The 57671-nt window shown below is 40.0% G+C and carries 50 protein-coding genes, 1 other RNA gene and 1 pseudogene (1 of these 52 running past the window's edge); 19 read left to right on the top strand and 33 right to left on the bottom strand.

All coding sequences use genetic code 11. The features are described 5' to 3' along the window. Window positions 1-1747, top strand: the 3' portion of a protein-coding gene (locus AB4153_RS19145; RefSeq protein ID WP_371998397.1) for an OmcA/MtrC family decaheme c-type cytochrome. Its footprint begins 521 nt before the window's first position; the window shows 1747 of its 2268 coding nt (coding positions 522-2268); the start codon falls outside the window, past its left edge; its stop codon occupies window positions 1745-1747. 140 nt (window positions 1748-1887) lie between these two features. Continuing rightward, window positions 1888-3066: a transcriptional regulator gene (locus tag AB4153_RS19140; protein WP_371998396.1), complete on the top strand. Its 1179-nt coding sequence runs from the start codon at window positions 1888-1890 to the stop codon at window positions 3064-3066. Window positions 3067-3333: 267 nt separating this feature from the next. On the opposite strand, the gene AB4153_RS19135 is transcribed toward AB4153_RS19140, so the two are convergent. Together AB4153_RS19135 and AB4153_RS19130 are read right to left on the bottom strand one after the other, a co-directional pair. Then, window positions 3334-3633: a DUF3144 domain-containing protein gene (locus tag AB4153_RS19135; RefSeq protein WP_229370896.1), complete on the bottom strand. Its 300-nt coding sequence runs from the start codon at window positions 3631-3633 to the stop codon at window positions 3334-3336. Window positions 3634-3811: 178 nt separating this feature from the next. Further along, window positions 3812-6265: a patatin-like phospholipase family protein gene (locus AB4153_RS19130; protein ID WP_371998395.1), complete on the bottom strand. Its 2454-nt coding sequence runs from the start codon at window positions 6263-6265 to the stop codon at window positions 3812-3814. Between the two features lie 576 nt (window positions 6266-6841). Between AB4153_RS19130 and AB4153_RS19125 the strand changes: the two genes are divergently transcribed. The 3 genes from AB4153_RS19125 to AB4153_RS19115 all read left to right on the top strand — a co-directional run bounded on the left by AB4153_RS19125 (window position 6842) and on the right by AB4153_RS19115 (window position 9270). Then, on the top strand, window positions 6842-7174 hold the full coding sequence (locus AB4153_RS19125) for a TM2 domain-containing protein (RefSeq protein ID WP_102527680.1): 333 nt from the start codon (window positions 6842-6844) through the stop codon (window positions 7172-7174). 235 nt (window positions 7175-7409) lie between these two features. Then, window positions 7410-7667: a YdcH family protein gene (locus AB4153_RS19120; protein ID WP_371998394.1), complete on the top strand. Its 258-nt coding sequence runs from the start codon at window positions 7410-7412 to the stop codon at window positions 7665-7667. A 316-nt stretch (window positions 7668-7983) separates the two neighbouring features. Next, the gene (locus AB4153_RS19115) at window positions 7984-9270 is read left to right on the top strand and encodes a carbohydrate porin (RefSeq protein WP_371998393.1); all 1287 of its coding nucleotides are present in this window, start codon (window positions 7984-7986) and stop codon (window positions 9268-9270) included. A 514-nt stretch (window positions 9271-9784) separates the two neighbouring features. Here the strand turns inward: AB4153_RS19115 and AB4153_RS19110 are convergent. Beyond that, on the bottom strand, window positions 9785-11062 hold the full coding sequence (locus AB4153_RS19110; RefSeq protein ID WP_303517277.1) for a hypothetical protein: 1278 nt from the start codon (window positions 11060-11062) through the stop codon (window positions 9785-9787). A 1386-nt stretch (window positions 11063-12448) separates the two neighbouring features. Here AB4153_RS19110 and AB4153_RS19105 point away from each other — a divergent pair. Beyond that, entirely contained in the window at window positions 12449-13366 is a 918-nt protein-coding gene (locus AB4153_RS19105; RefSeq protein WP_371998392.1) for a hypothetical protein, read from the top strand. 938 nt (window positions 13367-14304) lie between these two features. Here AB4153_RS19105 and AB4153_RS19100 read toward each other — a convergent pair. The 5 genes from AB4153_RS19100 to AB4153_RS19080 are packed head-to-tail and all read right to left on the bottom strand — an operon-like array spanning window position 14305 to window position 16670. Beyond that, the gene (locus AB4153_RS19100; RefSeq protein WP_248956534.1) at window positions 14305-15390 is read right to left on the bottom strand and encodes a hypothetical protein; all 1086 of its coding nucleotides are present in this window, start codon (window positions 15388-15390) and stop codon (window positions 14305-14307) included. Continuing rightward, window positions 15359-15874, bottom strand: coding sequence for a helix-turn-helix domain-containing protein (locus tag AB4153_RS19095; protein ID WP_371998391.1), 516 nt, complete (start codon window positions 15872-15874; stop codon window positions 15359-15361). The genes AB4153_RS19100 and AB4153_RS19095 overlap by 32 nt, the downstream gene beginning before the upstream one ends. Next, a complete protein-coding gene (locus AB4153_RS19090; RefSeq protein WP_248956536.1) occupies window positions 15867-16037 on the bottom strand; it encodes a hypothetical protein in 171 nt (56 codons plus the stop codon). The genes AB4153_RS19095 and AB4153_RS19090 overlap by 8 nt, the downstream gene beginning before the upstream one ends. A gap of 1 nt (window position 16038) precedes the next feature. Next, window positions 16039-16374 (bottom strand): hypothetical protein, encoded by a 336-nt coding sequence (locus AB4153_RS19085; protein ID WP_371998390.1) that lies wholly within the window; start codon window positions 16372-16374, stop codon window positions 16039-16041. Window positions 16375-16376: 2 nt separating this feature from the next. Then, entirely contained in the window at window positions 16377-16670 is a 294-nt protein-coding gene (locus AB4153_RS19080; RefSeq protein WP_248956538.1) for a hypothetical protein, read from the bottom strand. A gap of 352 nt (window positions 16671-17022) precedes the next feature. Here AB4153_RS19080 and AB4153_RS19075 point away from each other — a divergent pair, with 352 nt between their 5' ends. Beyond that, the gene (locus AB4153_RS19075) at window positions 17023-17574 is read left to right on the top strand and encodes a recombinase family protein (RefSeq protein ID WP_371998389.1); all 552 of its coding nucleotides are present in this window, start codon (window positions 17023-17025) and stop codon (window positions 17572-17574) included. A gap of 282 nt (window positions 17575-17856) precedes the next feature. On the opposite strand, the gene AB4153_RS19070 is transcribed toward AB4153_RS19075, so the two are convergent. From AB4153_RS19070 to rsmI, 5 genes and pseudogenes are all read right to left on the bottom strand, one after another. Next, a complete protein-coding gene (locus tag AB4153_RS19070; protein ID WP_371998388.1) occupies window positions 17857-19362 on the bottom strand; it encodes an anti-phage dCTP deaminase in 1506 nt (501 codons plus the stop codon). Between the two features lie 665 nt (window positions 19363-20027). Beyond that, window positions 20028-21236, bottom strand: coding sequence for a tyrosine-type recombinase/integrase (locus AB4153_RS19065; RefSeq protein WP_371998418.1), 1209 nt, complete (start codon window positions 21234-21236; stop codon window positions 20028-20030). 27 nt (window positions 21237-21263) lie between these two features. After that, window positions 21264-21467, bottom strand: a pseudogene (locus AB4153_RS19060) (DUF6538 domain-containing protein); the annotation flags it as partial. 37 nt (window positions 21468-21504) lie between these two features. Then, window positions 21505-21848: RNase P RNA component class A (rnpB, locus tag AB4153_RS19055), an RNA gene on the bottom strand. Window positions 21849-21922: 74 nt separating this feature from the next. Beyond that, window positions 21923-22765, bottom strand: coding sequence for a 16S rRNA (cytidine(1402)-2'-O)-methyltransferase (gene rsmI, locus AB4153_RS19050; protein WP_303517279.1), 843 nt, complete (start codon window positions 22763-22765; stop codon window positions 21923-21925). 89 nt (window positions 22766-22854) lie between these two features. Here rsmI and AB4153_RS19045 point away from each other — a divergent pair, with 89 nt between their 5' ends. The 4 genes from AB4153_RS19045 to AB4153_RS19030 all read left to right on the top strand — a co-directional run bounded on the left by AB4153_RS19045 (window position 22855) and on the right by AB4153_RS19030 (window position 26294). Next, on the top strand, window positions 22855-24678 hold the full coding sequence (locus tag AB4153_RS19045) for a penicillin-binding protein activator (RefSeq protein WP_371998387.1): 1824 nt from the start codon (window positions 22855-22857) through the stop codon (window positions 24676-24678). A gap of 38 nt (window positions 24679-24716) precedes the next feature. Next, the gene (locus AB4153_RS19040; RefSeq protein WP_102527687.1) at window positions 24717-25052 is read left to right on the top strand and encodes a YraN family protein; all 336 of its coding nucleotides are present in this window, start codon (window positions 24717-24719) and stop codon (window positions 25050-25052) included. Between the two features lie 79 nt (window positions 25053-25131). Then, a complete protein-coding gene (locus AB4153_RS19035) occupies window positions 25132-25725 on the top strand; it encodes a phosphoheptose isomerase (RefSeq protein ID WP_102527688.1) in 594 nt (197 codons plus the stop codon). Continuing rightward, entirely contained in the window at window positions 25722-26294 is a 573-nt protein-coding gene (locus AB4153_RS19030; protein ID WP_102527689.1) for a BON domain-containing protein, read from the top strand. The genes AB4153_RS19035 and AB4153_RS19030 overlap by 4 nt, the downstream gene beginning before the upstream one ends. 281 nt (window positions 26295-26575) lie before the next feature. Here the strand turns inward: AB4153_RS19030 and trpS are convergent, their stop codons facing one another. Genes trpS through rpe form a run of 3 tightly spaced genes read right to left on the bottom strand, consistent with a single transcriptional unit; the run spans window position 26576 to window position 29017 of the window. Further along, entirely contained in the window at window positions 26576-27577 is a 1002-nt protein-coding gene (gene trpS / locus AB4153_RS19025) for a tryptophan--tRNA ligase (RefSeq protein ID WP_102527690.1), read from the bottom strand. Between the two features lie 34 nt (window positions 27578-27611). Then, window positions 27612-28340: a phosphoglycolate phosphatase gene (locus AB4153_RS19020; protein ID WP_248956548.1), complete on the bottom strand. Its 729-nt coding sequence runs from the start codon at window positions 28338-28340 to the stop codon at window positions 27612-27614. A 2-nt stretch (window positions 28341-28342) separates the two neighbouring features. Further along, the gene (gene rpe, locus AB4153_RS19015) at window positions 28343-29017 is read right to left on the bottom strand and encodes a ribulose-phosphate 3-epimerase (RefSeq protein WP_102527692.1); all 675 of its coding nucleotides are present in this window, start codon (window positions 29015-29017) and stop codon (window positions 28343-28345) included. 308 nt (window positions 29018-29325) lie between these two features. On the opposite strand from rpe, the gene AB4153_RS19010 reads away from it, so the two are divergent. After that, window positions 29326-29694, top strand: a complete 369-nt coding sequence (locus tag AB4153_RS19010; protein WP_229370911.1) for a hypothetical protein — start codon at window positions 29326-29328, stop codon at window positions 29692-29694. Continuing rightward, window positions 29694-29876, top strand: coding sequence for a DUF2970 domain-containing protein (locus AB4153_RS19005; protein WP_102527694.1), 183 nt, complete (start codon window positions 29694-29696; stop codon window positions 29874-29876). Before AB4153_RS19010 ends, AB4153_RS19005 begins: the two co-directional genes overlap by 1 nt. A gap of 50 nt (window positions 29877-29926) precedes the next feature. On the opposite strand, the gene AB4153_RS19000 is transcribed toward AB4153_RS19005, so the two are convergent. The 9 genes from AB4153_RS19000 to AB4153_RS18960 form a co-directional block, all read right to left on the bottom strand. Next, complete coding sequence (locus AB4153_RS19000) at window positions 29927-30766, bottom strand: Dam family site-specific DNA-(adenine-N6)-methyltransferase (RefSeq protein ID WP_248956550.1); 840 nt, start codon at window positions 30764-30766, stop codon at window positions 29927-29929. A gap of 98 nt (window positions 30767-30864) precedes the next feature. Then, complete coding sequence (locus AB4153_RS18995; RefSeq protein WP_371998386.1) at window positions 30865-32337, bottom strand: AAA family ATPase; 1473 nt, start codon at window positions 32335-32337, stop codon at window positions 30865-30867. Window positions 32338-32382: 45 nt separating this feature from the next. Then, window positions 32383-33459, bottom strand: a complete 1077-nt coding sequence (gene aroB / locus AB4153_RS18990) for a 3-dehydroquinate synthase (protein WP_102527697.1) — start codon at window positions 33457-33459, stop codon at window positions 32383-32385. An 8-nt stretch (window positions 33460-33467) separates the two neighbouring features. Then, a complete protein-coding gene (gene aroK / locus AB4153_RS18985; RefSeq protein ID WP_102527698.1) occupies window positions 33468-33983 on the bottom strand; it encodes a shikimate kinase AroK in 516 nt (171 codons plus the stop codon). Window positions 33984-34281: 298 nt separating this feature from the next. Beyond that, window positions 34282-36330 (bottom strand): type IV pilus secretin PilQ, encoded by a 2049-nt coding sequence (locus AB4153_RS18980; RefSeq protein ID WP_371998385.1) that lies wholly within the window; start codon window positions 36328-36330, stop codon window positions 34282-34284. A gap of 21 nt (window positions 36331-36351) precedes the next feature. Next, the gene (locus AB4153_RS18975) at window positions 36352-36867 is read right to left on the bottom strand and encodes a pilus assembly protein PilP (RefSeq protein WP_371998384.1); all 516 of its coding nucleotides are present in this window, start codon (window positions 36865-36867) and stop codon (window positions 36352-36354) included. Beyond that, window positions 36867-37484 carry a type 4a pilus biogenesis protein PilO gene (locus tag AB4153_RS18970; RefSeq protein ID WP_102527701.1) on the bottom strand — a complete coding sequence of 206 codons (618 nt, stop codon included), beginning with the start codon at window positions 37482-37484 and terminating at the stop codon, window positions 36867-36869. Before AB4153_RS18970 ends, AB4153_RS18975 begins: the two co-directional genes overlap by 1 nt. Then, a complete protein-coding gene (locus tag AB4153_RS18965) occupies window positions 37481-38059 on the bottom strand; it encodes a PilN domain-containing protein (RefSeq protein WP_102527702.1) in 579 nt (192 codons plus the stop codon). Before AB4153_RS18965 ends, AB4153_RS18970 begins: the two co-directional genes overlap by 4 nt. Further along, a complete protein-coding gene (locus AB4153_RS18960) occupies window positions 38047-39126 on the bottom strand; it encodes a pilus assembly protein PilM (RefSeq protein WP_102527703.1) in 1080 nt (359 codons plus the stop codon). The genes AB4153_RS18965 and AB4153_RS18960 overlap by 13 nt, the downstream gene beginning before the upstream one ends. A 188-nt stretch (window positions 39127-39314) precedes the next feature. On the opposite strand from AB4153_RS18960, the gene AB4153_RS18955 reads away from it, so the two are divergent. Continuing rightward, window positions 39315-41906 (top strand): penicillin-binding protein 1A, encoded by a 2592-nt coding sequence (locus tag AB4153_RS18955; protein ID WP_371998383.1) that lies wholly within the window; start codon window positions 39315-39317, stop codon window positions 41904-41906. Between the two features lie 106 nt (window positions 41907-42012). On the opposite strand, the gene argH is transcribed toward AB4153_RS18955, so the two are convergent. From argH to argC, 5 genes are all read right to left on the bottom strand, one after another. Next, the gene (gene argH, locus AB4153_RS18950) at window positions 42013-43380 is read right to left on the bottom strand and encodes an argininosuccinate lyase (RefSeq protein WP_371998382.1); all 1368 of its coding nucleotides are present in this window, start codon (window positions 43378-43380) and stop codon (window positions 42013-42015) included. Between the two features lie 95 nt (window positions 43381-43475). Next, window positions 43476-44696 carry an argininosuccinate synthase gene (locus tag AB4153_RS18945; protein ID WP_102527706.1) on the bottom strand — a complete coding sequence of 407 codons (1221 nt, stop codon included), beginning with the start codon at window positions 44694-44696 and terminating at the stop codon, window positions 43476-43478. Between the two features lie 67 nt (window positions 44697-44763). After that, window positions 44764-45669: an ornithine carbamoyltransferase gene (locus tag AB4153_RS18940; RefSeq protein WP_102527707.1), complete on the bottom strand. Its 906-nt coding sequence runs from the start codon at window positions 45667-45669 to the stop codon at window positions 44764-44766. Between the two features lie 13 nt (window positions 45670-45682). Beyond that, window positions 45683-46465 carry an acetylglutamate kinase gene (gene argB / locus AB4153_RS18935; protein WP_371998381.1) on the bottom strand — a complete coding sequence of 261 codons (783 nt, stop codon included), beginning with the start codon at window positions 46463-46465 and terminating at the stop codon, window positions 45683-45685. Window positions 46466-46479: 14 nt separating this feature from the next. Further along, complete coding sequence (gene argC / locus AB4153_RS18930) at window positions 46480-47460, bottom strand: N-acetyl-gamma-glutamyl-phosphate reductase (RefSeq protein ID WP_371998380.1); 981 nt, start codon at window positions 47458-47460, stop codon at window positions 46480-46482. A gap of 261 nt (window positions 47461-47721) precedes the next feature. Between argC and argE the strand changes: the two genes are divergently transcribed. The 3 genes from argE (at window position 47722) to AB4153_RS18915 (ending at window position 52197) form a co-directional block, all read left to right on the top strand. Next, entirely contained in the window at window positions 47722-48873 is a 1152-nt protein-coding gene (argE, locus tag AB4153_RS18925) for an acetylornithine deacetylase (RefSeq protein ID WP_102527710.1), read from the top strand. A gap of 139 nt (window positions 48874-49012) precedes the next feature. After that, entirely contained in the window at window positions 49013-51661 is a 2649-nt protein-coding gene (gene ppc / locus AB4153_RS18920; protein ID WP_371998379.1) for a phosphoenolpyruvate carboxylase, read from the top strand. 5 nt (window positions 51662-51666) lie between these two features. Further along, the gene (locus AB4153_RS18915; RefSeq protein ID WP_371998378.1) at window positions 51667-52197 is read left to right on the top strand and encodes a DUF1439 domain-containing protein; all 531 of its coding nucleotides are present in this window, start codon (window positions 51667-51669) and stop codon (window positions 52195-52197) included. Window positions 52198-52432: 235 nt separating this feature from the next. Here AB4153_RS18915 and AB4153_RS18910 read toward each other — a convergent pair whose 3' ends face one another. Together AB4153_RS18910 and AB4153_RS18905 are read right to left on the bottom strand one after the other, a co-directional pair. Next, complete coding sequence (locus AB4153_RS18910; RefSeq protein WP_229370941.1) at window positions 52433-52888, bottom strand: LPP20 family lipoprotein; 456 nt, start codon at window positions 52886-52888, stop codon at window positions 52433-52435. Between the two features lie 100 nt (window positions 52889-52988). Continuing rightward, window positions 52989-53717, bottom strand: coding sequence for a hypothetical protein (locus tag AB4153_RS18905; RefSeq protein WP_371998377.1), 729 nt, complete (start codon window positions 53715-53717; stop codon window positions 52989-52991). A 383-nt stretch (window positions 53718-54100) separates the two neighbouring features. On the opposite strand from AB4153_RS18905, the gene AB4153_RS18900 reads away from it, so the two are divergent. Together AB4153_RS18900 and AB4153_RS18895 are read left to right on the top strand one after the other, a co-directional pair. Next, window positions 54101-54829, top strand: coding sequence for a flagellar basal body L-ring protein FlgH (locus AB4153_RS18900; RefSeq protein ID WP_102527715.1), 729 nt, complete (start codon window positions 54101-54103; stop codon window positions 54827-54829). Between the two features lie 3 nt (window positions 54830-54832). Next, complete coding sequence (locus AB4153_RS18895) at window positions 54833-56014, top strand: flagellar assembly protein T N-terminal domain-containing protein (protein WP_102527716.1); 1182 nt, start codon at window positions 54833-54835, stop codon at window positions 56012-56014. A gap of 46 nt (window positions 56015-56060) precedes the next feature. Here AB4153_RS18895 and AB4153_RS18890 read toward each other — a convergent pair whose 3' ends face one another. After that, window positions 56061-57335 (bottom strand): CinA family nicotinamide mononucleotide deamidase-related protein, encoded by a 1275-nt coding sequence (locus tag AB4153_RS18890; RefSeq protein ID WP_102527717.1) that lies wholly within the window; start codon window positions 57333-57335, stop codon window positions 56061-56063. Between the last annotated feature and the right edge of the window lie 336 nt (window positions 57336-57671).

Below are 57671 nucleotides of genomic sequence, written 5' to 3'. Positions count from 1 at the left end.
GTTCACCCGTAATATTGTCGATAGTCAAACATGTTTAAGCTGTCATGAAGACATTGCCAGCATTAAACATGGCGGTGATAGCCTAGAAAACTGTGCCACTTGCCACTCAGCAGGCAGAGTCGATGATGATAAAACATGGCCTATCATTGCTCATCAAGCTCATATTGGTGTTAGCTCTGAGACCGTTGGTAACTGTTTAGCTTGTCACAACAATGAAGAAACAACCGAACACACTGAAGCGCTAAACTGGCAAACAATGCCAACTCGTGAAAATTGCTCTAGTTGTCATAACTTAGAAGAAGCCAACATAGATCATAGCGGTATGAGTGATAACAGCCAGTGCTCAAGCTGCCATAGTGCCGAGCATGTCTATGATAAACACCGAGGCAAAGCCGATGCGGGTATCGCGGGCCGCAGCCTCATGAATGTCAACATTAGCGATGCTAAAATTGTTGATGTTGAAGGTGAATCATTTGCAGAAATCGTGGTTGGACTTGAAGATCAACAAGGCCAGCCGCTGCCTTTTACTAGCACAGAAGCGAAAGATTGGGATTATTTAACCGGGCTTGAGTTGTACGTAAACTGGGGCATTGATGTTAATTTCACCCAAGGGCAACAAGACGGTATAGGGCTTGCTGGTCACATGGGACAAGGCCGAGGCTATACCGTTTACGGTAAAACCACCAAACGAATGACGTCAGAGCAAAGCGGGTTACGTCCTTTAACGCCTGTGCATGCATTAGTTGATGGCAACCTTGTTTACCGGGTCGGGCCAATTGAGATGAATGATACCTTTGCTGGTGATACCTCAGACAATTATGGCTTTATCTCGAATCGAGTCTTTTTCTGCACGGATGATTTAGGTCAAGCTGCGACCTGTGGTGCCGAAGGCGTTAAGAGCAATGCTACTTATAACAAACGTTGGTTCTTTGATGCCAATGGCCTGCGTGATGAAATTAAACGTCGCCCAATTGTGTCAAACAAAAATTGCGGTTCTTGTCATGGTTACAATGAAGAAACGGATACTACCGAGCTAAATTGCCGCAGTTGTCACTCTCGCAATACTGAGTCAAACCTCGAGCTGGCGAATACGACCTGTTTCTCCGGTAATGACGGTGAAGAAGCTATTGCATTTAAGCCTATGATGCCTCGCGGTAAAGGCTACGGCACCTCAACTGCTGATATCGTTGATGCATGTGTCGCATGTCATAATCCCAATACTCCGCCGACCCAAGCCATTCGCGAACGTCATACTGTGCAAGGTGACAAAGACTTTGTTGAGCAACTCGTTGTGAGTCACCCAGATCATAAAATCTGGATGCATTCATTACATAACAACCAGCGGGCAACTCAGAAACAACCGGATTGGATCCGCTCAGTCAATTACCCCGCTAACCAAGCCAACTGTTACCGTTGTCATGAAGGTGACACTTTTGGTGCAGAGCGTTTAACTGAAGAAGGCAAACCCTTGGCATTGGATCTGACTTATGATCCTGATAGCAGAGCATATCCGGCCACTGATGTTAACGTCGATGCTTATGTGAGCCCAGTGTCGGCAACTTGTTATTCGTGCCATGCCAAGCGGTATGACGAAGACAGCAATACCATGGTAATTAAGCCCCATGTACGTGCGCATATGGAGCAAAATGGCGGTCGTTTTGGTGTCCCTAAGGATGAACTGGAAACAGAATCCTGTGTGACTTGCCATAAATTAGACAAACTCAAACAACAGCATAAATTGAATTAATCCCCAAATTCATCATCACTCCACCAAAGGGGCATTTATGCCCCTTTTATTTGAGGAAGGTCATTTTTTTGACCACTTTCACATCAATATCAACCACATTTCGCTATATTATATCTCTTCTAACGCACTCAGGAATTTTCATGTTGTTGCTGGCCAACTTGCTATTCGATTCTGACAAACAAACCCTGACGGATGCTAGAACAGGTGAGCAGCACTCATTATCGTTTTCAGAAAATGCAGTATTAAAACATCTAATACTGGCTGAAGGTGTTGCCACTAAAACCGATTTACAATCAGCTGGTTGGCCTAACCGCAATGCGACTGATGCATCTCTCAATCAATGCATCAGTACCTTAAGACGAAAGCTTGCCAGCGATGAGTCAATAGAGCTTAAAACCATTCCGCGTCATGGTTACGCATTAAACGCGCCACAGACCACAAAGCAAAACAAAAATCCCCGTACAACCCTAACCATCAAAGCTATGGTTATATTGATATTTTTGAGTATCATTATCGCCGTTATAGGGTATAGACAATGGCAACCGTCTTCAGTAAACCTGCCTTTTAAGTTATGCCAACAGCATCCATTAACAGCAGTCATTGAGGCGACCTCAGAAGATCACTGTGATTCATTGCCGCTGCCCATAATTAATCCATCCCAGCCCCAATGGCTAGGACAACACAATCATTACTACAGTTTAGCAATTTGCCCAGAAGGTGATTGCGCTCAAACGGGCTTGCTCAATACCGTTAGCCATAACGCCTTAATATCTGCAGTACAACTACAGCTGCTGACGCAAAAGATACAGCTCACCACCACGCCGTCCAGAAATCAATTAACCTTACCCAAAGCGGCTGTACAAACAACTGAATTAACCGAGCAACATTATAATAATTATATTTATTATCCGACTGAATCTGGTGGCATCGTAAGAGTCGATTTTAGGATGGCCTTGCTCTACAACGAAGACAAAGCAGGTATTATGACGGTTGATGCCTGTATTAGCCTGTTAAATTGCGATGGGGCATCGATACAGTTTCAAGCTCGTTATCAATTTAATGAGCAACAAATAGAGCAAGAAGGTCACAACATAAGTGTATTTTTCATGACCGTTGACCATCAACACCTCACTCCAGATCAACATTTAGGAAAACAAGGCGAACTGTTCACTTTTTACAGCTCGTTGCGCCGCAGCCTATTGTTCGATAATGATATTCGCTACTACCGCCTACAAGATGATGAGCATTATGGTGTATGGCAGTTACCACTGTTAGGCAATCCGGTAGCATGGCTGCATCGACAACAATTAGCGCTATAGTACCTATTGATGAGCCCATTTCACATTCTTGATTGTTGAGTGTTGAGTGTTGAGTGTTGATTGCAGGTGGCAGAGTACTCAGTAGGACTAAGCACAACGCGATATAGGGACTTGGTCATCTTGTCTTGCCCGTTTGTATTGGAAACAATACTGCGATGCCGTTGTTACCGGGGTAATTAACGATAAAAAAATCCACTGTCGATTATCTTAACGATACTCTGATAGTGGATTTTTTAAATCATAACCTAGCGCTGTGCAGCAACAGGCTTACTTTTGCGTTTTACGGTATTGATCGAAATTGGCGATATAGTCGTCCATGTTACCTTCAAGCATCTTGCGATACTCTTCGACGTAATACTCCATCATATCCGCTTTTTTCTGCTGCATTTGTTCTGCACTCTCAAAACCTGTAGAACCGAACCAAGCGTTATAGCGCGATAGTGAATACATAAAAGAAGCGCTAATTTCACCAGTTTTAATTTCTGGGTCTTGGTTGTGCTCATTAGCCACGTTAATAAACTGGTTTGCACGATCGTAAAATGCTTTATTTGGAGCTGAATCTGACATGCTTAGGTCCTTAATAATGAGCCATTAGTGTGCCGACTTTGCGGCAAACCTTATCTATATTCAGATTAACGTGCTTTCACGCCTCTATACTGTAATGTTGTTCACACTCTACAATGGTGAGTTTTGATAACTGTGACCCGCATCATTTTGCAGGTAAGTAAAACCAATTTAAGCTGATTTAAAAGATCTTCCCTAGGGTCAAGTATACCGTTTTATGATGCAAGTCATTTATACCTACACCTAAAACAGCAGGCCCGAACTCAGTTTCAGTACCGACAAAAATGCTCGACGCATAAATGAGATCGCCTAAATCTCGTTCACTCTTATACTGCCAAACATTGCCCATCTCAGCTGAGACACCGAGATATATTGGAATGGCTTTACCTCCGAACCCATGCCAATCAATACGATATTGGTACACTAAAGACCCATAAGCTAACTGTGAGCCGACTAAGGCATCTTTATGTAAGCCGGATAAGTTGAGAAAACCACCCAATTTATGGGTATGAATTAAGCTTACTTGGTTGCTGTCAGTACCACTAAGATTAACTTTACTGATTAATGTATGTTGCCTGTAACTTTGAGCATGTTTGAAAACAAACTCATAATTAAACAGTTCAGTATCATCAAGCATCTCACCTAGAATAGGCACGACAACAGATGCTAAGTTATCTTTATTATAGGCGCCTCTAAGATAAAGCAAGGTGCCTTCACGGGGGAAACTATAACTGTCTAATGAGTCATAGCTTAGCAATGCAAAACTAGAATAAGTGTCATAATCAATATCTAAGTTAAACACTGAATCAGTTTCAATATTGCCCTTTTCAGCCGAAAAACCTAACTCAAAAATCATGTCATTAATCAAATTAATGCCAATCGCTGTGCTGACATGGTGAGCACTATTATCTGTACTGAGACCACGTTCGTTATCCCAGTAATACAATTGCTCCTCTTGAGAGAATTGATATCGCGTTTTCCAGTAGTAAGTATCGAGTGCATCTAAAGGTAAGCGGTATTCAGCGGCCAGTAACTTTTCTCGCCCAGAGGTGAGTTCGAAACGCAATTGAGCACGAGTGCCGGCCACATTATTCATCGTATACATCAAATCAAGCTTCAAATCAGACACTTCACCAAAGTCTTCTTCCCATGAAAACCCAATATCAAAAAAATTAGGCCCCCAACTTTTTTGCTGCGCGTTGAGTACCAGTTGTTTATTATTATCGTCGTCACGGACAGTTTCGACTTCTACTCGCTCAAATTCATTTAATGCGTACACTCTATCTATTGCTGCAACGATATCTTCAGCCTTAGGTCTATCACCCTCTTTGACGGCAAAAGCCGATTCAATCTGCTTGTTATCCACCATACTGTTATTGACCATTGTTATCTGGTGGATAGACTGCTGCTGGAATAAAAGTAATGATTGCTTATAAGCTAGGCGCTGAGATTGATATTGCTGATAGTATTCCGGCGTTGCTTGCAGTGATAATAATTGTTGCTGATGTTCAATCGCCGCCTGCTCACCATTACTAAAACCCAGTGGCATGCTGCTAAAGTCTGTCGTATCTAGCAGGCTAATGTCTGGTCGAATAAGAATATCTTGTGGTTGTAAATTTTCGATTTGCTGAACCGCATTCGCGCGAGTCATGATGGTAGAAAGCTGGCCTAATATGGAGAAGCTATCTTTTAGCTCAGTTTTAGGCGCTAGTTCTGCGCCAATATCAATCGCAATAACGACATCTGCGCCCATTTTTCTAACGGTATCCGCAGGCATGTTACTCACCATCCCACCATCAACTAAATATATCCCCGCTATTTCTACAGGTTGTAATATGCCAGGAACTGAAGCAGACGCCTGCAATGCCTTTAACAAGTTACCAGATTCAAGTACCACGGCATTACCGCTACTGATATCAGTGGCTATCGCTTTAAACGGAATTGCAAGGTTGTCAAACGAGTCTTGCTTAGGCACCAAGCCTGCTGAGCGAATATATAGATTACCCATTGTCTGGCCACGAAGTACGCCCTGAGGCATAAGAATCTCACCATCAAGCGAACCAAATTCAAAAGGAAGATTAAACCGATCAAAATCTTGTTTATCATGATAATTTAATGCCTTACGCGGCACCGCATCATCAAAACCACTGGTCCAATCTAGGTTTAGCATGATTTCTTCAATATCATCAGCACTATAGCCCAACGCATAAAGCCCACCAACATAAGCACCAATACTGGTGCCAGCAATATAATCTACCGCAATCTGATTTTCTTCAAGATAGCGCAACACCCCAACATGGGCCGCACCTTTAGCTCCGCCGCCGCTCAGTGCTAGCCCAACTTTTAAACGTGGTGATTTATCGACTTCAATATGACTGCTATCAACGTCTTTTTGAGGTATAGCCGTTTCTATTAATGGCGCTTCGACCCATTGAGGAGCGACATTTGTTAACTCGCTCTTTGAGGCGAGTACATCGCTTTGTGCGTAAACCAGGGTGGGGGGAAAACCACACAGCGTGATTAAACATATGGTAAACCGCACCATTAACTTTTGCGCCTTAGCTTTTTGCCTCCAAACGTTTTGCAGCCAGATCTGTAACAACCAAGTCTGTAGCAACCAAATGTTATGTTTCACCTGAATAAGCCTCTTAAAAAATAGGGCGCTATCTTACGAGAGAACAAGGTAAGAAAATAAGGGGCATTCGTGAGTTTAATTGTCTCAAATAGCAGTACAATAAGGTCATTTCAATACTGAATAGATCCATGATTGATTGACTCAATCAGCAAAAAGGGCTTAATGATTTTCCGTCGCTCACTCAAATTACGCTAATTGACTAATTGTTTACAAAACCACCGCAACAACATACACAACCGCCCCCAACAAAATTAACAAGTGTATTTTTTTACATAAAAAAGTGAAAGCGACATCGGCATGAACGAATTAACATAAGGTAATAAATTATCAAAATATTCGTAGCTCAACCCTGATGTAGCATTAAAATTAAATTATTAAATTACAATCGGTTAAAACAATAAAACACATTAACCTAAGCTAATTAAATTAAACCCAAGTTAGCCACCAGCACCATAAGCTCCCTTTTATATTGTTAGCTCAATTTTTTATTTTAATAGTGAGATCTAGAACACTAGAACTGAGCGCACACTTGTACTCATAATGCCTCATTAGCAATATTGACCATTGGAGTTTGTAATGCCTCAAATAACCTGCACACAATGCAGCCAGACAATCGACGCGAACTTAATCAGCTGCCCTCAATGTCAGGCAACTCAAGGATTAGACGCACTTGCTGGGATCGATCCGAATATCCGTATTAAAAATCAGAAATGGGCAATATGGTTTGGGTTCTTATTTGGCGGCTTAGGGCTACATAAATTCTATTTAGGTCAATACCTAAAAGGCAGTCTTTACTTAGTATTCAGCTGGACTTTGGTGCCGTTTGTTGTTGGCTGGATTGACTCTATCCGCACCATGAAAATGAGTTCATTTAATTTCGAGCAGCAATACAGTAAACGTGCGATTTAGCACGAAAATGCCGATTATATAATGTGTTATTTGCTGTATTCCACGCCTTATTAAGCATTTAATAAGGCGTTTTACATTCTTCCACTGACGACTCTTCCTTGCATATTCATGGCTATTATTTTTGCTAGCCAGATCGCTAAACCGTTCAAACTTCTCCCTTTCCTAAACCTCATAGTGCTATAGTAAATTCAGTTTCAAAATAAAGAATTTCAATTCACCATTTCAAGGGTTGCCTATGTTAAATGAGAATCATGCACTTATTTTCGACTTTCCTGAGTTTAAGAAAGACATTGTTTATTTGAATCACAAAGACAAAGCGTTCGAAACCTTATCCAAACAATATCACTTATTAGATTACGAGATACGCGAGTTAGAAGTTGAAGGAAGCCCAACTGATGATGAGCATATGCATCAGTTAAAAGTACAGCGTGCTAATTTAAAAGATGTATTGTTCCAAAAATTAAAGCAACATCACGACCAAGACGCGTCCTAACTCCTCAAGTTTGAATAAAAGGGGATACATTGAATCCCCTTTGCAGCATTAATAAGCTCTCTTTCCCAAACGACACCTTTGCCCTAACAATGTATCTGACTCTGAACCATGAGTCGTCATTTATCTAATCCTATTAATGCCATCATAATTAGAATACAGCCCCTCTTCTAAACACGGTTTTATGCCATAAGTGTGACCTACATCAACCATCGCACTCAATAACAGACAACAGCATCAAGCAAACATCCTATTAGCAAAACCCCATTTCTGCTAACATATATTACACATTCCTTAACTTCCCCCCAAAGGAAAAATGATGACTCGTTATACCCTTGCCGCGACTTGTATCGCTTTAGCATTATCAACTAGTGCCAATGCAACTACTGTTGAAGAAGAACTGAAAGCATTAAAAGAGCGCATTGAGCAATTAGAAGCTCAACAGAAAAAAGCAGCCGAACAACCACAGGTTATTGAAGAAGTGGAAGTTGCAGTTGTTAACGAAGTCGTCGAAGAAGTTGAGGTCAGCAAAACAACAGAGGCCAAAGTTAATTTTGGCGGCGCTGTCCGTGTTAATTATTCCTATGAAGATTTTAATGATGCCAACGCCGATCGCGGTGGCGATTTTGACTTTGACCTATTCCGTATCGATGTTTCCGGCAGTTACGGTGACTTAATTTATTCAGCTCAGTACCGCTGGTTTGAGTACATGAATGTAGTGCAACACGCTTGGATTGGTTATAACTTTGATGAACACCAACAAGGTAAAATCGGTGTCACCCAAGTGCCATTCGGCATGCTAACTTACGCATCAAACAACTACTTTTTTAGCTCTAACTTTTATCTTGGCCTTGAAGATGACCACGATATGGGTTTGAACTACACCTATAAAAGCGACGCTAACCGTTTTGACATTGCCTTTTACAAAAACGATGAGCAAGGTGGTATAGACGGATATGTGTCAGATCGTACAGACCGTTACGCCTACGATGTTGTGGGTATTCGTCTAGACGGTGAAGATGCTTACGATGCACCAACGGCAGGTTATGAAGCAGGTGAGGTGAATACCTTTAACCTGCGTTATACGCACAACTTCACCTTCGATAAACTGGGTGTTGAACTCGGTGGTTCTGTACAAGCAGGCCAACTAGAAATAGCCAACGGCACCGATGGTGACAACTTTGCAGCAGCTATTCACGGTATTCTCGATTACGATCGCTGGAACGTGAAATTACAAGTAACAGATTACGAATACGATGTTGATGGCATGGATGTCGACCGTATTGTGGTTGCCGCTTACCACTTCTATGACTCAATCCCAGCAGAAGCGACCACTTACATCGCTAATGTGGCTTACAGCTTACCAGTCGATTTTGGCCCAGTATCTAACCTCACCTTCTACAATGATTATTCTTTAGTGACGGGTAAGTCTGCCTCACTTGAAGACACCTTTATGAATGTCACCGGTATGGCGGTTTCAGCCGGCGGTTTATACACCTACTTCGACTATGTTGTCGCTGAGAACCAGCCATTCATCGGCGGCACCATGGTCGGTGATGGTGACACCAATAAACGATTTAATATTAACTTCGGTTACTATTTTTAGGCCTTGCTAATCCTTGTTTATAGTTGCAAATAGTTGCAAATAGTTGCTAATCGTTACTAGTGCCCTAGTTTAGGTAATAGTTTAGACATCAAAAGCCCGCTATCGAAAGATAAGCGGGCTTTTTGTTGAATGCGACGAGTGGTTAAAAAACGATTTTTCAGTTCTGGCCTTCATTAACCTCAGTATTTTAATCACTGAATATTAAGTCACAAATATTCAGCAGCAACGAAAGTGAGTAGGGAGTTTGATATATAGCCATTAACTATGGGTGGCAATGTTGCTTTACAATCCATAGCCGACACCTTTATAAACTTCTTTTATCCTATGGTAACGAGACTGCCTACTGTCATTTATGTGTAAAGATCATTAATTATGGGGGTCCATACTATTGCTCACACTATTGATTTTAATAATTTCACCCTAAAAATTCGAAAAATAAGCGGTTGCTATTTTAAATAACAATCGCTTTATTGAAATAAGTTTAGCTTAACATTGCCGTTACGTCTGAGCTAAGTTAATTGAGTGATACCGGATCCCCCCAGCCTATTACTTTTACACTTTCTGTCCTGCTTATCACTTCGATGATTAGATCCATTTCGTATTCTTCATCTCGATCTGACGTTCTAGTTCTAATAGTGCGAAGTATCCTCGCTCTCCATGGTGTATTTAGCATTTCTATTTCAAGGTCTGCATTCATTTTCTTACTATGTCTCGGTGGAATAGTTGTTCCAGGGATAGGTATTTGAGTTTCGCTTGTCGTCGAATCTGAGGTGCTCCTAGATTCGCCTCCGCTCGCCGTAACCGACATATTGACACTACCTATTCCGTAGCTAATACCTGTTTCGATCGTCATACCCACTTCCCAATGATACTCGTGGCTCGTTGTATTCTGTGGAATAAACTTTGCCACAACAGCTTGAACCTGAAGAAGGCTTTCACTTGCAGGGTTTTCTGCTAAATACTTTGCACCTTTTAATCGTCCAGAACCAAGTTTCTTAGAAGAATAGACCACTTCAGGCTCTCCAGTCCGTTTAGGTTTTCCCTGAAGTGTGTCTGTAACTGCTAAGGAAACGATGTCAAAGAAAAAATCATAGCGGCGCGAGCCTGTGTTTGCGGGAGCTCGATTAGAACTACCTCCCGAATTAGCAGCTGCTGAGGTATAGCCAAGACTGCGAACGCCACTAGCATCTCTCTCGGAGTGCAAGTAGTATTTTTTACGAAACCTGCCATCCTCATCACCTTGAAGAAAGGAAATGCGGAAGCGATTGCCGTCAGGCTCGAATTTTTCCAATTTCATTTCGTAGGCACGATCTAATTTCCCAGCCTTTCTGTTCATTGGACTGTTTTCAGGTGCAATATCGTCACTAAGAACATTTGACTCGCTCTCCGAGGGCGGAGCCCACTTCAAGAACCTATTTTCATTACCTATCTTTGTGGTAATTAACCGTATAACAAGATCGTTTGTGGTGCTGTGGTCACCAAGAACCTCCACCATATACTCCCCCTCTCTACCATTCTGACTGGTCGGCCCATAAAGATTTGAACCATCTGACAAGATCCCCACAGGAGCAATATTAATACCTCCCCAAGCATCATAGAAATACACTATTTTTCCTGATGTGAGCGCATGAGCATGATGGACAGGCTCAGGTTGATTTGGCTTCCATTTCTTTTTAGCTTCGTCAAGATAGCTCTGCTTATCAATTTGAAACCAGGTCCTAGCTTGGGCTGATTGAAATGGCAATATACAAATCACTATTACCATTATTACTACTGAAAGTTGTTTTTTCACCTTTTGCTCCTTAGTTAAACCGCTAGGTTCATTTTGAGTATGCTTTTTGAATCGGAGTGATGAGTGACCACAAGGGGCATCTCCGATTGGTGTAAAGGGCAGTGAAATCTCTCACTGGTATCCTTTGGTACAGCTACAGTTTGAGTAGATAGAGAAATGGATCACGCGATTTGCCTTTTTCGGGTTTCAAAATGCAATATAAATTCACTCGCGCCTAAATAGCCCATTGTTGCAATTTACAGCCCTTCTTTGTCCGCTTACCAAGACCTTATCATTGCGTGCATAAGCGCTAAAATATTCGTCATCATGTTTAATTAACACAAGGTTGCCATCACCTTTTGAATTCATTGCCCACATAAACGATCCTACCGCAACAAGGTTCAAGAATTGGTTAGCTTAATCTTGCTCTTATGCTTAAGCCCCTATTGCTGCCATCGGAGCCAGTCTAATGATTTTAGCTTTCCTACAGCTAACGATATCCACCCGTTTTATTGCGGTTTAATTGCAGATTTAATTGTAGATTTAATTGTAGATTTAATTGTATTTAGGGATATTAGGATTTGCTCTTCAATGTATTACATTGATTTTTACCATACTCATGTGGGCTTGAAGGGTCAATTGACAGAATGGTTGATTTTTAAACAGGCTTTACTTTGTCACTTTTTCCACTCGAAACACCTTTGTAGATACATGAAAAAGTGGCCTAGAAAGGTTAAGTCATAACTATTGGATCATAGTAAACTAAAAAACTTGACTCCACCGACGCCCAGAAGGAGTCGTTACACTTTGATTTAACAACCTTAATTCATATTAAGATTCGATAGCCTTTTATAATGTACTGATATTTTTCACTAGAGAATAACAGCCTATTTAGAATAGTAATTTGCGGAATAAAAGTGGGATTTTACTTTTTGAATCTGTAAACCTATATTACAGATAGCAAATTATCATGACACCCACTTCTAAAATACAACCCAACAACTCTCTTCGTTAATAACAATTACTGCTCAAAAATTCGAAATATCGAAAGTTATTATGTTAATTTTACTCATTTTATCTTGGATATCATCGGTATGACGCTTATGCTGCCGCTGAAACCAACCTTTCATTAACCATTTATCATGGTGGTCATGTCATTTATTACTCGTAACTTTGAATAGACTACATAAAAGCAAACAATAATCACGCTTACCTTCTGGTAAAGCATGAATGAAAATACAAGTAACTTGATGACTTATTGCTTCTTTTATAATTGATAAATAAAATGAATGTCTATGTATTTAGATATTTTCATAGTAATGAAAATACGTTTAAAATTGTCAGTCGTGACAATAGTAGCTTTGCGGTAGTTCAAGGATGAAAATGATGAATGGATATGGAGGCAACTTGAACAGTTCAAGTGATGCTATTATTAATGAAATTAAGGATGTTGTACTTGCTCTTGATTACGAGCGTTATGGCATTAAAAGAAATAGATTACCGCCTCTAGGCATTGATTATTTAGATATTCTCGATGACGTAACAAAGCTTGAACGACAAGAAATTGAAAACATTGCAAAAGAAGTAATTTCAAAGCATAAAAACCCTCAAACTCTGTCCATGTCTCCCCAGCAAAGGCGCCAAATAGAGCAACAAGAGATATGGCAACGTCAAGAACACCGCTCTTTCAGCTCCTTCATGAAAGATTTTTCGAAAGGTTTTTCAATTTATAAACTGCTTATAGCATCTAGCTTACTCATAATTTTCGCAGTGTTAGTGCATATGATGACTAATGATTTACGTGTCAAACTGGTGAACCAAGAGTTAGTTAATGAAAACCAGCAAAAACAAGCAGTATTTGAACAGCAAAAAGCCGTCATGTTAGAAAATGTTCAAAAACAAATTGAAGAACATAATATTAACAGCCAACATTTTTTTGAAGATAACAATAAAAAGTGGTTATTTCAAAGCTTAACTCGTGAATTATCAAGTGCTGGCAAATCTATCAACGATTTCTATCGACAACACCAGCGCCTCCCTAAAAGTAATAAAGAGGTAAGAAAAGTCATTGATAATTTAGAAGAGCAAATAGGTATTAAGGAAGCTTTCATTTCTAACAAACAAGGCATCGCAATTGTTTTAGACTTTGAGTTTGCCGCTGGCACCGTTGTTCACCTGACCCCAACAGAAAGTGGTTATGGAATTCATTGGCGATGTGAAACAAATGCAGATAAAGCCTTATTACAAAACCCTACTCAGCATATTTGTGCACATAACTATAAAACTAAAAGGATGAGTTTGTTGCCTTCAGTATGGGCAGATTAGAATTACACCGTATTTCAAACAATAAAAAGCCCGCTTATCTTTCGATAAACGGGCTTTTAATTTATGAGGTGAGCTGGCCGATAAGCCAACCCTCACAGCGAATTCAGTTCAGTTATAACAATGGATACGGGCGATTTAGAACCATTTGTATCCCATTTTGTAGCACAGTTTGGTACTCACTCTTTAATGAGCATATTCCAATAAGCCAAGGATATAAAGACTATTGTAAACTTACCCTAACATTAGCATTAAACAAACGGCTTTCATTCAATATTAATAATACCCAACTCATCACAATGCTAACGTATGGATTTATTAATATTCCTTCCATGTTCATTATCAAATTATCAAATAATCGAATAATCGAATATTAAACTTCACGTTCAGTAAACACTTACTTATCTCCATACATTTCAACACCTTACGCAGATCTCACTTTGAGAATTCTATTATTGACTCCCCTATATTAATTGGTAAATTACCGCCAATTAATTTGGAGTGTGACAATGTATATAGCCATAAAAGTAAACCAAGATTACACCGTAATATCAGTGTATTGCATGGAGAAGAAGAACCGTCTTTGTTGGTGGTTAAAAGGGACAATGGATGGTGAAATTTTAAGTAGGCGCAAGAATCCTTCTAGTGATGAGTACTTACGCTTGCATGCTGCTATTCTAGCCTTGAGAAATAGCTCAGATACCAAGCAATTTAACAGGAAGCTCTGCCTTACATACGATATTTGGGCTGAATTTGTTGTTCTAGCAAAGAGATATGAAATAGAGCAGGCAATGTCTAATAAGATCATTCCGCATTCAAATAGCTGTACATTAGGAATCTAATATCGAATAAAATTTGGGGGTTGTTTGGGGTGATTTTCAAAAAACGCCTTTAAAACAACCTCACAGTTCGATTAAGGGAAGTCACATTTTTCTAGGACTTTAACTGCTAGTGGACATATAACTCTTTCGGTAGGCATTAGCCTTCATCAAAAGTTCTTTTTTTATGATCCCCCGAGTATCACCTAAATGAACTACAGCAAACCTCTCGCTAAGTCTTCTTCCAGTTTTAATTTCTTTTGAAAGGTAATTCGCTATCCCACCGTTTACAGGTAATTTCACCTTGTAGTAATAATTATTTTTACCCCTCAAAGCATCTAGCCAATCGCTATAACCAATTCGTACTCTCCAAGTGTTTAACCAATAAGAATCCTCACTATCCTTTGTCGTCGGCATAGTCCCAAATTCAATTTCCTCGGTCAAAGTTAACGCTGTATATTTGCGCTCAACTACGTAACTGTCTTTTATCTGTACTGCGTTTGAAGCGGTTGTAGCATGCTTATTCAAAATATCTTTGAGACGCTTGCGGCTACTTTCATTATTTGAGGTGTTTATGGTAACTATGTGGGCATGGGTGATACCTCCCCCTTTTACCGCCCCTGACTCAAGTACTACCATAGTTGGAACTTTCCAGCCTTGCTCCCTTAAATATTTAGTGAAGTGCGAGGCTTTTTTGAATTTAATTTCTCCTTGCTCTGAAAAATCAACCGTAGCAAATACTATCAAGCCTTTATAAAGCTGTTGATTTAGACGCTCGATAGCAAGAAAAGCTATATCTAAATCTCTTGAGAAATATCGATTACCAATAGGTTTACCCACACTGTCACAAATAGGCTCCCTATGCTTAACTTTTCCTCTCTTTGGGTCTGTATATAATGGTTTATGCATGGGGTTGTTACTATCTACTGGTAAGCAGCCAATTCCAGTAGATTCCCTATAAGCGAAAGCCCTTGATAGCAATGGGCTAGGGGTTTTCAAGCCTTCAATAAATCCGAGGTTTAAACTAGCTTTTTTTGCGCACATTCTTTTGTCTATTAACAGTTCATTTTCTAAGCTGTTTACATACTGTCTTTCTAGCCCTAGATCCTGATTTTTGGTATAATTTGAATTCATATATAGTAAGTCCAAAGCACCTTTCGCAGAGGTGCTTTTTGTTTTAAGGCTCCAGTGTGGCTGTTTTAACTTCAAGTACTTCCACTTCTAACATTTCTCGCACAACAAGCTCTGGTAAATCGTCCGACTCCTCTGGTTGTTCTCCGAGCTTAAAGCTCGCTCTTAACGTGTCATTTGATAGCTTAAGACTCGACGCTATAGCCGTTAATGCTCTCGCCACCTGTACCGCTTCTTTAGTGTCTGATGGTTTATCTGATATCTCATCCATTAAAGCGTGTAACTTCCCTCTCAGCTTTGTTGCTAGAGCGAGATCGTCAACTAGAAGTGAAGAGGCTTGAGCTTTTATTGATTCGCTGGTTAACGATTGCTTAAGTGCCTCTTGGTATTGCGCAACAAGCTCAGTTTTCAACGAGCCAGACTTCACACAGTGTCGTTTTTGAATATCCCTTACTGTGTGGTACTTCAATCCAAACTGCTTAGAAATTGCAGCAAGCGTGTAGCCTGCCGCTATCATGGCTAAGATCTCAGACTGAGTCTTAGGGTCTGTACGCTTACCCAACATCAACTCCTTTGGACGAAACAGCATTTGCTCTAAGCTTTAAAGTTTCTAACCCTTCAGCAATTAAGTATTGCACTACATGTCGATACTCCATGCCAGCCTCTCTAGCGATACCTTCTATTGTTGGAACAAGACTTTTAGGTACTCGAATCTGTTTTGACATGTTATCTGACTCCTAACATCGGCAAAGTAATTTGTCTTGCTATCCCAGCCTCTCGCTTAAGAAGCTCTGCAAAAGTTTGTTTGCTCGTACCATGTCCCCTAGCTGCAACTGTACATCCAGCTAGGACTAAACGTTCTAATGTTTGAATATCTTCAACTCCTGTTGCTTCAGCCACTTTTTTTATTACTTTAAGTGTTGATGCATCACCAAATTTAAGGCCATTAATCAGATTTCGTAAGGCCTGTAAATTGGCGGTAGCCTGTTCGGTATTTCCCTCATCAATAGCGCGCTCTACTGAGTCGATTAGATTTGAACAAAAGTACATACGCTCTAACATTATTAATCCTCTAATTTAATTAAAGATGCTGCAATACGATGCATACCACCCAGATGAGCATTACTGATAGTTAACTGCTTATACACTTCAGCTGTTTCTGCTCTTTTTCTTTCATCCCGATTAGTCGATACAGGTGATTCAATCGCTTTTCTTTTAGCCGTTTCCGTTGTGATACAACCATTATTTAGAATCTCAGATAATGTTTTGTCGCAGTAACGCTCAGCTATATGCCTAGGTAAACCTTTGGAATGTAATTCATTGAGTACATCAGTCCTATTGAAAGCGCTGTTTTTCATATAAAATTTGCCTTATACATGTACAAAAAAAAGCATTTAACTGAATAGTTTCAGTTGCTTGGCTAACAACGACTATATATAAAATTGAGTAAAAAGCGACATAAAATGTCACAGATTTGGATAAGAAAATAACTCCAAATAGCTAACCCAGTGATCTAAAAAGACAAACTTTTCAATATTTTTTGCTTTCTGTAGAGTAGATAATGCTGTCTTTCGTAAACTTACGGTAAACCTATCATTAATTCTCAAAAGCATACCTTTGTAGATATACACAAATACACTCTATAAAGGTTGAAATATTACTTTATAGACGTTATTATCAAATCCTCTTAGACCTTTATGGATAATCACAATGTCAAATATCGCCTATATTCGAGTCTCAACCATTGAGCAAAACACTGACCGTCAAACATTTCCGAATATTGAAATAGACAAGGTGTTTGAAGAAAAGGCATCTGCAAGCAATATCAAGCGCCCAAAATTAGATGAATGCATCAATTACCTTAGAGAAGGCGATATATTGCATATTCACTCTTTAGACCGTGTCTGTCGCTCTGGGGCAGGAGACGCTGTAAAGCTTGTAGAACATCTAAGCTCTAAAGGTGTCGGCATACAGTTTCATAAAGAGGGAATGAGCTTCTACGGTTCAATGACTGCCGCTCAGAAGGGCGTATTGTCTATTCTGGCAAGTGTGGCTGAAATGGAACGAGGTTTAATCAGAGAGCGACAAGCAGAAGGTATCGCTGCGGCCAAAGCTAAAGGTAAGCACATGGGCAGACCGAGCATAAAGGTCAGCAAAGAACAGATAGAAGAATTACTCGCCCAAGGCCTGACCGTAAAAGCTGTAGCCGAACAGTTAAAAATCGGGACTTCTACGGTTTACAAGATCAAAGCAAATACCTGAACCACATCCAAAACATTGTTGCTATCCGAGTTCTACACCAATCACAATTACAAAAGCATTCCTCAGCCATAGCAACAATGGACTCATTTCCGTGTGTTCAGTTAACCTTCAAAACCGCATGGTTCAATATGAATGGCTCTTTTCATTCAGGCATAGAGAGTGGGTACACAATTGACACAACTATTAATTATGTTCAAAGCACAAAATGGTATAAAGGGTTTTGTACTTTTTAGAGAAGTGCACAGCCATATTAAGTTGAAAATATGGCTGCTGTTTTGATATTTACCGATTTATTTTCTCTTCAACTATTGCAGCAATTTTATACTCATAGTCATGATAACTATCTAAATACTGTGATTCCACGTGGTGACTATCAATAATATCAAAATCAATAGCTCTTCCAGCGCCATCTTTTCTTTTCTGGTTAAACTTAAAAAATGCTCCATATCGACTTGGAGCTACACCCTCAAACGGTTCAAATGCAACCTTATTGGGTTCATTACTATCTGTAATAGCATCACCATGCAACTGCATTGCAAGGCTTTTCTCATATGGCTCAATATATACAACTCGCTTTATTCCAGCAGCTACAATATGTCTTGCGCAGTTATGACATGGGTATGTAGTACAGTATAAAGTTTTGTCGAGAGTTGATGATGATGTAGTTCTTGCTAGGCTTGTTATTGCATCCATTTCTGCATGAATGGCTCTAGAGTACTCAATAATAGATTTGGCTTTTGTATCATTAATAATTTGAGCTGCCAGCCCTTTTGCTATTTTACTTGTAACTTTATTGCCAAGTAATATTGATTCAATTTCTGACTCTAAGATGCCTTTGTGCTTGTCATTTGAGCATCTTTTTTGATGTATGCAACGAAAATCTTGTTCAGAATTAGCATCGTAGAGCCCTCCTTTAAACTTTGGAACATCATTACATCCTGTAGACAATACTTGCCCACTATCATCCATTATTGCAGCACCAACTTGTCTCGATAAACATGCTGACTTTAGGGCTTCTGAATACGCTGCATACAGCCCTATTTCATCATATGTTGGGGTAATACCAATTTGTCCATGAATCAAGCTTACAAGTCGAGAAACTGACCCTTCCATTATTTTACTTTGATTCGATACATTCCGAATAAAGTAATCCGCACTATAAAGAGCTTTTTCAACTTGTTGGCCGTGCGGGATATCAGCTTTTCGATCTCTTCGAATAAGCTCATCAATATCAGATGCGTCAATTTGTTCGTCCCCAAGATTAACTCTACGCTCTTTCTCAGTTCGAATTAGGGCAACTTGATAAAAGTTATTCGGGTAAACGGTTCTTAGTAAATTTATCTCGTCAGGATGTTTTAGCTGATCAATAATATATGCAATTTTTTTATCAGTTTTAACCACTTCACCATCATCACTTGATGTTCCATGATGCTTATCTCGAAAAATAGTTATATCTTGAATTGCACACTCAGCTAGAAAAGCATTTTTGTATTCCAACCTTAGAGCATCACCTGCATCTTGAAGTAGCTTATACCTTTCATAACCATTTAGAGAGCTAAGATCATCTTTTGAAAATTTTGATATGAGTTTACTGACCCTAATATGGTGTATTTCATAACCAGATGCTTTTAAAACACTCTTAAGGGTTTCTTGTAATGCTCTGACACCAGAACCAATAGCTCCACAAAGGCCAATGACCAATTCTTGGGAACGTCTTGTTTGGATGTGTTTTGTGGTATTGTCAGGTGTTTTGGAAGGGTGTAATGCTACAGCTGTATTTTGAGGCATATCCTTTATCTCACTATCCTATGAATTAATTATATTCACAGGATATATGAAAATAGAATAAAAAAACTACCACTTTAGCTTACGAGCAGCAGATAACACATTTTTTTGAGACTTAGCGTCCGTTCTAGATTTAGAAGTAAAAGAAATAACATTTGAAGTACTTACATTAGAACAATGTTTCGTATCAACATGTTTCAAAGCAATTCTTTCATTCGGCTTTATTAAAGTTAACATTGTGAGTCCCGTTCCATCTTCTGTATGTAGAAAATCAACTGATTAATCTTTATGTAGAAAATCGGCTGAGATTGTACAGTTTCCATTTTTTGAATCAACTTTAATTTAGCTGAAATAGATAACTTTGTGAAGATATAAACTCAAATTATCAAACTCACAGCCATGTAGCAAGTAGCTGAAATCAAAAAGAAAAAAAAGTAACGACACTATATGTGGTGTTATAAAACTAAAAGGTAACACTATATGTAGAATTTTTAGTTAGTAAAAATTAGACATTGGACAAGAAAATAAAAAACATCTTACAAACATATGAATAGCTATCCTATTTACAATTGGGTTTAGTTACAGTGGAATACTCTACTAAACCACCTTTCATTATAAAGAGGCTACTTAATTTCAGCCTCTCTATGAAAGTATGGTTAAATAAAAAATTACCAATCTAAACAATCAATTACTGATAAATAATCCTTCAGTTCAAATTCACCAGTATATCGCTTGGTTATTCCCGCCCCTGAAAGCTCATGTCCAACAACCCTTTGAACTAAATGCAGTTCATTGCTTTTCATAGCCTCAGTAATAACAGAATGCCTTAAACTATGGAAAACAAACCTTCTGAGTTCGTCGTTAACTTTTGGAATCCCTATGGATCTCAAGGCCTCATAAAACGAGCATGTAATATTCTCAGGATTAGAAAAGGAATAAAAAACCTTTGAATCTATTACCTTATTTTTCTTTATCTTTTTTATATACTTTAAAAAACCCATCTTTATGAGCTTTTTGTGCAAGGGGATTTTCCTTCTGGCGGCACTAGTCTTGCCTTCTTCTATGAATAAATAAAATCGACCACATTCTTTATCTAACTTAATTGAAGAAAACTTCAGTCCAAATATATCGCCCCGCCTTGCCCCTGTATATGCACCTAGCAGGGCAATCCACTTAAAGTCAGTATCAGGCTGGTTCTTCCAGTATTTAACAATAGACTTCATCTGCTTTTTTGAAAAATTTGCATAAGATTGACTTTCAACCTCAATAGTTACCCCCATCGTGGGTGAAGAGTCCAAGACACCTTTTTCATTAGTTAGAAAGGTCGAAAAAAGTGATTGAAAGTCTTTCAAGATTTCCTTAACTGACTTTGATGAGATAAGGTCATCTTCTGGTATTGCAAATGCTCTAGCTGCTTCAACCCAGACTGATAGGTCTTTATTCCCACTGTAAGGTTTTATATTTCTCTTAGGCATATTTGCTGCGATTAGCATTGCCGCTTTGATATCAGCTCTAGTTATTGATTTAATCTCTTTATCACCGATACATAAGAGCAAAAAGTTAAGGTTTGTAAACCGAGATTTTGAAACCTTATCACCTAACCCCCTTACCTTACTTCCAACGGGTTTCTTTTTAGATCTCCACTCCCTGTATTCCTCAATAGCTTCTGAGAGCTTCATACCGCCCTCTTCAGCCTCTACTGAGTCACAAGTGACTCTATGCTGATAATTTATCTTATCAAGCTCTAATGAGTGCTTAATAGCGCTTTCAGTATCACTCTTATTATTACCTGAATCGTATTTAGTTAAGCTTTGCGGTTTACCGTTGCCATGAAAGGTCATAACAGATGCAAAATTCATTTGGAGATTTTTGGCCATGAGAGAACTCCTAAGATCATTAATTTGGCTAATTATCTGGTTAACCAGCGTAATAGCTATTCTTGAGGACTTCGTCTGTAGGCTTTGCCGCATTATTGGCGGAAGGTTGGTGTTATCTTGGATAAGTTTGGGTATGCGAACCCTCAAGTAATAGATCCCGTTACGCTGGAATGTATAGGGAATCTTGTGTGTCACAGGTTGTGACCCACTTTGTAGCACAGGCAGAAACATAAAAGGCCTCACATTGCTGTGAGGCCTTCTAATAGAAAGGTTGAGCTGGCCGATAAGCCGGGTCCTGTCTTGGACAGTTATTCATCTAGGCCTGCAATCGCTCACAGGCTCAAGCGACCTACCCGGTCCCAACGCGAGCAGCGCCATACGGGACCCTATTTGGTCTTGCTTCGGATAGAGTTTACCTTGCAACCAACTGTTACCAGTGGCCCGGTGCGCTCTTACCGCACCCTTTCACCCTTACCAACCGAAGTTGGCGGTCTCCTCTCTGCTGCACTTGTCGTCGGTTTACACCGCCCAGGCGTTACCTGGTATCCTGCTCTTTGAAGCCCGGACTTTCCTCCCCGTTCTTGCGAACGCAGCAACTGTCTGGCCAACTCGGCGCGGATTATAGCGTAAGCGACTGCAACACACCATCTAAAAAATAGCTTTGGGCTAAACCATTCGCATTTTAATTACAGTCCGATTTCTAAACCGTATTTATAAAGTGCATTCTTTTTAAGCCCGTATATTTCACCCGTTAACGCTGAAGCCTTTTTAAGCGGTAACTCTTGGCATAACAGCTTTAGAGTATTAATCACAACGGTTGGAATTTCTGATTCAGTGTCGATGCGATGACCATGGATCATGATGACGATTTCACCTTTTTGCTGATTCGGATCGTCTTTTACTGTTTGTAACACCTCTACCACTGAACCAGATAAAAAAGTTTCAAAGGTTTTAGTGACTTCACGAGCCATAACTATTTCACGATCGTCACCTAACGCTGTCACAATGGATTCAAGGCTATGGACAATACGATGCGGAGATTCGTAAAAAATCAACGTACGCGGATCTTCTTTTAACGCCGCAAGTTTATCTAACCGTCCTTTTTCTTTAGACGGTAAAAATCCTTCAAATGAAAAACGATCAGACGGCAAACCTGATGCGCTTAATGCGGTGATGGCAGCACAAGGGCCAGGCAATGGCACTACGTTGTACCCTGCCTCACGCACTTGTTTAACTAAGTGATATCCAGGATCTGAAATTAAAGGTGTGCCCGCATCTGAAATCAATGCAACCGCTTCACCGTTACTTAGTTTTTGAATAATCCACTGCGCTCTGTCACGTTCGTTATGATCATGCAGTGCTGTTTTACGGGTCTCGATGCCAAAGTGGCTTAATAATTTTCCACTGTGACGTGTGTCTTCACAGGCAATGAGTTTAACGTTATTAAGTACCTCTATTGCACGGCTGCTGATATCCCCTAAGTTACCAATTGGGGTGGGAACGATATAAAGTGCGACCGATAGGTCCATAACTACCTCTGTATTGAGTATCATCAAGACTTTCGCCAAGTGAAAGAGCAGGTTAAACTAGAGACAGCATCTTACCAGAGTGAAGCCCTGTGTTAAAAAGACTGATTACAACAAAATTCGTTTTCGCAGCTATTTTATCGACAGTATTAGTGGGTTGTGCAACTCAAACTACTGAAAATAAACAGGCTATTGATAGTTCATTGGCATCCGTGACGCAATCGGCCAATATCTATTTATCTGCAGCCAGTAACGCTAAACAGCCACAAGAGCGTGACAAATACCTGTTATTAGCCGCGCATGCTTACATTAATGAAGCCAATGTGAGTGCTGCAGATAAGTTACTTGTCTCGATGAAGCCTCAATTACAGCCTGAGCCAACACTGCAAGCAGAATGGTTGTACCTTTCTGCACGCGTGGCTGAGCAAACTCGCTCTGACGCTGATGCCCTATCAATTCTCACTTATCCTAATACCTGGAAGCTGCCAGATTGGCAACGTGTGACTTATCATCAATATAAAGCACGTTTGTTTAATCAAACTAAGCAACCAATTGATGAATTAAGACAACTTAGTTCACTGAGCTTGTACTTACCAAAAGAGCAGTCGTTTGAAGTCAACGACACCATTTGGCGTACGTTACAGCCATTGCACGAAGAAACCATTAAAAGCTTTATGCGTGATAACAGTAACCCGACCTTTTCAGGTTGGTTGCAGTTAGCTTACATAGCCAAACACTATGCAGTAGACCCATCACAATTAGTGCGATATTTAGGTGAATGGCAACAAGCCAATCCTAATCACCCCGGTGCGATGAAATTACCATCTGATTTAGAAAAAGCCTTAAATGCTAAACCGTATAAACCGCAAAATGTTGCTGTGCTTTTGCCATTAACAGGTAGACGAGCTGCTGTGGCAGAGCCAATTAGGCAAGGCATTTTAGCCAGCTATATGGCTGCATTTGATGATCAAATTGAACTTAACTTTTTTGATACTAACCTTGGCGTTGAAACCGCTTATCAAGATGCTTTAGCCGCTGGCGCTGAATTTGTCATTGGCCCACTTTTACCTAATGCCGTTGAAGAAATGCAAGCACTAAACGAGCAAGAGCTTATGACGGTTCCGCAACTTTATTTGAATCAAACTGAAAATTTCACTCCTAATAGTGATCAGTTTTATTTCGCTCTATCACCAGCTCAAGAAGCCAGTGATGCTGCGCAAAAGCTGTATAACGATGGCATTAGTTTGCCACTGCTATTAGTCAGTAATGACTCAACCGGTAAACGCATGGCTGAAAGCTTTAACAGTAAATGGCTTGAGTTAACCGAAGAAAATGCTGAAATCCATTATTACGATGGCGGCGATCAAATGAAGTTAACCGTGCAAGAAGCCCTAGGCGTTAAAGACAGCCAAGCGCGCATTGCACGAATGAAAGAATTGATAGGGAATAATATCGAAGCAGATTTTCGTTCACGTCGCGATATTGATGCCATTTATATGATTTCTGCCGCAAAAGACCTGGTGCTGCTTAAGCCTTTCTTAGATGTTAATTTTAGCGTTTTTGCTGATCCTGTTGCACTTTATACCACCAGCCGCAGTCGACTCAGTGGTAACTCTACGCAATCGGCACAAGAACTCAATAACCTGATGATCAGTGATATCCCTTGGTTAATGGGCGCCAACACCGAAACCACCATGGTGAATCAACTATGGAGCAATTGGAATAATGGTCAAAAGCGTTTGTATATCATGGGCTATGATTCACTAGATTTGGTAAGTCGTTTAGCACAAATGCGCGCATTCCCAGGTTATCAATTTAATGGCCGCAGTGGCGCGCTTTCTGTTGATCAAAATGGTGTTATTGAGCGAACACTGAGCTGGGGTAAATACCAACGTGGACAACTTCGTCCGCTATAACAAGCAACTGAATTTAGATGGATATCCGTTAAATACAAATGAGCCAAACTAACGCTGGGCAACAAGCTGAATCATTAGCTCGAACTTACCTTGAACAACAAGGTCTACAGTTTGTGACTCAGAACCAGCGTTATCGTTTTGGTGAAATAGATTTAATCATGCGAGATAAGCAATATTGGGTTTTTATTGAAGTTAAATTTCGCTCTTCAACTCAATTTGGTGGTGCGTTAAATGCATTATCGGCAGGCCAAATATCTCGTATTAGAAAAGCTGCTGAGCAATATTTACAAACTCATAAAATCAATGCCCCATGCCGCTTTGATGTCATTGCCATTAATGGCCAAGACATACAATGGTTACAAGGGTGTTTTTAAATAGACAATTTTAGCTATAATGCTGCCTAGATAGTGATTTAAGCATGATAGCAACACTTTACCGAGTAAGGATTTAACCATGTTAGAACGTATTAAAGACAGCTTCACAGAGTCAATTCAAACTAAAATTGATGCTGCTGAAGCATTACCAGAGTCGATTGAAAAAGCGGCTGAAATGATGGTTCAATGCCTGTTAAGCGGTAACAAAATTCTTGCATGTGGTAATGGCGGTAGCGCTGGCGATGCACAGCATTTCTCAGCAGAATTACTTAACCGTTACGAAATTGAACGCCCACCGTTACCAGCCATTGCTTTAAGCTGTGATACCTCAACGATTACTGCTATCGCCAACGATTACAGCTACGATGAAATTTACTCAAAGCAAATCATGGCGCTAGGACAACCTGGTGATATTTTATTGGCGATTTCAACCAGTGGTAACTCTGGTAACGTAATTAAAGCGATGGAAGCAGCTTTAGGTCGCGATATGACTATTGTTGCGTTAACCGGTAAAGATGGCGGCGCAATGGCAGGATTTATGAGTGAAGGCGATGTTGAAGTTCGCGTACCTTCTAACGTGACTGCACGTATTCAGGAAGTTCACTTATTAGTCATTCACTGTTTATGTGACAATATTGACCGCACTCTGTTCCCTCAGGACGAGCAAGCATGATAAAAGCAGTTCTTGCCATTGCAATACTGTTCCTGCTTCAAGGCTGTGCAGGTGTTGTAATGGTTGGTGCTGTTGGCGGTGCAAAAATGGCCAATGATGAGCGTAGTATGTCTACGCAAATCAGTGATACTAATGCCGACTTTAATATCACCAGTGCACTATCAAAACATCAAGATATTAATAGCCAGACCAACATTACTGGTGTGGTGTTAAACAGTAATGTGTTGATGATTGGCCAGTCTCCTAATTCTATGCTCCGCGACAAAGCCGTAAGAGTAGTACAAGAGTTAGAAATTGGCGGTAAGCTGCATAACCAAATTCGTATTGGTAACCCCACTTCATTTACTACACGCAGTAACGATACGTGGATCACCACTAAAGTTAAAACCCGCATGTTGAATGAAACAGAGTTAGATGTCACTCGGGTAAAAGTGGTCACCGAAAATGGTGAAGTGTTTCTGCTTGGCATAATTGCTCGCGATCAAGCAGATCTTGCAGTTGAGGTGACTCGTAACACCTCTGGTGTGAGAAAAGTGATTAAAGTATTTGAATATATAGACGCTGATTAAGCGCTGTTAATCAAGATATAGCACTCGCTTATGACTTTATGGTTAAACATGATATTGAGTCAGGCCGATTAGCCGCACTTAATTTACCTGAGATTTTAATCGGGTTTAACTTTAGTTGTCAGCAACATCGCTAAAATGAACTTACAATAGCGTGCTTTATTAACGACTAAAAATGCAATCTCAAAAAGTCTCAAGGCTTGATAAAGTCGCAGCAAAATCAGAGACAAAAAAGCCAGCATTTATGCTGGCTTGTTTTTACAATTAAAATACTTAGCTAATCGTTAGACGATCATACCGATTTTTTCGTACACTTTTTTAATCGTTTCTTCTGCACGAGCTTGCGCTTTTTCAGCACCAGCTTTAAATACCGCATCAAGGTACTCTTCATCCGCTCTAAACTGACGGAAACGCTCCTGCAGTGGTTCAAGCATTTCAACAACCGCTTCACCCGTTGCCACTTTTAAATGGCCATACATTTTGCCTTCAAAGTCTTTCTCAATAGACTCAATTGACTGACCGTTACAACCTGACATTAGGCTCAATAAGTTTGATACACCCGGTTTTTCGTCAACATCGAAACGAACAACAGGTGGCTCTTCGCTGTCTGTCATCGCTTTTTTAACTTTCTTCATAATCGCTTTAGGATCATCAAGTAAACCAATAACGTTATTACGGTTATCATCTGACTTGGACATTTTTTTGGTTGGCTCTTGCAGTGACATCACCTTAGCGCCCGTTTCTGGAATAAATGGCTCAGGTACTGCAAACGTATCACCATAAGCATTATTAAAACGTGTCGCGATATCACGAGTCAGTTCTAAATGCTGTTTCTGATCTTGGCCTACAGGCACTTCATTTGCTTGATAAAGCAAAATATCAGCTGCCATCAATACAGGGTAATCAAATAAACCCACATTGATGTTATTGGCATGTTTTTGCGACTTGTCTTTAAACTGCGTCATGCGGTTCAGTTCACCCATTTGGGTGTAACAATTTAACGCCCAGCTTAATTGCGTGTGCTGCGGCACTTGTGACTGTAGGAACACAGTACTTTTGTCAGGGTCGATACCACAAGCAAGATAAACTGCTAACGTGTCATAACAAGCTGCACGCAGTTTTTCAGGATCTTGTCGTACAGTAATTGCATGTAAATCAACTACACAATAAATACAATCATGGCTATCTTGCATGTTAACCCACTGACGAAGCGCGCCCATGTAGTTTCCGATACTTAGCTCACCTGATGGTTGAGCACCACTAAACACGATAGGTTTTGCAGTCATTTGTTTTATTGCTCCATTGATCTAGCAGTTTGTTTTAGCCGTTAGTGTTAACTGAAGGTAATAAGGCTAAAATCTGATTAAATTGTTCGCATACCGCAGTTGGGCCGCTCAGCCCAATATCTTCACCGTAGTTGTACCCATAGGTCAAGCCTATTGAGCTTACTCCAGCTGCTTTTGCCGCAAATATGTCATTTTTTGAATCCCCAACCATTAATAGTTGTTCGGGTTCAAGTTGCCATTCATTTAAAATATGCGTTAATGGCAGAGGGTCTGGTTTCATTTTATCCAGCGAATCCCCTCCCAAAACCAAACTAAATAATTTATCTATTTCAAACGCCGTTAATAGCGGAACGGTAAATCGATAAGGCTTATTGGTCACGATTGCTAGCGGGTAACCTGAAACTTTAAGGGTATTTAATGTCTCTAGTACACCCACATAAAGCTGACTATGCTTTTGCAAGTGCAGCTGGTAATGCTTCATAAAAACAGGCATTGCAGCATCAAGCGCGTCTTCAGAAACTGATGTAGACTCTGCAACAGAAGGCGATAGTATCTCACCTGCTGTATAAGCATGATGTAATGCACGCAGCATTAATACCCGAGCGCCATTGCCAACCCAGTTTCTAACTTGTTGTTCAGTACAAGTGGAAAGGTTGAGCTCGGCCAATGTGGCCTGCGTTGCCGCAGCCAAATCTGGCACGCTATCGATAAGCGTGCCGTCTAAATCAAAAGCGATGGCTTTAATTTTAGAGAAGTCAGCCATAATTACGCGTCAACTTTAGCCAGTTCACTGCGCATTTCATCAACCACAGTTTTATAATCTGGTTGATTGAAAATAGCCGAACCTGCTACAAACATATCTGCACCTGCAGCTGCGATTTCTGCAATATTATCAACTTTAACACCGCCATCAACTTCAAGACGAATATCAAAACCACTCGCATCGATTTTGGCGCGAACTTGTTTAAGCTTATCTAGCGTTGATGGAATAAATGATTGTCCGCCAAAACCTGGATTAACTGACATCAATAGGATGACATCTAGTTTGTCCATGACATGGTCAAGATAATGCAGTGGTGTACCTGGGTTAAATACTAAACCAGCTTTACAACCTGATTCTTTAATAAGTTGTAGACTGCGGTCTACATGCTCTGATGCTTCAGGATGGAAAGTGATGATAGAAGCGCCGGCTTTGGCAAAATCAGGAATAATACGATCAACTGGCTTCACCATTAAATGCACATCAATATCAGCAGTTATGCCGAAATCACGTAGCGCCTGACAAACCATAGGACCAATCGTTAAGTTAGGCACATAATGGTTATCCATAACATCAAAGTGAACAACGTCAGCCCCTGCATCTAATACGGCTTGAACATCATCACCTAAACGGGCGAAATCGGCTGATAAAATAGATGGGGCAATCAGAAATGGACGCATAGTCTTCTCGAAGCGATTAAAAGTGGCATTATTTTACCCTCTGCAGAGAAAACGCTCTAGTCACAAACAGTAATAAAACTTTGCTAAGTCCAATAAATGTAAATATTAATAATCTGTAAGTATTAAATTGATCTAGATCACACTCAATGGATGTTCATTAACTAGACAAATTTGCTATAATGCGACTTACGTCACTGTGTCTTTTATGAATATATAGTTTCTGATCTCTACATCTTGTTGGATCGTATACCGTTATTCGAGACATGTTTATTTATTGATTCTGAAAGTATGAGACAAGGATAGCCCTTATGATGTGCAGTCAGCGAAAAATGAACACCCACCAAACAGGTAAGGTGACGTTAAAGCCTGTGTTAAGTATTTTTTCTGCTAGTGCATTAATGTTCGTTGCATACTTTGCAGCATCAGATAGTCGCGACCAGCTACTAGCTGAAAACTGCGCATGTTCAGACACTGCAACCTACAACTCAAGTCTCCCGAGCAGCCACCCTAACAACCGTTGTGCAACTCAATCTGATAATGTCAGCTGGGGAAGCTGGGTGACAGGTAATAGCCGCTCAAGTCAATTCCATTTTTTAGACTTGCTCGAACTCCTACATGGTAGCGAAAAAAGCAAACCTATCAGTGATATACCTGCAAATAATCCAAACACCATTTAATGTCTATTTGGCGAGTATTTACCAGCACTGTAGCCGCATTTTTTGGGGTGCAAACTGAAGATAATCGCCAGCGTGATTTTCAGAAAAATAATTCGCCACTGCCTTTTATCTTTATGGGAATCGCTTTAGCCGCACTAATGATCTTGTCGTTAATCTTTATCGTCAATCAAGTATTAAGCTAAAGACAATAAGCCAAAGTTAACCATTCATTATTCTCAAAGCTTGAACGAGATTAATCTATCACTTCTTGATAGTGATGATCATATAGCGCCATGATTTCATCGACTTTCTTACGCGAACTGCCTTTTTGACTGATATTACGCTGCACTGCAATCGAGGCTAACTTTGCGCCGCGATAAAGCTCGCGAGTAAGCGGAATGTCATGATTACTGATCAACACAGGAATATCACGTTCAAGAGCTGTATGACGAGATTGTCTCGCTAAAAGCGCTTGGTCATCAAGACTAAAGCCTGGCCCTACGTATGTTGTAAAGCTAGCAGTTGTTGATAAAGGCGCATATGGCGGGTCGCAATAAATCACATCACCTGTTGTAGACATCTCAAATGCTTGTTCATAACTCACACAGTGAAATGTTGCCTTTTGCGCTTTAATGGAAAAGTAGCGAAGTTCATCTTCTGGGAAATACGGTTTTTTATAAGAACCAAAAGGAACATTAAAACCGCCTTTTCTGTTATAGCGGCATAAGCCATTAAAACCATGTCGGTTCATATAAAGAAAGTAAACTGAACGCTTAAAGGGATCTTTGGTTTGATTAAACTCAGTTCGAATGCGGTAATATTGTTCTTTGTCATTCATTTCCGGTACAAACATCGCTTTCGCTGCTGCAATGTAGGTTTCCGGTTCATTTTTGACAATATTATAAAGATTAATCAGGTCATGATTAATATCGCACAGCAGATACTCTTCATATTCCGTATTTAAAAATACAGATCCTGCACCAACAAAGGGCTCTATTAACCTCTTACCTTGCGGCAAGTGTTTTGCTAGCTCGTCAACGAGTTTAAATTTTCCACCCGCCCACTTAAGAAAGGCTCTATGCTTTTTAGTCATGAATACCAGTTACTAGCAAAATTAAAGCTGATGATTGTACTCTTTTTAATAAGAATAATCATTGTTTGAATCATAGAAACGAATGGCTTTTTAAGCGATTAATTCGATTTGATTTCATATCCCTTAAGATCGCTCCACTTCCTTATCCATGGTGCACTCAAACCCAGATCCTGTTGTAAATTGTCAGATTGTTTTTGAGCCTCTATAACACTATCAAATTGACCAAACAGGACAATATGGCGCTGCTTGAAGTTTGCTTGTTCTAATTGCAGTTCGTTTTGCTGTATCTGACTTAGTTTTGACACGATAGCTTCTAACGATTTTTCATCACGCACACTGGCAATTTGTAAGGTATATCCTGCTCTGCCAGTTAATAAAGCTGAATCTTGTTGTACTGCCACATCAATGCTACTGACTTCAAGCTTATCTCGTTCAACAATAGTGATATCTTCATCAACATCAGCAACTTGAACATCATGATTTACGTTACTGTCCACGTCAGCATCACTCATTGAGAGATGTATATTATTGCTCGCGCTATCCTCTTGTGAAGATAAACCCATTTTGTCAACTGGCTCACTCCCCTCATCATCCAGCGAGGGATTAATAGGAAGCATTGATTCAATAACTTTATCACCCACTAAATTAGAGCCTTGCTTGGATGGTATTTCTTCAGGCTGGATCTTAATAGCAGCAGATATTAATGACAGGCCATAATGATGTATGAACCATTGAGCGCGGCTCGTTGGTAGCTGATACTCTGCAAATACGATTTTTGGCTCATTTTCAGCTTGTTGATCGTTTTGAGTTAAATAGATGGCAATACCTATCCCTGCCATTGCCATAAATACAAATAGTGAGACTAACCAATGCAAGTATTTGGGCCATGACTTTATTTCTTCGGGCTTATCTTCCAAAGCTTTTTTAAGTAAATCGAGAACTTCTGCAGGTGTGCCATGTTGCTTTTCAATTTGTGCTTGTATTATTTCACGAGGAATAAAGGGGGTTTTATGACTTCTAATTAATAATGTCCGATAAAGCCCTTCACGTTCTGCAAGCGATAATGGTTCCACTTCTACATTCAATAGCAATGATTGCATCGAATCTGTGAGCTCAAGATTGAGTTCAGTTAAGGAGTCTGGCTCAATCGTAAAAGTAATTGAAATAGGTTTACCCGCACATTTCAATTGCGTTAGCACTAAACATTCTGCCCATAACTCTCGCGGCATATATTGCGCATCGTCAATAATAATGTGTAACGGCTTAGTTAAACTCGACTGGATCCTCAGCAAAGTGTCTGCCAAGGGTAATGCGTCATCGAAAATGGGCGATGAGATCAATTGAATGAGGATTTTTCGACGAATTTCAGCACTTTCAGCATGCATAGGACAGATAACTAACGCTGAATTATAGTTATCAAGCTCACTTGCGAGGGCTGTCACTAAGGTTGTTTTACCTGAACCTCTTACCCCTGAAACAAGCACAAGTTGCTCGCTATAACTCGCGATATGCTCTAGTCGCTGAACTAACGATTCTTGCGAAGGTAACAAAAGTGTTTGTTGGATATCCACAAGCCCACCATTAGACTTACACTAACATTTAAACTGCGCTACAACTTAAACTTGACTGATGACTTCTGCGAGCAATGACTCTTTTACATCAGAAAATACTTCAGCAGTGCCTATTGAAGTCGGTAACACCAAACGAATTTGGCCCGCTAACACTTTTTTATCTCGTCGCATGTGTTTGATATAGCTATCAAACGTCATGTTTTCAGGCGAAGTTATTGGTAAGTCAAACGCTTGCATTATGCGAGTGACTCTATCAAAGTCGGTTTGCTGAATTAAGCCTAACTTTAATGATGTTAAAGCGGCCATAATCGTGCCAGTTGCTACAGCTTCACCATGCAACCATACGCCATAGCCCATTTCAGCTTCAATCGCATGACCAAATGTATGCCCGAGGTTCAATAACGCTCTAACACCACGTTCAGTTTCATCTTCAGCAACGACATCCGCTTTAATTTGACAACATCTAGCAATGGCATAGGTTAACGCATCTTTATCAAGCGTCTTAAGCGGCTCAACATTTTGCTCTAGCCAGCTAAAAAAGTCAGCATCCCAAATGATACCGTACTTAATGACTTCAGCCATTCCCGCAGCAAACTCTTTTGCAGGTAAAGTTGATAAACAATTGGTGTCAATTAGTACTGATTGAGGTTGATAAAATGCCCCAATCATATTTTTTCCCAAAGGATGATTCACAGCGGTTTTACCGCCAACAGAAGAGTCAACCTGAGACAGCAGTGTTGTGGGAAGCTGTATAAACTCCACACCTCGCTGATAGCAAGATGCAGCAAAGCCAGCCATGTCACCAACGACACCGCCACCTAATGCAACTATCACACAATCACGTGCAAAATTATTTTCTAGTAACGCAGAAAATATTAAATCCAAATGTGTGAGATCTTTATATTTCTCACCATCAGGAAGCACAACAACACCCAGTTCACCACAACTGACCATAGCTTGTTGGACTTGTTCTAAGTACAACGGAGCTATAGTGTCATTGGTGACTATGAGTGCTTTTTTACCAGAAAGGTAATCGGAGAGATAAGTATTTTGCTGCAATAAATTCTGGCCAATAAAAATGGGATAACTTCTTATACCTAATTCAACCTGAACTTGTTGCATAAACCTACCTAAAAACCGAGTTGCTCAATGATTTGATTTGCGACTATTTTCGCACTTTGCTCATCTGTCTTAACGATAACGTCTGCAATCTCTTCATATAAAGGATTACGAACATCAGCAAGATTTTCAAGCACTTCGCGTGGATCATCAACCTGTAGTAACGGTCGACGTTTATCACGTTGAGTACGAGCCACTTGCTTATCGATTGTAGTCTCTAGGTATACAACAATACCTCGAGCCGACAAATGATTACGAATGTCTTTACTTTGTACAGATCCGCCGCCAGTAGCTAGGACAATGCCCTGCTTTTCCGACAGGTCGGCGATGACTTGAGCTTCACGTACACGAAAGCCTTCTTCGCCTTCTACGTCAAACACCCAGGCAATATCTGCACCTGTGCGTTGCTCAATCTCGTGATCTGAATCGTGGAAATCTAAATGCAGCATTTGGGCCAAATGGCGACCAATTGTGCTTTTGCCTGCGCCCATTGGGCCTACCAGAAAAATATTGCGTTTTTCAGCCATTATATATACGTCTGAATCTTATATGAAATGTATGCCTTATCGACTTAAACTCAAGCCGACCTATAATTTAACCTTGCTCTAATGAGACTTGACGACGGATTATCTCAGTTATAGGGCTATTGTTGCAAGTCATGTTGATGAATTAAACACAGATTCTTCAAAATAAATCCATCATGCAAGTTAAAACCCTCAACAGCACAGAATGAGAAGATTAAGCTTTTACTAATAAAATTAATCAGCTACCTAAATTTCAGACAAAAAAATACCAGCAAAAGCTGGTATTTTTATCAAACTAATTTTAAAGTTTTTCAGTTACAATTTTTGGTGTTACAAAAATAAGTAGTTCTTGACGCTCATTACTATCAGACGTATTTCTGAATAAGAAACCCACTAGAGGAATATCGCCTAAAACTGGGACTTTACTGACTCGGCTAATCAAACTTTGCTGATAAATACCACCAAGCACAATCGTTTCCCCATTATCAACTAATACCTGGGTTCCGATACGTTGTGTATCAATCGATACAGCTTCACCTGTACCTGTCTGAACGGTTTCACCTCGAGTATCTTGAGTAATCTCTAAATCAAGAATGACACGGTCATCAGGGGTAATTTGTGGTGTAACTTTTAGGGATAATACCGCTTTCTTAAAGGTTACCGTTGTTGCGCCACTTGATGCTGACTCAACATATGGGATCTCAACACCTTGTTCGATATAGGCTGACTTTTGATTTGACGTTGTAATACGCGGGCTAGCAATAATCTCGCCTTTGTTTTCCTGTTCTAATGCACTTAACTCTAAATCAAGTACAGTACCATCTGCCATTTTCGCAACACTAAATGCAATACTTGCCGCATTAGTCGCTGAAGAAGGTAAATTCACATTTAAGCGATCGCTCAATGCAGGAATAACACCTGTTACAATATCATTTGCACCTTCCAGTGAGCCTGAAGTCCCTTTATCACCTTGCTGATCTGTGATGCCCCAACGTATTCCTAAATCTTCTGAAACGTTATCCTTAACAGTCACCATACGGGCTTCAATCAACACCTGCTTAATCGGTATATCAAGGACTTCAACTAGACGATGAATTGTCTCTAAAGACTCGGCAGTATCTTTAACTAACAAAGTATTGGTTCGCTCATCAACAGCAACGCTGCCCCGATTCGATAGCAAGCTTGAATCTGCACTCTTCATCAATTCAGCAATATCAACTGCTTTTGCATAGTTTACTTGAATGTATTCAGAATAAAGCGGAGCTAACTCTTTAACTTCTTGTTGATTTGCTAAATCTTGTCTTTCTCGTATTGCCAACTCTTCACTTGGCGCAACCATCAAGATATTACCTTCAATACGCTTATCAAGACCTTTTGTTTGTAAAATTAAGTCTAGCGCCTGATCCCAAGGTACATCATCTAAACGAAGGGTAATGTTGCCCTCAACTGTGTCACTTGTAACTAAGTTAAAATCATTATAATCAGCAATAATCTGTAAAACAGTTCTCACCGAGATATTTTGAAAGTTCAGCGATAATGAGCGGCCATTATATTTCTTATCTTCTTTAGCTACTGCAGCACGCTCAACTTTATTAATACTAACTTTAAAAACATTGCCTTCTTGTTTGTAGTTGTAATCGTAGTTGCCATCGACATCAACCATAATACGAGAAGTTAAATCATCTTTAAAAGTTTCAAAACTGGTCACTGGAGTATTAAAGTCTTGTACATCCATGACATACAGATGCTCATTTTTAATATCTGTATTATAAAGCTTCACTTCTAACTTCGAACCCACTTGGGCAACATTTGCTGCAACTGAGCGATTATTCAAATGTATCAGTAAGTCTCCACCACCCGCTTTGTTACGGCGAAAATCAATAGTATCAATGCCATTAACAAAAGGGTTATCAGCATTATCAGGGCCTGAAGCCGTATCATTGACAGTTAAACGGTAGGTATTGCCAACCACTTTTCCTTGATACGGTTTCACTTCAGTTAAATCGACAACAACATTTAAAGACCCATCGACTTGAGTTGTTTTTAATCCTTCAACACCGACTCTATCAATAGTGATGTCATCTTTTTCAAGGTTTGAAATGCTGTCTTCAAAACTTAAAATGATTTGCGCTGGTGATCCTGATAAATCAACTTCAGGTTTATCAAGCGCGGACTCGAATACAAGTTCTAATTCTAATTGGTGATCGACAACAGAATGGTATTTTACATCCATTAACTTATTGGCGGCTATTGCACTTGGAAGTGCGCCCATCATTAAAACAACACTTAATACTGCTTTAAATAGTGAGACTTTTTTTGTCGATGTTTGCATCGCGGCAGAAGATTTCATTATTCCCTCATCCTTCGCACATTATTTGCCTGTTAATTCTAAGTTACTTGCTCTTTCAGCCCAGCAACCAGAACCATCAGGAATTAATTCTATAATTTCAATATATTGCGGTGTCACTTTATCGATTTTCCCATGATAAAGTCCAAGATACTCACCGACCCCTAAGCGATATACGTTTGCATCAGATGACTCTACTAAAGCCCAAGTCGTGCCATCTTCACTTAACGTACCGCGCATTCTTAAATTGTCTATCGCATATGTTTCTAAGCGCCCCTTACGGCGTTTCAAATCAGGTTGTAGACAATTTCTACTGGTATCCACCACTTCTTCGGTAAGCTCTCGTGAAGGTGGTACAAAAGGACTGCGCATTAACTCTGCTTGATAGGCAAAGTGTTCAAACTTAGGTGTTTCTTTTAACGGAGGAATACGAGCAATATGCTGCGCTTTAGTTGTTGTCACAAACAACTCTAAATCACTGCGATCACCAATACAGCCAGTTAACATCAATACCACCAACAACAAAGGCAAGAATTTCATTATTTCTTCCCCTTATTTTGATCTGCTGGTAATTGTGCACCTTCTTTAAATCGATAGGTTTTCGCGAGAATATCCATCGATAAACTTCCACTTTCATCACGCTTGATAACAAAGTCATGCAAGCTAACGATACGAGGTAATTTTGCTACACCGCTGACCATATTACCTAGTTGGTGATAATCACCGACTACGGCCAGCTTAATTGGGAACTCCAAATAGAAGTCGCGTTCGATTTCAGTATCCCAATCCAGACTGTTAATACGTAAACCAGCATCGGTCGCAACAAAGGTGGTGTCATCCAATAGGCCTGGCATTTCATTTTCAGAAGGTAGCATTTTTAGCAATTCTGCAAATTGCGCTTCCATTACCACTAACTGCTCACGATATAATTTCAAATTTGCAGCTAGACGATATTTACTTTGAAAGTCTTCCCTTAAGGTAATTTCTTTTCTTTCTTCTGTATCGAGTACATCTAATGCATCAGATACGAACAAGTAATAACTCGCTCCCATCACTGTCAATGAAAGAAAAACGGCAAAAACAACTTTGACTAAAGTAGGCCAACCACCAATGTTTTCAAAATCAATATCATTAAACTGCTCTAAGTCGAGATTCATTTTCGACCTCCTTCAGTTGAATCCATTGGTAGAGTGTCATCAAAAATGGTCACTCTTAATCTGAACTTCTGTAATTGTCTTAAATTTTCGTTTTGACTAATGATCGACTGCATGCTTGGATCATTTAAATATTGCGATGTTTTGACTTTTCTCATCATATTCGCAACGTTGTTATTTGATTCACTGCGACCTTCAATCCAAAGTAAGCTACCTTTCTTTTCAATACTTGAAAGATATATTCCTGGTGGAACGATACGCACGAGTTCATCTAAAACATGTGTCGGCAAATTACGAGATTGCTGTAGGTTTAATATAATCTTAGTACGTCTTTCAATATCTTTCTTGCGTGCAGTAATTTTTCTTATTTCTGCGATTTGGCTATCAAGAAAAGATATTTCAGTCTGAAGATATGCATTTCGTTGACGTTGATCATCAGTCACAACCTCAATAAAGCTTAATGCTAAAAATACAATTAAACACGTCACTAAGAAAACTAACGCTAATATACCTATATAATCTCGTTTTTGTTTTTCTCTGGCCTCTTCACGCCATGGAAGTAAGTTTATGTTCGCCATTGAGCGTAACTCCTAAGCGCTAAACCACAGGCAACCATATATTTACTAATACTAGGCTCTAGCTGGTTTTTAATATCAACATCAGCATGTAAACAACCTTGGAATGGGTCTGCAACAATTGAATGCACCCCTAATTCATTAGTTAATAATGCTGTCATGCCTTCAAGTTTTGCCGTTCCGCCACTTAAGACAATATAATCAACTTTATCTTTACCACTGGCTGTACAATAAATTTGAAGCGTTCGTTTAATTTGCTGCAATAACTGTGTTTGGAAAGGTGATAACACCTCAAACATATAATTGCGTGGTAACTCACCGGTTATTTTGGCATTTTCAGCTTCATCATAAGACATGCCGTAAAACGATAAAATTGATTGGGTAAATAGTTCACCACCAAATGCTTGCTCGCGAATAAAAGTTGTTTCGCCATGCTCAACCACTGCAAAGGTAGTCATATTGGCACCAATATCCACCAAAACCACAGATTTTTCGTTAGCACCTTCAGGTAGCTGAGCAAGAATCAACTCAGATGACCGACCTAAAGCATAAGCTTCAACATCGACAACCTTAGTATCAAGTTCAATTGCATCCAAAGAATCCATTCTGGAATCAATATTATCGGTACGACAAGCACTTAATAGCACATCAACTTTCGTCGGGTCAGTTGTGTTGGCATTGAGTGTTTCAAAATCGATACTCACTTCATCGAGTGAATAAGGGATAAGGTTATCTGCTTCAATTTCAATCTGTGCTTCCATTTCTTCTTCATTTAATGAAGCGTCCATGTAAATCACTTTTGTCATTACAGCAGAGCCAGAGACCGCAACAGCAGCAGACTTAATTCCTTTTGGCAGTCCACGCCTTATATGCCTTAATGATTCAATTACCGCTTCAGCATCACGGATCTCATGATCGACAACTGCACCTTTTCTCAAAGGAGCAGATATATAGTTTAGAATTTTATATCCATCAGCGGTCTTGCTAAGCAAAATGGCTTTTACTTCATGAGAACCAATATCGATTCCAACCATTTGCGGAGCCTGACGCTTCCAAAATTTAGAAAGCATATTCCGTCATCGCATTTATTTTTTTATATTTTAAAATAGATTAGCACAAAATCAACTCGTTATAAGTATTTGTATTAAATGTTTCTAAATTTTACAACTTGTTTTTTTTTGTTTTCATGTTTTTACTTCACCAAAAACCCTCCCGCTTATATACTAGCGAGCATATTTATGATTTTTGGAATATTTCGGTGAAGTGGTTAAAACGAATACTTATTGCTATATTTAGCTTAACTTTATTAGGCGTCGGCACTATTGTCGCAGCTTATTATTATCTTTTGCCTGAATTACCGGATGTAAATACACTCAAAACGGTAAAATTACAGACACCATTAAGAATATACAGCAGTGACGGGCTACTTATTTCTCAGTTTGGTGAAAAAAGAAGAATCCCAATTGAATATCAGGATGTGCCTGAGCAATTAATAAATGCTGTTTTGGATACCGAAGATGCTCGCTTTTTTGAACATAAAGGCATCGATCCTATCGGTATTGTTCGTGCTGCGGTCATTTTAATTACCACGGGTAAAAAAAGCCAAGGTGCGAGTACGATTACTCAACAGGTAGCCCGAGGGTTCTTTTTATCACGCGAAAAAACCTATATTCGAAAAACCAAAGAAATTTTCTTAGCATTAAAAATTGAAAAAGCACTTACTAAAGAAGAAATCTTAACACTCTATTTGAATCGTTCATTCTTAGGTAACCGCGCATATGGTGTCGGTGCTGCTGCTCAAGTTTATTACGGTAAAGATTTAACTCAACTGACATTACCAGAAATGGCAATGATTGCAGGCTTACCCCAAGCGCCTTCTGCAGCCAACCCTATTCGTAACCCAGAGCGAGCTAAAACACGTCGTAATTGGGTACTCAGTAGAATGCTTGAAAAACGCAATATCACTGAGTCGCAATATCAAGAAGCCATTAATTCACCGATCACAGCAAAATATCACGGTGCTGAAATTGATTTATATGCACCCTATATTTCTGAAATGGCTCGAGAGTATATGGTAAGTCAATACGGTGAAGAAGAAGCCTATACCAATGGCTATAACGTCTACACCACCATATCTTCTGATTTACAATTAAAAGCCCAAAGTGCATTACGAGATAATGTATTTGCTTACGATCAGCGTCACGGTTACCGAGGGTCTATCGCCGAATTATGGCCTTCAGAACCTACAGTTGAAAGTATGGCCACCAGCGATATTATCGCTAATTTGAAGAAAACGCGCCCTATGCAAGGCATTATGCCGGCTGCTGTTATTGCGATAAATGAGCAACAAGCAACTGTATTGAATGCCGCAGGCGAAGAAATTCTGTTGGAATGGAATGGCTTAAAGTGGGCTCGTAAATTTATATCAGATAGACGCCAAGGAAAACCACCAAAGAAAGCGGAAGATATTTTAGCTGTTGGTCAAAAAGTGTGGATTAGAAATAATGGCGAATATTGGCAACTCTCTCAAATTCCTCAAGTCTCTAGTGCCACAGTTTCACTTGAACCAAGTGATGGTGCGATTAAAACTCTTGTAGGCGGTTTTAGCTTTACCCAAAGTCAGTATAACCGTGTCACTCAAGCCAAACGTCAGTTAGGTTCTAATATTAAACCTTTCATATACTCTGCTGCACTTGAAGACGACTATACTTTGGCAACATTAATTAATAATGCGCCAATCAATAAACCAGATACTCGACAAGGTACAGCTTGGCGTCCTAAAAACTCGCCGGATATTTATGGTGGCCCAACTCGTTTACGTGTAGGTCTGGCCCAGTCAGTTAATGTCATGTCTGTACGTACAATGAGACATATTGGTTTAGATAACACCATAGCCAAGTTAGTTGAGTTTGGTTTTGATCCTGACGACTTACCTCGTAATGAATCTGTCGCGCTAGGTTCACCTTCGGTTACACCTTTGCAAGTGGTTACTGCATTCAATGTATTTACTAATGGCGGCTACTTAGTTGAGCCATATTTCATTACACAAGTAACCGATTCATTTGATAATGTCATCGAGGAAGCCAATCCACTATTAGCTTGCACGCCTGCTGTCCTTGATAAAATGGCTGAAGTAGCAAGTGATGAGAATGACCCTTTTGCGGCTATGGCGGCTGAATTTGCACGCTCTCAAGGCGCTGAACTTGAGGAGAGCATTGAGACTGAAAGTAGCAACAACACATTACCACTGTGTGGTGATGAAAATAGCCGCTTTGCCCCAAGAATTATTACTGAGCAAACTGCGTTCTTGGTGACTGAAGCTCTTAAAAGTGTAATTTGGGGTGGTGGCGACTGGAGTAAAGGTACAGGCTGGAATGGTACAGCATGGCGTGCATCTCGCTTGATAAAGCGCCGTGATATTGCGGGTAAAACTGGCACAACCAATGAATCTCGTGACACTTGGTTTAGTGGATTTAATCCAACATTAACCTCTACGTTCTGGGTTGGATTTGATGATCATAGCCGCAGACTCGGTCGCACAAGTTGGGTAGCTGATGGGCCAGAAAACCAAATATCAGGTGCTGAAGCGGGTGCGAAAACCGCAGGGCCGGGTTGGAATGACTTTATGAATCAGGCGCTCAAAGGCACTGAGGAAAAGACAACGATTCCGCCTAAAGGCATTATCTCCGCACGTATCGATTTGGCAACGGGTCTACTGACCCGTAAGACGGATCATACCACCTCTTTTGAGTATTTTGTTGAGGGCACTGAGCCAAAAGAATACGCAAAAGAAGAGATAACAGATGAAAATATTTTCATCGAAAACCCAACAGATGATTTATTTCAGTAATCGCTTTATTCTAAAAGTTAATCTGACATAACAAAAAGCCCTGAGTTAATGATTAACTCAGGGCTTTTATAATTTTAAGCGTTACCTATTCAGCTAACACTGGTGATTACTGACCTTGCTTTACAGCCAATGCTTGTTTCACTTGAAGAATAGATGTACCACCTAATGCTTCACGTTTTTCCAAACAAGATTCAATAGTTAAACAGGCATATACATCATCTTCAATGACGTCGCAAAATTGCTTTAATTCAGCAAGTGGTAATTCTTCTAACGGTGTTTGCTTACCAATAGCAACCACTACCACCTCGCCCACTACATGATGCGCTTCTCTGAATGGCATTCCTTTAGCAACAAGATAATCAGCTAATTCTGTAGAGTTAGCGTAACCCTGTTGCGCTGCAGCTAAGGTTCTTTCACGATTAACTTGTAGGCCGCTTAACACAAGTGCAGCCATCTCAAGACAGATAGACCAGCTATCCATCACATCGAATAAGCCTTCTTTATCTTCCTGCATGTCTTTGTTATAAGCCAAAGGTAATGCTTTCATGGTGGTTAAAATGCCCATTAAGCTGCCATAAACACGGCCAGTTTTACCTCTAATAAGCTCAAGTGCATCAGGGTTTTTCTTTTGTGGCATTAATGATGAACCAGATGTCACTTCATCATCTAAATCAATGAAGCCCGCTTCACCGCTGTTAAAGAAAATTAAATCTTCAGCCATACGGCTTAAGTGCATCATGCTGATAGATGCATCACTGCATAACTCAATCACATGGTCGCGATCTGATACGGTATCAAGGCTATTTAATGTTGGCGTCGCAAACCCGAGAGATTCAGCAATGGCATGTCTATCCATAGGATAAGCTGTACCAGCTAATGCGCCTGAACCTAAAGGACACGTGTCAGCACGCTTTAATGCATCTTCTAAACGACTAATATCACGTTCAAACATTTCTACATAAGCTAAACACCAGTGACCAAATAATACTGGCTGAGCTCTTTGTAAATGGGTGTAACCTGGCATAACAGCATCTATTTCACGTGCAGCAAGGTCAATTAATGCACCTCTAAGCTTTTGCAGCAGCGCAAGTGATTGCTCACCCTCTTTTCTACACCATAGCTTTAAATCTGTCGCCACTTGGTCATTACGAGAGCGTCCTGTGTGCAGTTTTTTACCTAAATCGCCCACTTTAGCAATCAAAGATTGTTCCACAAAACTATGAATATCTTCAGCACCTGAAGCAATAATGGCTTCTGGCTTATCAGCAACTTCAGCAAGTAGCTCGTTTAATGCTGCATGTAATTGCTCACATTCCTGTTGGGTTAAAATACCCACTGAAGTAATCGCCGTAGCCCAAGCAATCGAGCCGACAATATCTTCTTCAATTAAACGATAATCTACTGGCAGTGAGTCATTAAATAACTTAAATAATGCGCTGCTTTCTTGACTGAATCTTCCGCCCCATAACGCCATGTCGATACCCTCTTTAAATTCTTTAATTCAATTACATTAATCTGACAAAAACGGGGCTTATATCAGCCCCGTTTGTTTACTCTTAACAGTTGAGCTTATTTGCTGTTAAGTGCTCTGATACGGCTTGATAAAGAATAAAGGCGAATAAAGCCTTCAGCATCTTTTTGGTCGTAAACATTATCGTCACCAAACGTCGCAAACTCTTCTGAATATAAGCTATTTGGAGAACGCTTTTTAACAACACTTGCTTGACCTTTGTAAAGCTTAATCACAACTTCACCGTTAACCAGCCCAGCTAATGCTTCTGACGCAGCAATCAATGAATTACACAGCGGTGTAAACCAACGACCGTCATAGACCAAATGAGCCATTTGGGCGCCAACCTGTTCACGCCATTCACGACTTGTTTTATCAAGTACTAACTCTTCAATGGCACGAAGACCAGCAAACATCACAGTGCCGCCTGGCGTTTCATAACAACCACGAGACTTCATGCCAACCAAACGGTTCTCAGTAATGTCGATACGGCCTACACCATGCGCGGCAGCAAGTTCGTTTAACTGCATTAATGCTGCGTATGGAGATAAAGCCACACCGTCAACATGAGTCACACGGCCATTTTCAATATTTAACGCAACATACTCTGGCGTATTCGGCGCATCTTCTGGTGCAACCGTCATGGTCCACACTTCTTTGCTTGGCTCGTTCCATGGGTCTTCTAGCTCGCCACCTTCATGCGAGATATGCCAAGCATTAGCATCACGACTATAGATTTTGGTCGCCGAAGCTGTGGTTTCAATGTTTCTTTCAGCTAAGTAATCTAATAAATCTTCACGGCTCACCATTGACCACTCACGCCAAGGTGCAATGACTTTTAAATCTGGAGCAAGCGCAGCAAAACAACCTTCAAAACGAACTTGGTCATTACCTTTACCAGTACAACCATGACAAACTGCATCAGCACCCACTTTACGAGCCACTTCGACTTGTGCTTTAGCAATAATAGGACGCGCCATTGACGTTCCTAGTAAATAAGTCCCTTCGTAAATTGCGCCCGTTGCAATCGTTGGGTAGATGTAATCAGCCACCAGCTCTTCTTTTAAGTCGACGATATAACATTCAGAAGCACCAGACTCGATAGCTTTTTCATGCAAACCTTCAAGCTCTTCTGCCCCCTGACCGACATCAGCACAAAATGCGATAATTTCGCAGTTATCGTAGGTCTCTTTCAACCATGGGATAATGGCTGAGGTGTCTAAACCACCTGAATACGCTAATACAACTTTCTTAATACTGGTTTGTGTTTCAATAGACATCTTTAATTTTTCCTAACATAAACTGTGTAAAGTAGGTTCGCTTTTAGCCAACCAACGAAATTTTCAATTAACCCAACAAGGTCACTAGCACTGCATTTTGCGCATGCATTCTATTTTCAGCTTGTTGCAGAATGAGTGAGCCTTCACCATCAACAACTTCCGCAGTTGCTTCTACTTCTCTGTATGCTGGTAAACAATGCATAAAGAAGTTAGCGCCCACTTTTGTCATCAGCTCAATGTTTACTTGGTATGGTTTAAATTTAGCTTCAATTTCTGCCATTGAAGTGTCATCACCCATAGAGATCCAAGTATCAGTATAAATCGCATCTTGCGGCCCCATTTCATTAACGTCTGAGGTCAAAATAAGCTGACCGCCATGTTTAGCCGCTAATGCTTGAACTTCACAAACTACTTGGCCATCAGGGAAATGCCCTGGAGGACACACGACTGTCATCGTCGCGCCCAAAATCGCTGCGCCATACATCAAAGAGTGAGTGACATTATTACCATCACCTAAGTAAGCTAATTTCACTTTACTGACATCATCAAATTTTTCAGACAATGTTAGGAAGTCAGCTAGACCTTGGCACGGGTGGTATAAGTTACATAAGGCATTAATAACAGGGACAGAAGCATGTTCGGCTAAGCCCGCAATGGTAGTATGCGAAAAGGTTCTCGCGACTATCGCGTCTGCCCAACAAGAAATATTAGTCGCAAAATCTGAAACAGGCTCACGTTTACCTAATGCGCCATTTTGCTGATCAAGATAAACAGCATGGCCACCGAGTTTATTAATACCAATGTCAAAGCTAACGCGGGTTCGCAGCGAAGGTTTTTCAAACAGCATTACGACACTTTTGCCTGCTAATGCTTGGTTGTAATCTGCTGGATTAGCTTTGATTTTTTTCGCTAACGCTAATAAATCGAGCAGTTCAGTTTGCGATAAATTTTTAATTGATAATAAATGTTCCATTAGTATTTAACTCCTATGGCTGAATTTGAGTGCCAACGGATTGTCCGTTCGTTAAGGCAATTAATTGTTGAGGTTGTTTCCAAGATGCAACTTGCACTGGTTTCCCCATCCACTGAGCAACTTCTAATGCCGCTTCTACTTTGACCTTCATTCCTTTTTCTATCACGCCTTGCTGAACTAAATCTGAAATCTGTTGTTGATTTAGCTCAGTAATTAACTCTTTATTGCCATCTAATACACCTGGAACATCAGATAACAGCACTAATTGACCTTCAACTAATTTGGCAAGTGCTGTCGCAGCTTGATCTGCATTGACATTGAGCATTTCACCTTGCGAAGAGACAGCAATCGAGCTACAAATCGGCAGCCAGCCCTGTGATAGTAAATAATTTAAATAACTAGGGTCGTTCGGGGAGACTTCACCTACTAAGCCTAGGTTTTCATTTTTTATTGATGCATGAACAGAATTACCGTCCGCTAAACTCATACCCACTGAAACAATGCCAGCCTCAATGGCTGCAGCTTGTAATAACTTGTTAGCTGTTCCAGCTAGTGCACCAACAACAATTGGGATTTGATCGGCAGGTGTTACCCGTAAGCCATCAAGCTTAATCGTTTCTTTTCCGTTTGCAGTTAATTGCTCATCCACCAAGCAACCACCACCATGTACAAAAATAACCTTTTGCTTCTGTGACATCATGTCTGCGACAACAGACATTAACTCTGCCATGCCTGAAGCTGATTGTAATAATGCGCCGCCCACTTTAAGCACAATAACAGGCTTGTTATTTGACATATTGTTACTTCCTGTTAAAGACCAAAGTGAATTTTAATGCACTGTAAGCCTTGGCTAGCAGCACCTTTCATTAAGTTATCGATTGCACTGGCAACCACAAGGTAATTGCTTTGCGGATCATATTTCCAACCGACGATACAATTGGGTGTGTTAACGACATCATCAACTTTAGGAAATTGATTATGCTTCACACTGACTAACGGGCAATCGTCATAGATTTGATATGCTGCTGCAATATTAGCTTCGGTTGTCCCTTTGGCTAATTGCACAGTAATCGTAGCTAAAATCCCACGTTTAAAATTACCTAAATGCGGCGTAAAAATAACTTCTTGCCCTAATTGCGTGGCAATTTCAGGTTGATGCCTATGACCTAAAACGCCATATGGCGTTAAGCTCACCTCACAAAAACTGGTATGCAACTGTGCTTTTCTGCCCGCGCCAGTCACACCACTGACGGCATTAATCACTGGATATGCGTCAGTTAACATTGGTTTTAAAGGTTTAAGCGCCGTTAATGATGCTGTTGGATAACAACCAGGAACCGCAATCATTTTACTTTGTGCAATTTGCTCATGATTCCATTCAGCTAAACCGTAAACCGCATCAGCGAGTACAGCAGCTTGTGTGTGCTCAAAGCCATACCATTTAGGGTACTGCTCAACATCAGCAAAACGATACGCACCACTTAAATCAAATACCGCTAAGTCCTGTTGATAAAAGAAAGCAGCAAGTTCTAAGCTAACAGAATGTTCAGTGGCAAGTACCACAGCATCAGCTTGCTCGACAATGGTCTGTTTTGCAGCAGCAGATAATGGAGACAAAGGAATTTGAATATGTTGATAAGTCGGATACAAGTCCGCAAGTAAACGACCTTTATCAAGACTGTTCTCTGACACGTACAAGCCTTGAATTGATAATGACGCGTCAGCATCAATAAGAGCGGTGATTTGTGCGCCGGTATAACCACTTGCACCAATAATTGCGATATTTTTCATTATTTTGTCGTCTTTAAGTAAGTAAACTGTTGAAGATGAATCAATACGTGAGCAGGGCGCTCGAGAATAAAACTATCGTCGAAGATAGTTTACCTTGGGATCTGTTACAGTGAGTTGAATCGCAATTAAATACATATCTATAATTCTTAAATCGTTATCAAGTTATGGTGAATACCTTAGCTGTTTGCTAGACTAACACAAATTATTACTTATGCAATAATAATGAATACATATTTTATTGCGATAGCTAAAAAGGTTCCTATGAATTCATTGCCAGAACTAAAAGATGCTTTTAAACAGCTGATTGCACTACCATCTATTAGTGCATTAGAAGCAGAACAGGATATGAGTAACCATGCAGTTATTGAACTTCTGCAATCTTGGTTTTCAGAGATGGGTTTTGACTGCACGGTACATACTGTTGCTGACAGTCGTGGTAAGCAAAATTTGGTCGCGACCATTGGTTCAGGTAAAGGTGGGTTATTGCTGGCTGGACACACTGATACAGTACCTTTCGATGAAGGCCGATGGAGTCAAAGCCCATTTGAGCTAACCGAAAAAGATAATCGCTGGTATGGGTTAGGTACCTGCGATATGAAAGGTTTTTTTGCACTCATTATGGAAGCACTCAAAAGCATACCTTTGCATGAGTTAAAACGTCCGCTACATATTTTTGCAAGCGCCGATGAAGAAACAACGATGAATGGTGCTAAAGCATTTGCGGATGCTAAAAGTATTGCGCCTGACTACGCCATCATTGGAGAGCCCACCAGTTTAAAACCGGTATATATGCATAAAGGGCATTTAGCTCAGGGGATCCGAGTGATTGGCCGCAGCGGCCATTCTTCTGATCCTGCTCGTGGTTTGAACGCCATCGAAATCATGCACCAAGTGGTTGGCCAACTAATGAAGCTTAAACAGCATTTAAGTGAGAATTACCGCGAAGATGCTTTTAGTGTGCCTTATCCAACCATGAATTTTGGTCATATACATGGTGGTGATGCCGCCAACCGTATATGTGGTTGCTGCGATTTACACTTAGATATTCGCCCTCTTCCTGGGATGGAATTAGCCGATTTAGAATTAATGGTGATTAACTATTTATCTGAAATTAATAAGCAGTATCCAGGCAGTATCGAAATATCGACTTTATATCCTGGCTCTGAGTCATTCGCTGGCAAAGTTGATAGCTACTGGACAGAGTTAGTCGCTGAAATATCTAACACTCAAGCTGAAGTCGTCAATTATGCCACCGAAGCACCCTATATTAAACAGCTTGGCTGTCAAACTTTGGTGATGGGACCAGGCAGTATTAATCAAGCCCACCAGCCAGATGAATACATTGGCTTAGAGTATTTAACGCCAACTGTTGAGTTAATGAAAAAGCTTATTTATCAGGCTTGTATTAAATAGTTGTGATGAACATCAGCGTTAATCGATTATGTATTTTAATTAATAGAAGAAGCCATTGACCGATACCCTCGCACCTCGCTATTGTGCTAGCTAAAGTCTGATATTGTAACGGCTAATTAAGTTAACTTATGGAGTAATTATGGCAGAGCAAACCGCCGACATGTACGCTTCTTTGCGTTCGAATGTGAGTAGCTTAGGGCAGATTCTGGGTGATACGATGCGTGATCACCTTGGCGAAGCATTTCTCGAAAAAGTAGAGCAAATCCGTATTCTTGCAAAAGAGTCTCGCCAAGGCGACGCTGACTCAAGACAGCAAATGCTCACTTTATTGAATTCCTTACCAGACGAAGAACTGGTTCCTTTTGCGAAAGCCTTTAACCAATTCTTAAATCTAGCCAATATTGCAGAACAATTTCACACCATAAGCCGTAACTGTGATGAGCTAGTTTGTGTGCCCGACCCAGTAGAGCAGTTGCTAGGAAGAATGCTTAATAGTAATGCCAATGAACAAGATGTTATCAATTGCTTAAAGACACTTGATATTGATTTGGTGTTAACCGCGCACCCAACAGAAATATCCCGCCGAACATTAATTCAAAAGTATTCGGCCGTTGTCGATTGCCTAACTGAGCAAGAAAATAAGCAATTAACAGAACGAGAAAGAAATCAATCTCATTTAAGATTACGTCAATTGATAGCCCAAATTTGGCATACCAATGAAATTCGTAATGAGCGACCAACACCTGTCGATGAAGCTCGCTGGGGGTTAAGCACTATTGAAGCTTCTCTATGGCAAGCAGTACCTGACTTTTTACGCCAATTAAATGATCACGTAGAAGCTAAAACAGGTCAACAAATTCCAGCAGATATTTGCCCTGTTAGATTCTCAAGTTGGATGGGTGGCGATAGAGATGGTAACCCATTTGTCACCTCAGTCGTGACTGAGGAAGTCCTCTTACGCAACCGCCATGCAGCGGCAAGATTATATTTAAAGGATGTAGTTTCATTGGTTAATGAACTCTCCATGGAAGATGCCAACGCAGAGTTAATGGCACTCGTTCCAAACAGTAAAGAGCCATACCGCGATGTGTTAAGGCACCTACGTCATAAACTCCGTAACACGATTGACTACCTAAATGCGCGCCTTGAAGGCCATCAAGTCGACGTCAACTATAATGACTTGGTATGGGAACTAGATGATTTAAAACAGCCACTTGAATTACTATATCGCAGTTTGTCAGAGTCAGGCATGCGTTTAATAGCCAATGGTTTATTACTAGACATGTTGCGCCGTTTAGCCTGTTTTGGCATTCATATGCTGCGACTAGATATTCGCCAAGATGCCGAGCGTCATAGCGATGTCATCGCTGAGCTAACTCGCTACTTAGGCATGGGTGATTACGATCATTGGGACGAAAATGAAAAACAAGCCTTCTTGCTCAGAGAGCTCACCAGTCGTCGCCCATTGATCCCTTCTGCTTGGCAGCCTTCTGCTGACGTTCAAGAAGTCATTAAAACGTGTCAGCTAGTCGCAACTCAACCAGCTACGGCACTGGGCTCGTACGTTATCTCAATGGCGAGTAAACCTTCTGACGTGCTAGCCGTATTATTGCTTTTAAAAGAAACGGGCTGCCAGCATCCAATGCGTGTAGTGCCATTGTTTGAAACATTAAGCGATTTAAACACTGCCTCTGACTGTATGACACAATTACTCGATATTGATTGGTACCGTGGTTACACCAAAGGTATGCAAGAAGTAATGATTGGCTATTCAGACTCAGCGAAAGATGCTGGTGTCATGGCAGCAGCTTGGGCGCAATACCATGCTCAGGAACAACTCGTCGCTGTGTGTAAAAAAGCTGACGTTAAACTAATGCTTTTCCATGGTCGCGGTGGCTCTATTGGTCGTGGCGGCGGGCCAGCTCACAAAGCAATTTTGTCTCAACCTCCGGGCTCGGTTGACGGTCGTATCCGAGTTACTGAACAGGGTGAGATGATCCGCTTTAAATTCGGCTTACCCAAAGTTGCCGTACAAAGTTTAGCGCTTTACACATCAGCTGTAATGGAGGCGACTTTATTACCTCCTCCAGAGCCAAAACAAGAATGGCGTGATTGCATGCAGCGTATTGCGGATGACTCAGTTAAAGCTTATCGCGGAATCGTTCGTGAGGAGCCTGATTTTGTGGCTTATTTCAGAGCTGCAACCCCAGAAGTGGAGCTAGGTAAACTGCCTCTTGGTAGCCGACCAGCTAAAAGAAGAGTTGATGGCGGGATTGAAAGCCTTCGCGCTATTCCTTGGATATTCGCATGGTCACAAAACCGATTGATGTTACCTGCTTGGCTCGGCTCGGGCGAGGCATTAACTGCGGCAAATGAGCGAGGTGAAACTGAGCTTTTAAAAGAAATGGAACAGCAATGGCCATTCTTTGAAACCCGCATATCAATGCTAGAAATGGTTTATATGAAAGCAGAGCCTAACCTAGCGCGATACTATGAAAGCACACTGGTCCCAGAAGATTTACATCATTTAGGTAAAAAGCTCCGTACGAGTCTACAATTAGGTACTGAAGCAGTATTATCTTTAACGGAATCAGAAGAGTTAATGTCGCATACTCCGTGGAATAGAGAGTCAGTTAAGCTTCGTAACCCTTACATTGACCCGCTAAACTTTTTACAAGCAGAACTGCTAAGCCGTACTCGTAATGAAGAACAAGCTTCAAAGCAAGTGGAGTTAGCACTAATGCTCACCATTGCAGGTGTAGCTGCAGGAATGAGAAACACAGGATAATGACATTGTTCAAAACAATACTAATCTGTTGCATGTTGTTACTGACTGGCTGTGCTAGTCAGTACAGTATCACTGAGTCGGAAGTAGAAGATTATCTTAATAATGAAATGCATTATGAGGTCTCTCAAGGTAATCAAATCTTCGGATTACAACTTAAACTCAATGATATGGAAGTAGAGTTAGGTCATAAACCAAATACTATTTCTGTTACTGCATTAACTGAGATGGGGGTAAAAAATCCCTTTAAGTCAATCTCAGCAGATATGGAAATCACTTTTGAAGCAGAGCCATGGTATGACGTAGAAAGTAAAAGCATCTTTCTAAAGAAACTCGACTTGGTTAGCGTTAAATCTGAGCCTGCAGATATTGAACAGATGCTTAAACCGATTACGCCACAATTAATGATATTTTTGCGAACGTTTTTGGAATCACAACCCGTCTATGTGCTCGACACCAATGACTCCAATCAAGCACTAATGGCTTCGATGACTAAAGCCATTGAAGTACAAAAAGGTAAAATCGTGATTAAGTTCTAACATTTTAATTTGAACTAACCTACGTTAATTTAAAAGCGCCGACTGGCGCTTTTTTATGCCAGTAATTCCATAAAGGAAGAGAAAACCATATTAGAAATGAGCAGCTAAGATACAAAGTACACCTGCAACTAAAACGCCGGTAACGTGAAAATCTCAAAGTAAGCAGACAAGTTCTATTAACAAAACATTGTCTACTTTTAATAAAACTAGCCATATTCATCAAAGATCGAATGGATTAAAAGTTTTTTACTGGCTCAACCACCAAGGTGCTAGAGTGCACTGGGTTTTCTGACTGCATATACAAATCTCGCACCAGCTTAAAATCTAGCTCCAATTCGGTGACATAAAAGCCGTCTATTGGATAAGTCTTGACAACTTTGGCTCCCTTTATCACACCAGAAACTTTAATCTTGGTGGCGATATTATTCAGCGAGTGACCTTGTATTGCTGTTTGCGAGTTGAGCTGCAATCCGTAGACCTGTTCGGCTAATTCTCTATACGCCAAGATCTTTGACGCTTCCATAGCCATTAAAATCTGCTCTGAACGCATTTCTGCAGGTTGCTTCTCAATAGGTGCATAACCTACAGCATTTAAAACAGGAAAATCAGTTGGCTGATATTGCGCTGGTTGACTATTTAAAGCTTCACAACCACTTAATATAAACCAAGTCATAAGAAGTATTATTTTCATATTAATTACCAATAGAATATTTCATAAATAAATCAGAAAAATAAATAGAATATACTTAACCCGTGAATTAAACACTGCACAATTCTACGCAATAAAGATATTAAGCACCTTTATCATTATCATCTGAAAGAAAAGAACTAACTCCTGCTGCAATACCCCCAGCATTAGTTTCTGCAAAATAATCCATAATTAATTTAATCGCTGTAGAACCTGCACCAACATAATCAGAATAAATTAAACTACCTGCTAATGTCGAAGCTGGACTTATTTCAGTATCGGTGGTTTCTTGGTAAATATAAGATAATATTGGGGTATGATTTAAGATATTCACTGAATCGATAACATCTTTTTGATCAAAACCGTCTTCACCAAAAGAGAATTTATAAATATCTTCACCAATATTAGATTCTTCTGGTGTCGCATTACTTATTAACGAGCTTACTTCTTCGGAACTGACCTTAGCTGAAACTAATGTATTTTCGCCTACTGCATTGGTGACAGCAGTTTTGAGCATACTGCTTTGTAATGATGATAATAAGCCTTGTTGTAACTCCGTAATCATACTGCTATTCATATTTAGCGATAAGATACTTGAATTACCTAGCCCAGTCTCAGCCAGTATTTGTTGCTGCAAAGAGTCTACCGAAAATATTTCAGAGGTTGAACTAGAGTCAAGCACAGCACTGCCGACACTCTTAACTTTAGAGACACTTGTCAGAATATCAGCAAATGTATCGGAGTCACTACTCGATTGGGATTGAATTCTTTTATCAGATTTGATTAATTCAGTTGATCTAGAGAGTGCAGACAAAGATTCTTGCTGAGTCATAATAGTATTTAACCAAGTAAAGTTAGAATAGACTTTTAAAATATTTCATTCATCAAAAACATGCTTAAATATAAATACACATGCAAATTTATAGTATACAATTAATAATACAAAGCCAATACAAATGACGCAGTTAATAGCAAGCAAGCATAAACCCCACCAAATAATATATATCCACAACAAATCCATATATTACTTTTCAAATATAAAAACTTTAAAACAGATGCAACACCTCACACAAACAATATATATCAATAGTTAGTAACAAATAACATTAATATTAGTAAATAAGCGTAAAGATAATGAAGTTACTGTGTAGAAGATAGATATCATAGTTCAATTGACGTTAAAATTTATAAAACCCTCAACACAGTTGTTCAGAAATGAAATTAACAATCACGTTTGCAGCATTCATTCTATTAAGTATGTCAGCTTGTACAACGACTGAAGTCGCTGAAATAAAAGTACCGACTAAAGAAAACACCACAGTTAATGTTATTGAAACGGATGACGAAGTGATGAAAGGGGATCCTCAATATCGCCCTGTCAGAAATAATAATATTCAACAGGCGCAGCAAATTACTGGCTCAATATTTAACCCTGACAGCGTATATGATATTTATCAAAACAATAATCGTTATGATATTGGTGATATGATCTTAATCAGATTAAATGAAGAGATGACGTCGAAAAAATCAGTTAGCTATACCAGAGATAGCTCCAATGATTTCGAGTTATCCCCCAATATTACCGCTGGTAATATCAACATCGATGAGAACAATCTCAGCGCCGATTACTCTCAAGATAAAAGCTTTGATAGCTCCTCTGCAAGTAATCACAATAACTCTCTCTCTGGTACCATTACTGTTGCAGTAAGAGAAAAACTCCCTAACGGTAACTTAGTCGTTGCTGGGGAAAAGTGGCTAAAACTGAATAAAGGCGACGAATATGTGCGCTTTTCAGGTGAAATTAGAGTGACAGATATTGGCTCGGATCATTCAATTGATTCAAGCATGGTCGGAAATACAGTGATTGAAGTCAGTGGCAAGGGAGAGCAACAAGACAATCAAGATCCATCGCTAATTTCTAAACTGCTTAATGTGTTTGGCTAATCAATGAAGCAAATACTATGTGCAATATTAATGCTCTGCTTACCATCAATGTCCTATGCACAGTGGTATTTAGGCCAAGCATCAATTCCCTATGACGGTGATGATTATAATGACGTGCGTAAATTAGCTATTGAACAAGCAATTGAAAACGCCTCACTTCAAGCAAGTAGTTACATTAGTATCGAAAATACGGTAAGAGATGGCATTCTTACGAGTAGTAAAAGCAATATTGTATCGAAACAGCAAATCAGTGAGATTGTCATTCTTAATGAAACGATAACCGCAGGTAAGTTAACCGTTAATCTCAAGGTGAATCTTCATTCTAAATCGAATTGCATTAAAGATGCTTATTCCAAACAGCTAATCATTGCCCAGTTTCCTTTGATGACCCCTGAACAGGCTGCGCCTGGTGATATATACACTTTGCCATTTCATGTAGCCTCTAGATTCAAAAACGAACTCAGCAACCAACCAAGCGTCTTTGTTGAAGAACTGATACCTCAGATGGTGTTTAAGCCTGTGACCAGCTTTGACAGCATAAATCTAAAGACCATTCAAAGTATCTCACATAGGTTGAATAGCCAATTTCAAAGCCAATATTTAGTCTTTGGCTATATACGCGATATAGGTTTATATAATGAAATAAAGTCTGCTTTATTAACCAATACGATTTACCCAAAGCGTAACTTCACTATTAAAGTGTTTATGTACGATAGAATTAGCGACAGCATACTTCTAGAAGATGAATACCATGGTGAGGGAGGTTGGAGCTTCGACTCTTACTCTAAAGTTGATTTATCAAATAGTTTATTTTGGCGAAGTGAATACGGTAAAGCCATCGTTGATACTCTATTTAAAGTCTCGCAAGACATTAACCAAACATTGAGTTGTGAGGCAACTAAAGCAACGGTAATAAATCGAGATGATGAGTTTATCACTATAAATATCGGCACTATGCATGGCGTTAAAAAAGGGGATATCTTTCAACATATCAAGCTTAAAAATATACCGTTAAGAAATACCGTGATGTCCACTCTAATGCCACCAGATGAACCAACGTTATTGGAAGTGATTCAGGTGAGCAATAAAATTAGCTTGCTCAAAGCACCAGAAAATGAAGACGTTAATGGCATAAATCAACACCAAGTAGATTTATACGATGTCGTCACAACAACCAGTTTTTAACTATTAGATAAACGATCTAACGAACTAGATCATTTATCGGTGTAATTTACTTTGCAAATCGAGATATTGATGGGTAATCAACAATGACAGCTTCACCAAGCAAAGCACGACGTAACATATCATAGGCAATTGCGGCACTGATACTTCGCACCAGTTGCCTAGATCGGCTCGGTAACTTAATCATCTGACTATATACTGCGTGCTTAGTGGCTAAAGCTATTGCAACAGTGCCAACAGGCTTATCATCAGAACCGCCATCTGGACCTGCTATTCCGCTGGTAGATAATGCAAAATCACTGTCTAGAATATCTCTTGCTCCTCTCGCCATCGCTTCCACAGTGGCAATAGAAACAGCCCCATAATCATCAAGTATTTGCGGATTTACGCCCAATATTTTTACCTTAGATTCATTACTGTAGGTCACCAATCCATGATGAAGGTAAGAAGAGCTGCCTGCAAAATCAATTAATTGACTGGTGATCAACCCACCAGTACAAGACTCAGCAATGCTTAAGCTGAAACCGGACTGATATAATCTATTATGGATCTCAGCGGCTAAAGTAGGCCTGTCTTCTGCTACAACGGCGATTCCAAGAATTGATTTAACTTTTTTAGTCACACTAGGGAGTTTGCTTATTGCTTTGTCCCCACGTGCAAAAATCTTGATTTCAATGTGCGGCATTGAAGAGCGATAACCTAACGTAATCCCATCTGGAAGATTTAATGGTGACAAACTATCCTCTAGTGAGGATTCTCCATGACCAATTGTGAGTAATTTTTTAAGCGACGTATTCTCGCTGATGCCATACTCTTCTTTGATAAAAGGGATGAATTGCTCTTTAATCATGTGCTTTAATTCGAAAGGCACGCCTGGAGTAAAGAACAACCAGGCCTTATTGAGCTTAACTCTGAAGCCACAGGCCGTTCCCACGGGGTTATCTACCATCACAGCCGACTCAGGCAACCAAGCTTGTTTTAAATTGCTCTTAGCCATTGTTCTATTATTACGAGCAAACCAGTTAACGAGCGTCTCACGCCACTCGATATTTTCAACTAATTCTTCACTCTTAGCCAAAGCCATAGCTTCTGCAGACATGTCGTCACTAGTAGGTCCTAAGCCACCATTAACAATGATTACGTCCGCATGATGGCTTCGTTCAATAAAGGCGTTCTTAAGATCTTCAAGTCGATCACCCACCGTGATTCTATGTTGAGTCTCAATTCCCAACTCCATCATGGTGTTTGCAACCCACGCAGCATTGGTATCAATAATCTGGCCAGATAAAACTTCTTCACCAGTACAAATCATTTCTAATTTCATTTTTTTCCCTAAAATGCTGACTTGAAAACTAAGCCAAATATATAAAACCTGTTGAATTGCCTATCAAGATAGCTGACCTATATTAAACATCAACGATTAATAGGGAATAATTCATAATAGTAAGGTTTTAAATAATAATTACTATCTTCGAACTTCAAATTACAGTGACAAATACACCCAAAAAATCAATAACTAAGCCATTTACTCTTTAAAAGATTGGGCGCATGTCGATGACCTACATTTCCTTGTAAGAGCTCATGGGCATTCTAGCCATATTGTTTATTAGCTTTAGCCGTTAACGAACTCACTCAAATTCCAGACATAAAAAAGCCCGTA

The sequence above is a fragment of the Shewanella sp. 10N.286.52.E4 genome (assembly GCF_041468785.1).
GTDB lineage: Bacteria > Pseudomonadota > Gammaproteobacteria > Enterobacterales > Shewanellaceae > Shewanella > Shewanella electrodiphila.
Note: the sequence above shows the minus strand (reverse complement) of the source record. Positions and strands in the feature narration are given on the sequence as shown.

Excerpts from the sequence above, each read along its gene's own strand:
- AB4153_RS18900 (WP_102527715.1), top strand. The coding sequence starts at position 54,101 with ATGAAATTAACAATCACGTTTGCAGCATTCATTCTATTAAGTATGTCA.
- argC (WP_371998380.1), bottom strand. The coding sequence starts at position 47,460 with ATGAAAAATATCGCAATTATTGGTGCAAGTGGTTATACCGGCGCACAA.
- AB4153_RS19115 (WP_371998393.1), top strand. The coding sequence starts at position 7,984 with ATGACTCGTTATACCCTTGCCGCGACTTGTATCGCTTTAGCATTATCA.
- AB4153_RS18975 (WP_371998384.1), bottom strand. The coding sequence starts at position 36,867 with ATGAAATTCTTGCCTTTGTTGTTGGTGGTATTGATGTTAACTGGCTGT.
- AB4153_RS18970 (WP_102527701.1), bottom strand. The coding sequence starts at position 37,484 with ATGAATCTCGACTTAGAGCAGTTTAATGATATTGATTTTGAAAACATT.
- AB4153_RS19120 (WP_371998394.1), top strand. The coding sequence starts at position 7,410 with ATGTTAAATGAGAATCATGCACTTATTTTCGACTTTCCTGAGTTTAAG.
- aroB (WP_102527697.1), bottom strand. The coding sequence starts at position 33,459 with ATGCAACAAGTTCAGGTTGAATTAGGTATAAGAAGTTATCCCATTTTT.
- argE (WP_102527710.1), top strand. The coding sequence starts at position 47,722 with ATGAATTCATTGCCAGAACTAAAAGATGCTTTTAAACAGCTGATTGCA.
- AB4153_RS19135 (WP_229370896.1), bottom strand. The coding sequence starts at position 3,633 with ATGTCAGATTCAGCTCCAAATAAAGCATTTTACGATCGTGCAAACCAG.
- AB4153_RS19075 (WP_371998389.1), top strand. The coding sequence starts at position 17,023 with ATGTCAAATATCGCCTATATTCGAGTCTCAACCATTGAGCAAAACACT.
- AB4153_RS19090 (WP_248956536.1), bottom strand. The coding sequence starts at position 16,037 with ATGTCAAAACAGATTCGAGTACCTAAAAGTCTTGTTCCAACAATAGAA.
- AB4153_RS18940 (WP_102527707.1), bottom strand. The coding sequence starts at position 45,669 with ATGGAACATTTATTATCAATTAAAAATTTATCGCAAACTGAACTGCTC.
- AB4153_RS19030 (WP_102527689.1), top strand. The coding sequence starts at position 25,722 with ATGATAAAAGCAGTTCTTGCCATTGCAATACTGTTCCTGCTTCAAGGC.
- AB4153_RS19065 (WP_371998418.1), bottom strand. The coding sequence starts at position 21,236 with ATGGCCAAAAATCTCCAAATGAATTTTGCATCTGTTATGACCTTTCAT.
- AB4153_RS18905 (WP_371998377.1), bottom strand. The coding sequence starts at position 53,717 with ATGACTCAGCAAGAATCTTTGTCTGCACTCTCTAGATCAACTGAATTA.
- AB4153_RS19085 (WP_371998390.1), bottom strand. The coding sequence starts at position 16,374 with ATGTTAGAGCGTATGTACTTTTGTTCAAATCTAATCGACTCAGTAGAG.
- argB (WP_371998381.1), bottom strand. The coding sequence starts at position 46,465 with ATGTCAAATAACAAGCCTGTTATTGTGCTTAAAGTGGGCGGCGCATTA.
- AB4153_RS19035 (WP_102527688.1), top strand. The coding sequence starts at position 25,132 with ATGTTAGAACGTATTAAAGACAGCTTCACAGAGTCAATTCAAACTAAA.
- AB4153_RS19140 (WP_371998396.1), top strand. The coding sequence starts at position 1,888 with ATGTTGTTGCTGGCCAACTTGCTATTCGATTCTGACAAACAAACCCTG.
- AB4153_RS19010 (WP_229370911.1), top strand. The coding sequence starts at position 29,326 with ATGATGTGCAGTCAGCGAAAAATGAACACCCACCAAACAGGTAAGGTG.
- AB4153_RS18895 (WP_102527716.1), top strand. The coding sequence starts at position 54,833 with ATGAAGCAAATACTATGTGCAATATTAATGCTCTGCTTACCATCAATG.
- AB4153_RS18965 (WP_102527702.1), bottom strand. The coding sequence starts at position 38,059 with ATGGCGAACATAAACTTACTTCCATGGCGTGAAGAGGCCAGAGAAAAA.
- AB4153_RS18980 (WP_371998385.1), bottom strand. The coding sequence starts at position 36,330 with ATGAAATCTTCTGCCGCGATGCAAACATCGACAAAAAAAGTCTCACTA.
- AB4153_RS18960 (WP_102527703.1), bottom strand. The coding sequence starts at position 39,126 with ATGCTTTCTAAATTTTGGAAGCGTCAGGCTCCGCAAATGGTTGGAATC.
- AB4153_RS19000 (WP_248956550.1), bottom strand. The coding sequence starts at position 30,766 with ATGACTAAAAAGCATAGAGCCTTTCTTAAGTGGGCGGGTGGAAAATTT.
- AB4153_RS19070 (WP_371998388.1), bottom strand. The coding sequence starts at position 19,362 with ATGCCTCAAAATACAGCTGTAGCATTACACCCTTCCAAAACACCTGAC.
- rsmI (WP_303517279.1), bottom strand. The coding sequence starts at position 22,765 with ATGGACCTATCGGTCGCACTTTATATCGTTCCCACCCCAATTGGTAAC.
- aroK (WP_102527698.1), bottom strand. The coding sequence starts at position 33,983 with ATGGCTGAAAAACGCAATATTTTTCTGGTAGGCCCAATGGGCGCAGGC.
- AB4153_RS19020 (WP_248956548.1), bottom strand. The coding sequence starts at position 28,340 with ATGGCTGACTTCTCTAAAATTAAAGCCATCGCTTTTGATTTAGACGGC.
- AB4153_RS18945 (WP_102527706.1), bottom strand. The coding sequence starts at position 44,696 with ATGTCTATTGAAACACAAACCAGTATTAAGAAAGTTGTATTAGCGTAT.
- trpS (WP_102527690.1), bottom strand. The coding sequence starts at position 27,577 with ATGACTGCAAAACCTATCGTGTTTAGTGGTGCTCAACCATCAGGTGAG.
- AB4153_RS19125 (WP_102527680.1), top strand. The coding sequence starts at position 6,842 with ATGCCTCAAATAACCTGCACACAATGCAGCCAGACAATCGACGCGAAC.
- argH (WP_371998382.1), bottom strand. The coding sequence starts at position 43,380 with ATGGCGTTATGGGGCGGAAGATTCAGTCAAGAAAGCAGCGCATTATTT.
- AB4153_RS18910 (WP_229370941.1), bottom strand. The coding sequence starts at position 52,888 with ATGAAAATAATACTTCTTATGACTTGGTTTATATTAAGTGGTTGTGAA.
- AB4153_RS19005 (WP_102527694.1), top strand. The coding sequence starts at position 29,694 with ATGTCTATTTGGCGAGTATTTACCAGCACTGTAGCCGCATTTTTTGGG.
- AB4153_RS19080 (WP_248956538.1), bottom strand. The coding sequence starts at position 16,670 with ATGAAAAACAGCGCTTTCAATAGGACTGATGTACTCAATGAATTACAT.
- AB4153_RS19040 (WP_102527687.1), top strand. The coding sequence starts at position 24,717 with ATGAGCCAAACTAACGCTGGGCAACAAGCTGAATCATTAGCTCGAACT.
- rpe (WP_102527692.1), bottom strand. The coding sequence starts at position 29,017 with ATGCGTCCATTTCTGATTGCCCCATCTATTTTATCAGCCGATTTCGCC.
- AB4153_RS18890 (WP_102527717.1), bottom strand. The coding sequence starts at position 57,335 with ATGAAATTAGAAATGATTTGTACTGGTGAAGAAGTTTTATCTGGCCAG.
- ppc (WP_371998379.1), top strand. The coding sequence starts at position 49,013 with ATGGCAGAGCAAACCGCCGACATGTACGCTTCTTTGCGTTCGAATGTG.